Raw genomic sequence first — 57,671 nt, 5'->3', positions numbered from 1 at the left:
TAATTATAATAAAGGACTGGGAATTAGCAACATAGTTTCAAGAGTTAAATCGTTCTACGGAACAATAAAAGTAGTTAGCAACAACAAAAATGGGACTAAATTCACCATTAACATTCCTTTTATAAATGAACAAGTTAACATCGAAAATTACAACCTAAAGGGTTAACTTTGTGTTGATGATTCAACTAAACAACATTCATAAATCGTATGGCTCACTTGAAGTTTTAAAGGGAGTTAATTTAACCATTGAAAAGGGTAAAGTAATTTCTATAGTAGGTGCTTCTGGTGCAGGAAAATCAACCCTATTACAAATTATTGGAACTCTAGATAAACCTGACGAAGGCACCCTGAAACTGAACAACATTGATGTTTCAAGTCTCAAGGATAAAGAACTTTCTTTATTCAGAAACAAAAACATTGGTTTTGTTTTCCAATTTCATCATTTGTTACCTGAATTTACTGCCCTAGAAAATGTTTGCATACCAGCATTTATTCACAAAACACCAAAATCGGAAGCAGAAAAAAGAGCTACAGAACTATTAACTTCTTTAGGACTTAAAGAACGATTACATCATAAGCCATCAGAACTTTCGGGAGGGGAACAACAGCGTGTTGCAGTTTGTAGAGCTTTAATAAACAATCCATCCGTTATTCTCGCCGACGAACCTTCAGGAAATTTAGATTCAGCCTCTGCTAAAGATTTACATGAATTGTTTTTTAAATTGAGAGCAGAATTTAATCAAACCTTTATCATTGTTACTCATAATGAAGAGTTAGCAAATATGGCTGACCAAAAACTGGTAATGAAAGACGGAAATATTTTGTAGAATCGGATATTCATCTATCTCTACCATACGATACCAAAATCTTTCTTCAGCATCGCTAAATCATTTTCAAAATAAGTTTCGCAAAAATCTTTTTCTTCTTGAGTCATTTCTCTATATACTTGCTCAACCCTATTTACATCTTTTATTTTCTCAACTATTCCTGTTTTAAAAATTAAACTACGCACAAAACCAATTTGCAAAGGTTTTCTAATCAACCTACGAAGCCAATTATCTCTATCTACTAAAAAATTATTCAAGCCTTTATTTTTAACTCCAGCTGCTTTGTTTTTTTCTATTAAAGGAGTTACCTCATATGGTTTCAACGCTAAAAATTCAAACAACTTATCTAAAGTTTCTTTTGGAGATTTATTCAATTCATTTGTAGTGCAAATAAATAGCTGTTCTTTTTTAAAATACTTTAACCAATTAGTTAAATGATGGTGATATAAACTACCATAAAAATTACAATGGTTATTCTGAAAAACAATATCCTTGGTTTTGAGGTAACCTGATTCTAATGCCTCACTCTCAATAAAAGAAGTACTTTCTGGAATGTAACCATTGTTAATAGAATACTGGAAGTTAGAAAATGTTCGTTTTGCAGGTTCTCTAAGAATTACAATTAGTTTGATAGCTGGATTATACTTTTGAATTTTTTCGGGAGCAGCTGCATCCATCAATAAGTATGTATCTGATGTGCTAAGCATTCCTTTTCTATTTTCAAAGAAAGAGTGAAAATACTCATGTCCTCTTTTAAAATGTTCTTCAACAGAAAAATAGGTAACTTCTTTAATTGTAGAAAAATTAACATCAGGATGCTGCTTTAAATACCCAACCAACGAGGTTGTCCCTGACCTTCCTGCCCCTATAATGATATTGTTTACTAACACTTGGTTTTTTCTTCAAATATAAGTTTTATAATATTTTGATTTAATAATTCTATTTTTGAATAAAATCAAACGAATGCTAAAACAACTCAAACTCATTTTTTTTAAAAACTTTTCAAAAATTGATGCCGTTTTAAAATTTCCGAACCTAAAAGTTGGAGAAACAGCTATTCAAGTTGGGTTTGATATGACTTCTGCTGTATCTTCTGATTTGTTTGAATTACATAGAAGAGTTGCTGCAACAGGAAAAGTTATCGGAATTGACCCTGACCCACGAAATCATTCCTTTGCAAATAAAATTATTGAGCAAAATAATTTGAATATCATCACCATCCAAAAAGGCACTTTTTCCAAAAAGGGGCAAAGCAATTTTTTATTGGGTAAAATTAGTAGCTGGAATCAACTTGGTAACATCGCCATTGACAGTTCTGCTGATTATGAAGAACACGAAATAACTGTTGAAATTGATACTATTGATAATATCGTCTCAGATTTAAAACTTGATATTGAAAAAATATCACACATCAACTTAACATGCAATGGTGCTGAATACGACACATTACTTGGTTCTGAAAATTTATTAAAAAAAGCGAAAAATATTTCTTTAACTATTATTGCTGGTCGTTACGATGAAAGTGGAACCATTAATGGTGAACAAGATTATAAGTTAATTTTAAATTATTTGAACAGCCTCGGTTTTACTTGTAAGTTTAAAAGAATGCATCAATTCTTTTGGTGGGGTTTTATTGTAAGAACATTAATTAATAGAAACTGGATTTATAATAAAGATAATTACGGTTTAATTATGGCTTATAAAGGATGTAAGAAGACCAAATGGTATCAATCCTATTCATAAAAAAGTAGAGACAGATAATTATCTGTCTCTACAATAAAATTTTATTTAGCGTAATTCACGGCTCTCTTCTCTCTAATTACGGTTACCTTAACCTGACCTGGATAAGTCATTTCGGTTTGAATTTTTTGAGCCAAGTCAAACGACAACGTATCTGCTTCTGCATCTGTTACTTTACCACTCTCTACAATAACTCTCAATTCTCTACCAGCTTGAATAGCATAAGCTTGTTCTACACCTGGATAAGACATGCCAATGTTTTCTAAATCTTTTATTCGTTTAATGTACGATTCCATGATTTCTCTACGAGCACCTGGACGAGCACCAGAAATAGCATCACAAACCTGAACAATTGGAGAAATAATCGTTGTCATTTCAATTTCATCGTGGTGAGCACCAATAGCATTACAGATATCTGGTTTTTCGTTGTACTTCTCAGCCAACTTCATACCCAAAATAGCATGTGGCAATTCTGGATCATCATCTGGCACCTTTCCAATATCGTGTAACAAACCTGCTCGTTTAGCTAATTTAGCATTTAAACCAAGTTCAGATGCCATTGTAGCACAAAGATTAGCCACCTCTCTAGAGTGTTGCAATAAGTTTTGTCCGTAAGAAGAACGATATTTCATTCTACCTACCATTCTAATTAATTCAGGATGTAAGCCATGAATTCCTAAGTCAATACAAGTTCTTTTACCTACTTCAATAATTTCTTCTTCAAGTTGTTTTTTTGTTTTGTTTACAACCTCCTCAATTCTTGCGGGGTGAATTCTACCATCTGTTACCAATTGATGTAATGATAAACGAGCTATTTCACGTCTAACAGGGTCAAAACAAGAAAGAATAATTGCCTCTGGAGTATCATCAACAATAATTTCCACACCAGTTGCAGCTTCTAAAGCTCTAATGTTTCTTCCCTCACGACCGATAATTCTACCTTTAATTTCATCACTTTCGATGTTAAATACAGACACAGAATTCTCAACTGCTTGTTCGGTAGCCACACGCTGAATGGTTTGCACAACAATTTTACGAGCCTCTTTGTTTGCATTAATTTTGGCTTCATCCATGATGTCTTTGATGTGAGCCATAGCATCAGTTCTAGCTTCAGCTTTTAATGCTTCCATTAATTGCGTTTTTGCATCCTCTGCACTTAATCCAGAAATTACTTGTAATTGCTCTACTTGTTTACGGTGAGATTTATCAATTTCAGCTTCTTTATTTTCAATAACTTCTAATTGATGTGTTAGGTTTTCTCTAATCTTATCTAACTCGCTTTCTTTTCTTTTTACATCTTCTATTTGTTTAGAAGCTGCGTCATTTTTTTGTTTTGCACGATTTTCTAAGTCGTTGATTTTTCTTTCCCTTTCGGTAATTACTTTTTCATGTTCTTCTTTTAACTGTAAGAACTTTTCTTTAGCCTGAAGTAACTTTTCTTTTTTCTGAACTTCTCCTTCAGCTTTTGCATCTTCTATAATCTGCTGGCTTTTCTTATCTATGCCCTTTTTATAGATGATGATGGTAATTACTGCAGCTATTACAGCTCCAATAATTAACCCGATTAAAATACTTAATACATCCATTGTTAGTTAATTTTTTAATTATTTACTAATGGAACTTGAATACTCTACTTTACTTAGGTATGGGCATAAAAAAAACCCGTACAATAGTGGCTTGGATAAACCCAAGAAAAAATTTAATGGAACCGCCAAGCATGTTCAAACTTCCCGCGTCCACAAAAGTGAATTCCCATAAAGGGGTTACAAGGGGCCTGTTTTCGTTAGCTTATGAGCATTGTTCCAACTAAGTAAAGTGTTAGTTTATCAAACAAAGTGTTGTACGGGAATTTTTTTATTTGTTGTTTGTTATTAGTTAATGTTATCTGTTTTTTAACATACATAACGCTAACCTTTAATCATCAATAATAATTCTCGATAATATTGCTAATTTATTTAAAGAACGTTACAAATAGTTATCAAAAAGCTGTTCAATTTGAAGTAAGCTTTCTTCTAAATTTGAGTCACCATCAACAACCGTTTGTTGTTTTTGATAATTGGTCGATACCAATTTTAGTGCAACCATAGCCAATAAATCTTGATAATCTTTTACAGCATATAATTTCTCATATTCTGCTATTGATTTGTTTATTTCATCTGCTACTTTTCTAACTCCTTCCTCCTCTTTAGCGTTAATCGTTAAAGGATAAACTCGGTTTGCAATTTTTATTTTTATCGACAAATCTCCCATTTAGGGTTCAACTATTTGTTTATTTGAGCAATACATTTATCTATCTCCCGTACCATTTCGTTTATTTTCAACTTCACATCTTTGGTACTTTCACTTTCAACACTTTTCGAAATCTTCAATACTTTAACTCTGTCTTCTAATTCCGATAGTTGTTGGTTTTTTTGATTCAATTTTTCGTTTAATTGAACAATTTCTGCAGAAAGTTGTTTATTTTTTTCAGTAATGGCTCGGTGTTTTTCAATCACCAACTCAGCTTTTTTTCTAAGACCACTTACTAAAACAGATAAATCTTTCATTAATTAATTGTTAAATCATTAAAAAAATTCAACCTCTACAAATGTAATATTTTTAAACACAACATTTGTGAATATTATTTTTAAAATTTATGTTTTCGTTGTAAACATGGTACTAGTTTTGTACCAGAACGTTTTCAAACCATCCAAAACCTTTTTAATGATTAAATTTTTCAGTCTTTTTCTAATTCAACTCATCGTATTAATTGGTTTTGCTCAAAACCCTGAAAAATATCCAAAAAACTATTTCAGGTCTCCTTTAGATATTCCGATATTACTTTCAGGAAATTTTGGAGAGCTACGGAACAACCATTTTCATTCGGGTTTAGATATTAAAACACAAGGTGTAGAAGGCAAAAATGTTTATGCAATTGCCGATGGTTTTGTTTCTCGAATTAAAATTATGCCCATAGGATACGGTAAAATAATTTACATCACACACCCTAACGGATACACCTCTTCGTATGCTCATCTTCAACGCTTTAAAGGCAAAATAGCTGATTACATTAAAAAATATCAATACGACAACGAAACCTTTGAAATGGATTTTTATCCGCCAGATACCGCTTTAATAGTTAAAAAAGGTGACATTATAGCTTTATCAGGAAATTCTGGAAGTTCTGGTGGCCCTCATTTACATTTTGAGATTAGAGAAACCATTTCTGAATATGCAGTAAATCCCCTTTTATTTGATTTTGAAGTAAAAGACGAGGTGAAGCCTGTAATTAAAAGTATTACTGTTTTTCCCTTAAACGATACTAGTTTTGTAAACAATAGAAATGCTACTCAAGAGTTTTCGGTTACAGGAGGTAACGGAACATATCACTTGAATAATAATGTCATTATTACAGCTTATGGTCAAATCGGATTTGGAATTAATGCTTATGACCAACAATCGGGTGCCTCAAACCAAAATGGTGTTTACAGCATCATGTTGTTCGACAATAACGAACTAATTTTTAAATCCGAATTATCATCATTTAGTTTTGACCATTCGCGAGCATTAAACTCACTTATTGATTACGATATTTATTTAAATAAGAAATCTCGTTTCCAAAAAAGCTGTATCGAACCAAACAACCCTTTAACCATATTTAAAGAACAAAAAAACAATGGTACAATAACTATTTCAGATAAAGAAACTAGGTCGGTAAATTACATGGTTGGAGATATTAATAAAAACACTTCAATGTTAGCATTTAATATTATTGGATCAAAACCAGAAGGAATAACCGTTGCTACAATAAAACCAAAAATAGATACCATTTTTAAATATGCTGACCATAACATTTTAGATAAACAAAACATTGTTGTTAATTTCCCAAAAGGAGTTTTATACAACGATTTACATTTACAATACCAAGAAAAACCAGCAAAAAGCAACACACTAACACCTATTTACCAAATCCATAACGATTATACACCAATTCATGATTACATTGAAGTTTCAATAAAAGTTGCTCGTATTTCAGAGGAACAACGTAAAAAAGCAGTAATCGTAAATTACGACCATAATAATGTAATGTATTCGAGAGGTGGAGAATGGAGAAACAATTATTTAACAGCAAAATCAAAAATTATGGGCGGATTTTCGGTTATGCTAGACACCATTCCTCCTGTTGTAAATTTGGCAAACATCTTTGCTGGAAAAGATATGTCGCGTAACTCTTCTATTGTAGCTACTATATCTGACAACCTAAGTGGAATTAAAACCTACAGAGCCGAAATTGATGGTAAATGGGTATTGATGGATTACGATGCTAAACGAGCCAGACTAGAACACGAATTTGATAATTTACCGTCAGGTACACACCATTTCAAACTTGAGGTTACCGATTTTGTAGGAAATGTGAAAACCGTTGAAGCTTCGTTTATTCGCTAAAAATAATTTTTTGAGTAATTACTTCGTTATCAACTTTTAATTCAACAAAATAAACTCCTCTACCTATGTTTTGTTTTGCCAAATCTATAATAAAGTTATTATTACCAATTTGAGTATTAACAGTATTCGTTAACACTGCTTTCCCTGAAACATCTTTAACAGTATAGTTCAACTTACTCGATTTAATTGCACTAAACATTATGTTTACCATTCCATTTGTTGGGTTTGGATACACCATTACATCTTCAATATTTTTATATTCTTCAACTCCAACAATTCTATAAATATCTCTATACTGTATTGATGAAACAACACCTGCTGTTGTTACAACTTTTAATAAAGGCACACTCATACCATTAGCCAACCATTTGTATTCAATTTCTGTAGGTCTACTAAAATTTGTTCCAAAACCTAAAGTGTCTAAATAAAATGTATCTACTTTATTTAACACCGATTTTACGCGCAACACATTAAAAGTACCCAATGGTGTAGTTAACGAACCCCATCCATCAACAACAGAACTTCTATCCATTGACTGACCATAAGCAGCCAAAGTAGGTATTGTAACTAAAAATTTAGAACTAGAAAAATTAGAATCGCTATAGTTTAAAGGAAATTCATATTCAATATCAATAGGTAAGTTACGTGTAGAGGATGGTATTCCACTAATTTTAGAACCAAAACCAACATTTTCAAATTTTGATGTAGAGTTTTTAGAAAAATTAAACACCTCAGTAATACTTAGCGGTATTGGTACTATTGGAGGCATAACAAAATCTTGCCCTCGTTTTGCAAAACTAGCTTTATGACTAGCATACAATACACTATTATTAAAATAGAACTGATAAGCTACAGGGGTTGATGTAACTGAAAAAAAAGTATCTATTTTTTGCGAATTTGGAGTTAACATGGAATAATCCCAAACATAATTTGCTCCAGTTAATGCAGGGTTTTGTCCTTGAATATTACTGGTAACACTTAGCCTAATCGTATCGTTAACAACAGGCATATCTGCCGAAGTAATTGTAATTTGTGCATTTGCACAATTTACTGCAAAAAAACAACCAACAAATAAGGTAGAAATTCTCATAACATACATTTTTTACCAAATGTACAATAATTTATTACTATCTCAATAAGAGCTAGTTATAAATAATTTAAACTTAAAGAATTTAACAGGATTAACAGAAAATTTGAAAAAAAGTGGAGTCGGAGGGATTCGAACCCTCGTCCAAACAAGGAACTAATAAGCTTTCTTCATGTTTAGCTTTTACTTAATTGTTAGACTTAAAGCAGGATAAAAGCCACCAACTTTAAGCTTAAGCCTCTTTAGTTTCGCTAATAAATCAAGGCAATTTATCAACTAGTTTGAAATTTTGATACCTCTGATACAACCGTTAACAAACAGAACAGTTGTGAGGTAAATGGTGCCAACCCTCTAAGAGTTGGTATTAAGATAATCCGACTTGGTCGAGATTATGCAGCCATTGCATAGTTATTTTCGCCAGTTAGCGATTTGAGAGCCAATTTTTACGAGCCAACTCACAATGCTCGACATGCTTACTTACCACTTCATCTTGCAGTCAAAACCAAAAACGACCCCAAAATTTTCAAAGAACACAACGAAATTACTATTATTTCTTAGCAAATATCATGCATTTTCATAAATTTGCAGGCAAACAAATGCAAATGATTAAAATTGGTGTAATACGAGAAGGAAAAAATCCGCCTGACGAACGCGTTCCATTTTCTCCATCTCAATGTAAATTTATAAATGATAATTACCCAAATTTAAAGGTTGTTGTTCAAAAAAGTAATGTTCGAAGAATAAAAGATATCGACTATCAAAACCAAGGAGTTGAATTGGTTGATGATGTAACTGATTGTGACATTTTAATGGGAATTAAAGAAGTTCCTGTAAACGAATTAATTGCAAACAAGACTTATTTTTACTTTTCTCACACCATAAAAAAACAAGCTTACAACCGTAAATTACTCATTGAAATGTTGAACAAAAACATTACTATGGTTGATTATGAAACGCTTGTAGATAAAAACTATCATAGACTAATAGGTTTTGGACGATATGCTGGAATTGTTGGTTGTTACAATACATTTTCTGCCTACGGTAAACGAATGGGAACTTTTAATTTAAAAAAAGCTCACGACTGTAAGGATAAAGCAGAAATGCTTTCGGAACTTACTAAAGTTATTTTACCTCAAGATTATAAAATAGTTATTACAGGTGGTGGTCGTGTTGCAACTGGTATTCTTGAAATATTAGAAGTGCTTAATATACAAAAGGTAAATTCAAACGATTTCTTAACCAAAACCTTTAACACTCCTGTTTTTACTCAACTATTCCCTGAAGATTACAACAAAAGAATTGACAACAAACCGTTTACGGTTGCAGAATTTTTTGCTGATGCTTCGGGTTTTGAATCGAATTTTTTACAATATGCTAAAGTAGCCGACATGTATATGTCAGGTCATTTTTGGGCAAAAGGTTCTCCCTATATTTTCTCTAAAGAAGATGCAAAATCTCCTGATGTGAGGATAAAAGTTGTAGGAGATATTAGTTGTGATATCGATGGACCTGTAGCTTGCACATTAAGAGCATCTACTATTGCTAACCCAATATATGGTTACAACCCAATTACAGAAACTGAAGTAAATTACAATGATGATAACTGCATAACCGTTATGGCGGTTGATAATTTGCCTTGCGAACTTCCTATTGATGCATCGAAAGATTTTGGGAGAGAGTTTATTGATAAAATTTTACCTCACCTAATTGATGATAAAGAACAAGTTATTGAACGTGCTACCATTTGTAAAAACGGGAATTTAATGCCACGCTTCGAATACTTGCGTGATTACGTAAATGGAGAAGTTAAAGTCTAACAACCTTATTTTTACCTACTAGTTTTTTCAGCAAACAATAAAAGTATTGTATTTTAATCAACTCTTCAGCCGAAGCTGAATGTTCCATTGGTATGCGTTGAAGATTAAATTCAACCGTATCTTTTTTAAGCCCCGCACTACCAAAAGTTAAATCAACTTTTGATTGTATTGTTTTAAAAAAAAGTTGTCCTACTCCATCATCTGTAAAAGGAAATGAAAAAACCGAATAATCAAGATGAAACTGTTGTTTTAACACCTCCAAACTTCCTAATGTTTGCTCGATTTGCTCTTTTTCAGTTATCAACTTATACATGGGATGATTTTTACTGTGTGCACCAATAGTAAATCCTTTCTTTATCAATTCATGGATTTGGCTTGCGGTTAAGTAAGGTTTTTCTTTTTCTAAATAATCTTCAAAGCTACACCCTATTGTTTTAGCAAAACCATCAATATCGTTTTCCTCATTACAATTTAAATCTAACATTCCATTAGCAGCTATTTGCTCAGTTAAAACACTAGCCTTAAAGCGATAAAAAAGCTTTTTATTATCAATAAAATCGGTGTTTATAAAAAAAGTAGCCGGTATTTTTCTTTTTATTAAAATAGGAACAACTACATCGTAAACTTCTCTAAGCCCATCGTCAAAAGTAATATGAAAACAAGGTTCTTTAAGTCCTTCTCCGTTTTTCTTTAATACAATTAATTCTTGCAGACTAATTGGCTTAAAGTGTTGTAATAAATAATCTAAATCATTTTCAAAATCAACAACCGAACGAGCTTCATATAAATGAACCAGATGAGCCGCAGGGTTATCACTTACTGCGTGATAAAAAGGTAAGATTAGTTTCTCACCTGTAAGCCCAATCAACTGTTTTTGGCTAAAAAACCTTGACCCCAAACTTGAAATATGTAAAGCAATTGATTTAATAATTCAACAGTTTTAATAGTTGCGATGATGTTTTAGAAACTTCAAAGTAAGGAGTTTGTTTACCTCCAAACGCCCTAAAATAACGTTCTATGGGTTCAATCATACTTCCTTCAAAATTAAATGTTTTTGTTTTTGATGATGAACGCTTAATAGCTTCCCATAACAATAAACTCATTGAACCTGTGGTTTTAAAATCAGAATTAGTTACGCCGTGCAAATAATATGCACAATGTTTGTCCCAAACATATAAAATGATTGAATGGACATTCCCATCTTTATCTTTGGCTGCAAGCAACTCTCCACAATTGTATTTTAAACAATACCCAAAAACTTTTTTTAATAACGATAACGAAAATGGGTAATTATCTTTTTGCTCTAAGTATGTTTTTACTTTTAGTTCATATAATTCATCCGCACTCGATAAAGATTCAATCATTAAACTCTTCTCTGCTTTTCTAATTTCTCTACGGATATTCTCTCTAAACTCCGTAAACAAACTATCTAAATCACTTAGTTCGTCTAATACATAAGTATAACGAGTAGTTTGAGAAAATCCTTTCCAATAAAAAGGCAACCAATTGGTAACTTCAGGGTAAAACTTTTGTTTAAAAGCATCCATCTTTGGTAACTGATTAATTAACGAAGTCATCACCTTTTTCTCAAAACTTAAGCGGTTAGTATATTTTTGTTCACTGTTATAATTTAACCAAACACCCTGATAAGGAGTTAACGCTGGAGGGGCAATTACCTTAAATTTCATTTTTTTTGTTATATAATAAGGTATAAATCCTACCACCTTATTATTTTGTTCTTCAACTACAACACCCCAGTCATTTTCAGAAAACAACGTGTTGTACCAATTGTAGTGCAAGAAAAAAGGAACTGAATCATTCTCTTCACAAACCTTTTTATATTTCTGTTTATTGGTATCCATATTATTATTCAAAAATAGCTTTAAAAATTAAAAACCTTAAAAAACTGCATTTATTTTATAATTTTGACGCGTAAAACATTTTAGCTATGAGAGAAATTCAATTTAGAGAAGCACTTAATGAAGCCATGTGTGAGGAAATGAGAAAAGACAATTCTATTGTTTTAATGGGTGAAGAAGTGGCTGAATATAATGGAGCTTACAAAGTTAGTAAGGGTATGTTAGACGAATTTGGTCCGAAAAGAATTATTGATACGCCTATTGCTGAAAATGGATTTACAGGTATTGCTGTTGGTGCTGCAATGAACGGTATGAGACCAATAGTAGAATTTATGACTTGGAATTTTTCACTAGTGGCTATTGATCAAATTGTAAACAACGCTGCTAAAATGTATAACATGTCTGGTGGGCAATTAAATATTCCTATTGTATTCAGAGGTGGAACAGGTTCTGCAGGACAATTAGGAGCAACCCATTCTCAAGATTTTTCTAATTGGTATGCTAACTGTCCAGGATTAAAAGTAATACAACCTTCAACACCAGCAGATGCTAAAGGGTTATTAAAAGCTGCAATTAGAGACAATGACCCAGTAATTTTTATGGAATCGGAACAAATGTACGGCGATAAAGGTTTGGTTCCTGATGGTGAATACATTATTCCAATAGGAGTTGCGGATGTAGTAAAACAAGGTACTGATGTTACTATTGCTGGTTTTGGTAAAATGATGAAGTTGGTAAAAACTGCTGCAGAAGAACTAGCTAAGGAAGGTATTAATGCTGAAGTGATCGATTTGAGAAGTTTACGCCCAATTGATTATAAAACCATAATAGAATCAGTAAAAAAGACAAATCGCTTGGTTTTTGTTGAAGAATCATGGCCTTTGGGTTGTTTTGCTTCTGAAGTTACTTATAAAGTTCAAAAAGAAGCTTTTGATTATTTAGATGCACCTGTTGCAAGAGTTACTGGAGCAGATGTACCGATGAGTTTTTCTGTACCATTAATTGAAGCTTATCTACCTAATGTGGATAAAATCATAAAAGCAGTTAAACAAGTAATGTACAAATAAACATATAAAAGTATTTTTCTATTAAATACCTATTAATAAAGGATGACAGGCTCGTTGTAAACGACTAAAATGAAATTATTTGTTATTCATTGTTCATTATTCATTTAATTCCCTACTTTTGCCCTCCGAAAAAATTTTAGAATTAAAATATATTATAACACAAAATAATTATACAGTATGAGTTCAATGATGATTTATTTGCCGATAGTAATGGCATTGATTGGTTTAGCTTTCATGGCAGCTAAAAGAGCATGGGTTTTAAAACAAGATGCTGGTGATGGTAAAATGAAAGAAATTTCAGATTACATTTATGAAGGAGCTTTAGCTTTCTTAAAAGCAGAGTATAAATTATTGACTTTCTTCGTTATTGGAGCAAGTATTGTTTTAGCTGGAATTTCATTTGTTGTTCCTACTACACACATATTAATAGTAGTAGCATTTATTTTCGGAGCATTTTTCTCTGCATTAGCAGGTAATATGGGGATGAAAATAGCTACTAAAACTAATGTTAGAACAACTCAGGCTGCTCGTACAAGTTTAATACAAGCATTAAAAGTTTCTTTTAGTGGTGGTACAGTAATGGGATTAGGTGTTGCTGGTTTGGCTGTTTTAGGTTTAACTGGTTTCTTTATCTTATTATTTAACTACTTCATGAAAGGTGTTTGGACTTCTACAGAAGATATGACTATTGTATTAGAAACTTTAGCAGGTTTTTCATTAGGTGCTGAATCTATTGCATTATTTGCTCGTGTTGGTGGTGGTATTTATACCAAAGCTGCTGATGTTGGCGCTGATTTAGTTGGTAAAGTTGAGGCTGGAATTCCAGAAGATGACCCACGTAACCCAGCTACAATTGCTGATAATGTAGGTGACAATGTAGGTGATGTTGCTGGTATGGGTGCTGACTTATTTGGTTCTTATGTTGCAACTGTTTTAGCTGCTATGGTTTTAGGTAACTATGTAATAAAAGATATGGGTGGTGCAATTCAAGATGCTTTTAATGGAATTGGTCCAATCTTATTACCAATGGCAATTGCAGGTTTTGGTATTTTGTTTTCAATTGTTGGAACTATGTTGGTTAAAATTAAATCTGACGATGCAAAAGAAAAACAAGTACAAGGTGCTTTAAATGTTGGAAACTGGGTTTCAATTGTACTTACTGCAATTTCTTGCTTTGTATTAGTTAAGTATATGTTGCCAGAAACCATGAAAATGGAATTCTTTGGTGAAGGTTTAAAAGACATTTCTTCAATGAGAGTATTTTATGCTACCATTGTTGGTTTAGTGGTTGGTGGAGTTATTTCTTCTGTTACTGAATATTACACTGGATTAGGCACAAAACCAGTTTTAGCAATTGTACAAAAATCGTCAACTGGTGCTGGAACAAATGTTATTGCTGGTTTAGCTACAGGTATGATTTCTACATTCCCTACAGTAATTTTATTTGCTGCTGCTATATGGGCATCTTATGCTTTTGCAGGATTTTACGGTGTTGCTTTAGCCGCTTCAGCTATGATGGCAACAACAGCTATGCAATTAGCAATCGATGCTTTCGGACCAATTTCTGATAATGCTGGTGGTATTGCTGAAATGAGTGAATTACCTAAAGAAGTTAGGACTCGTACTGATATTTTAGATTCAGTTGGAAATACAACCGCTGCAACAGGTAAAGGTTTTGCTATTGCTTCAGCGGCATTAACATCATTAGCTTTATTTGCTGCTTATGTTACATTTACTGGTATTGATGGAATTAACATCTTTAAAGCACCAGTATTAGCCATGTTATTTGTAGGAGGTATGATTCCAGTTGTGTTCTCTGCCCTAGCGATGAACTCTGTTGGTAAAGCTGCTATGGACATGGTATATGAAGTAAGAAGACAATTCAAAGAAATTCCAGGAATTATGGAAGGTACTGGAAAACCTCAATACGGTAAATGTGTAGAAATTTCTACTAAAGCTGCTTTAAGAGAAATGATGTTGCCAGGTATTTTAACCATTGGTTTCCCTATCCTTATCGTAGTACTACCTATGTTGTTAGGTTACGACAATAAATTAATTGCTGAAATGTTAGGTGGTTATATGGCTGGTGTAACAGTTTCAGGTGTATTGTGGGCTGTATTCCAAAATAATGCAGGTGGAGCTTGGGATAATGCTAAAAAATCTTTTGAAGCAGGTGTAATGATTAATGGCGAAATGACTTACAAAGGTTCTGATGCTCACAAAGCAGCTGTAACTGGTGATACAGTTGGAGATCCATTTAAAGATACTTCTGGTCCATCAATGAACATCTTAATTAAATTAACTTGTTTAATTGGATTGGTTATTGCTCCAATTTTAGGTGGACACACTAAAGATATGGTTCCAGAAGTTGAAACAATCATTGAAGAAAAAGCTACACTTTATGATGATCAAGGAAACGAGATTATTGTAAAAGACATTAGCGAATTAACAGGAGAATGGGTTTTGGATGAAGCACATTCTTATGTAGACTTTACTATTCGTCACATATTAGCTAATTCGAAAGGTAATTTTCAAAAAGTTAATGGCACAGTGAATTTTGTAGAAGGTAAAATGGATATGAACATTACTATCGATGTTAATTCAGTAAATACTGGAAATGAAAAACGCGATAAACATTTAAAAGGAGAGGAAATGTTCAATTCACCTAAATTCCCAACAATAACATTTACAGCTTCTGATATTACTAAAAATGTAGATGGTTACTTAGCTAAAGGTAAATTAACCATGATGGGAGTAACTAAAGAGGTAGAATTTCCTTTTAACTATTTCGGAAAACAAGATACCCCATGGGGATTTCCATCGGCAGCTTTTGCAGGAAACATTATCATAAACAAAAATGATTTTGGATTAACTTATGGCGGAGGAATACTTGGAGAAGAGGTAAAAGTTGATTTTTCAATCGAATTAAACCCAAAACAAGAAGAAATTTCAGAAAATAAATAGGTAACGCTGTTAAAAAAGTGTTATTTTTACATCAAACAACAAACAAATAACATAAATAAAAAACCGTTTAAATCAATAGTAACAAAGGGATTGAAAGTTATCAACAACCTGTTAATAACTACAAACAATTGTTAATAAAAATAAAAAAAAGTTGCACAGTTTAAAAAAAATGTTGTAAGTTTGTCGCAAACTAAAAATTAAATTAAAAATTAAAAAGTTTAACTAAAAACAATTAAAAATGAAAAAAAGATTATTATTTGTAGCTGCTATCTTTGCTGCTACTGCAACTTTCGCTCAAGATGGTTTAACATCTAAAAAAGGTGAAGCTTATTTACCAGAAGCTGGTGATTGGGCAATCGGTATCGATGCAAACCCATTCTTAAACTATGCTGGTAACTTATTTAACGGTAACACTGGTAACGGTATTGGAGCTGGTGCTACTTGGTATATGCCAAACACTATCTATGGTAAAATGTTTAAAGACGAAAAAACTGCTTACATTGGTATGTTAAGAATTGGTTTTGGTTCTAACAGCGCAACAAACAACATCGATACTACAGGTGCATTAGGTGCTACTGGTACTATTACTGATGAGGTTTCTGTTTCTTACAATAACATTACATTAGGTGGTGGTATTGAAAAAAGAAGAGGTAATACTAGAATCCAAGGTGTATATGGTGCTATGATGTACATTGGTTTTGGTGGTGGTTCTACTAAGTATACTTACGGTGATACTCGTAACGATGGTCACACTGCACAATGGACTAACTGGTCAGGAACTACAGCTGTAGGTACTTCTTCTGGTAACGGTGTAAGAAATACTGAAGTTAAAGCTGGTTCTACTTTCCAATTAGGATTAATGGGATTCTTAGGTGCTGAATGGTTTTTCGCTCCAAAAGTTTCTTTAGGTGCTAAATATACTTGGGGATTAGCAATGTCTTCTACAGGTGAATCAGAAACTACTTCAGAAGAATGGACAACTCCAGCTGGTGGTACTGCTAACACTTTAGTTACTAAAACTACTAAAGGTGGAAAATCATCTGCATTCTCTTTAGATAATGGTATCTCTGGTGCTAACATCTCTTTAAACATCCACTTCTAAGAAATACTCTTAAAAGTAAGAATATAAAAAGCCCTGCAAATTGCGGGGCTTTTTTATTTCCATTCCTACTCATCTCTTACCATTCCTGCGTAGGCAGGAAACCAATTCAAAAATATATTCTAAAAATCAATATGTTTGATTTATGGATACTTTCTATGTTTACATATTGGCTAGTCAACGAAATGGAACATTATATATTGGCTTAACAAACAATTTAGAAAGACGAATAGCTGAACACAAAAACAAAATTGTACCAGGTTTTACATCTAAATACAATATAACCATGCTGGTATATTTTGAAGAACATCAAAACTACAACGAAGCGTTTACACGAGAACGACAAATGAAAAAGTGGAAAAGAGCTTGGAAATTAAAATTAATTGAAAAAGACAATACAGGTTGGAAAGATTTATCTCAAGATTGGCCGGAATAAACTTTTGGTTCCCTGCATTCGCAGGGATGAAGTCAAAAATCCCCACTACCATTCCTGATGCAGCGTAGCGAAAGTCAGGAATCCAAAAGAAAACAAAAGTAAACTACTGGTTCCCTGCATTCGCAGGGATGCAGTCAAAAATCCCCACTACCATTCCTGATGCAGCATAGCGGAAGTCAGGAATCCAGTAATAATCACTCCAATATTCAACTACCTCCCTTGTAAACAAGGGATAAAGGCAACGAAAAAAGAAAAGAAAAATTTATTTAGTTTTAAACAAGCCGTGTAGCTCGGCATCAATATTATTGATAATAAGACCCAAATCTTCAGCTTTTTCAGAAAAATTATTGGTATCAACATCTATAACCAATATCTTACCTTGATCGTAAGTTGAAATCCAAGCCTCATAACGTTCATTTAAGCGCTTCAAGTAATCTAATCGAATACTTTCTTCATAATCACGTCCACGTTTCTGAATTTGGTTAACAAGGGTAGATACAGATGCTCTTAAATAAATTAACAAATCTGGTGGGTTAATAAACGACTCTTGCAACTTAAATAACGAAAAATAAGTTTCAAAATCACGGGTAGTCATTAAACCCATTGAATGTAAGTTGGGAGCAAAAATATAAGCATCTTCATACAAGGTTCTATCTTGAATAGTCGGTTTTCCGCTTGTATTTATTTCTTGTATCTTACTAATTCGGCTTGTTAAGTAATAAACCTGCAAGTTAAAAGACCAACGTTGCATATCGTTATAGAAATCGTTCAAATACGGATTATCATCAACATCTTCAAAGTGGGTATCCCAATTGTAATGTTTAGCCAATAATGTAGTAAGTGTAGTTTTTCCTGAACCGATATTTCCTGCAACTGCTATTAACATATTTTATTTTTTTTGAGAAACTAAAAGTACAAAAAAAATTCAATAACAAACTAGAAAAATCAAGTGCTTAAAAAGAATTATAAATCAATTTTTTCAATGATTAATTCATTTTTTGAATTTACAATATAAATGTTTTTATTTTCTATTCGAACCCATTTTACATTTGCATATTCAATAGGCTTAAAAACAGTTTGTTCTAATGTGAAAAAATCATAGGTCGCAATATTCCCTTCTTTATTCACATAAAGCATATAATTTTCTTTAACCTGAAAAGTGTTTAAATGATATATTGGTATTGTTTTAAGGTAAGTTCCATAAATATCAAACACCAAAATACCATTTATTGGATCATTCAGGTAAACTCTATTATTATATTCTACCAAAAAATTAGGCTGTATGTTTTTATTTAAAATGTTGGAAATATTAGCAGATGTGTTGGTACTTTTTGATGAATGCTCTATTCGGGTCAATTGAAATTTTACAGGATTGTAATACCAAACTCCATTATTGTATGACGTGCAAACTAAAGACGTTTCTTCTAAACTAACTTCATTTAAATCTAAAACACCTCCCTGCTCTGATAATGTATTATCTAATACAACTACCTTTGAAAAATCTTTAAAAAAGACAATAATTTTCATTGGATTAAATACATCAACGCTAGTTATTTCACCCAAAATATTGTTGCTATAGGTAAATTGTCGTTGACCATTTTTCCCAATTTTAATAATTTGATTTGAATAGATTTCGTAATAACTACCTGTTTGGTCGGTAGTAAACAGTTTTCCTTTAAATACAACGGCATTGTTCTGGGCAAACAAAGACATTGAGATAACAACTAAAATATTTATTAAAGTGTATTTCATACTATTTTACCTTCATGGCTAATATCATACCAATTTAAGCATTTCTTCGGCAATTTTCCTATTATTTGAAAGTCGGGGAACTTTATGTTGCCCTCCTAACTTATTGTGTTGTTTTAACCAATTATAAAAAGTGTTTTTTGGCATTAATACCAACTCTGGCAAATCAAGTATTAAATTTTTATACCGCTTGGCTTCGTAGTCGGAGTTTAATGATTTAAGAGCGGTATCCAACACTTCCATAAAATAATCAGTACTCGTTGGTTTTTTTTCAAACTCAATCAACCATTGATGTTTACCACTTTTATTATCGGCTAAATAAATTGGAGCAATAGTGTATTCATGAATCAATGCTTCTGCTTTTTTACATGCAATTTCTAACGCTTGCTCTACATTTTCAATGATTAATTCTTCTCCAAATGCATTGATAAAATGCTTGGTGCGACCCGTCACTTTAATTCTAAACGGATTTAATGAGGTAAATTTTACCGTATCCCCAATAATATAACGCCATAAACCAGCATTAGTAGAAATTACAATGGCATAATTCACATTTAGTTTTACGTTTTCTAAAGTAATAGTTGTTGGGTTTTCTTTATCAAATTCAGTCATTGGAATAAACTCATAGAAAATACCATAATCCAACATCAACAACATTTCCTTTGAGTTATATTGGTCTTGCAAACCAAAAAATCCTTCCGATGCATTATAATTTTCGTAATAATTTATCGGACAACCTTTTAAAACAGCATCAAATTGTTGTTTATAAGGCGAAAAATTAACTCCTCCATGCATATACAACTCAAGGTTTGGCCACACTTCATGTATCGATTTTTTATCGGTGATTTCTAAAATTTTCTTCAACAAAATCAATGTCCAAGATGGCACACCAGAAATGTTTGAAACATCTTCTTTAGAAGTCGTTAACGCCATTTTTTCAATCTTCTGCTCCCACTCTGCCATTAACGCAATTTCGAGTGTTGGCACTCTCCGTTGCTCTACCCAAAATGGAAAATTTTTCATAATAATTGCCGATAAATCGCCATAATAAGAACTGTTGTGGTATTGATTCAGTTGACTACTCCCTCCTACTACTAATGTTTTTCCTAAAATAAGTTTTGATGCTGGGTGGTTGTGATGGTAAATGGACAATAAATCTTTACCTCCCTTGTAATGACATTCCTCCAACGATTCTTTACTTACAGGTATAAATTTACTTTCTCCACTTACCGTTCCCGATGATTTTGCAAACCATTTAATTTCGGTAGGCCACAAAATATTTTGTTCGCCATTTCTAATTCTAAAAATATCGTTTTTTAAGGTTTCATAGTCTTGTAACGGAACTCTTGATTTGTAATCGTCATAACTATTTATCGACTTGTATTCATGTTTCTTTCCCCACTCAGTATCTTTTGCCTGATAGACCAACTTTTGCAGCAGATCATTCTGAACATCCACAGGATATTTGATAAACAACTCCATTTGATGAATACGTTGTTTGATAATCCAAGAAAATACAGAATTGATAATTTCCACTTAAGTAAGTTGAAAGTTAGTAAAGTATAAAGTTAAAAGTAATCTTGTAACTTTATAAACTTTTATACTTTATAACACTATTCTTATGAACTATTCTGGTCCTATTGATAAAATGCATACCGCATTAAACAACGAAGTAACTTACCATTTGCCTATTGGTGAGGACTTGGTAAACATGAATGAATTAATTGGGAAAGAAATTTCGCTCAACTATCAACATCAAATCATTTGTAAGGAATGTGGTAAAACTACCATCAAGTCATTTAATCAAGGGTTTTGTTATCCGTGTTTTAAAAATTCTGCAAGTGCTGCCGATTGGATTATTCATCCTGAATTATCGAAAGCACATTTAGGTATTGAAGATAGAGATTTAGAATTTGAAAAATCGGTGCAATTGCAACCGCACATGGTGTATTTATCATTAACCAGTGGCTTGAAAGTTGGTGTAACTCGCGAAACCCAAATACCAACACGTTGGATTGATCAAGGTGCTTCTAAAGCCATTATTTTAGCCATAACACCTAACCGCTATTTAGCAGGCATGATTGAGGTAAGTTTAAAAAAACACTTAGCCGACAAAACCAATTGGCGACAAATGCTCATGAACATTCAAGCTGATGTGGATTTAATTGCCGAAAAAGACAATGTTAGAACTTTACTTGCAGAAGAATATAAACCCTACATTTTACAAGAAAACAACATAACTGAAATCAATTACCCAGTACTCCATTACCCCGTAAAGGTAACCAGCATAGGTTTTGACAAAGTACCCGAATACACTGGAAAACTAACTGGTATTAAAGGACAATACCTTTATTTTGAAAATGGAATTGTTTTAAATGTTAGGACTTATGGAGGCTATGTTTTAGAGCTAGGCTTTTGAGAAGCTCGCAGATTTCGCTGATATACGCAGAAAAAATTCAGCGATAATCTGCGAGAGATAATCTCTATTTCAAATACCTAAAATCTTGATTGTTCTTGATGTTTTGAAGTGATTCGTAAATTAACTTAATTACATTTTCAACATCCTCTTGGTGTACCATTTCTACTGTAGTGTGCATGTAACGTAATGGCAATGATATCAAAGCAGAAGCTACACCTCCTGTTGCATAAGCAAAAGCATCAGTATCTGTTCCTGTTGCACGACTTGCAGCAGCCAATTGAAAAGGAATTTTTTTCTTGTTTGCAGTATCTTTAATTAGTTTCAACAAATTGTTTTGTACAGCTGGTCCAACCGTTAAAACTGGTCCTTTTCCTGCGTGGTTATCACCGTTTTCAATTTTGTTAATCATCGGCGTTTGGGTATCGTGACAAACATCAGTAACAATAGCCACATTTGGTTTAATGTTTTGCACCATCATTTCAGCTCCACGCAAACCTACTTCTTCTTGTACCGAGTTGGTTATGTATAAACCGAAAGGAAGTTTAACCTTGTTTTCTTTTAACAAACGAGCTACCTCAGCAATCATAAAACCACCAATACGGTTATCTAAAGCACGGCCTACAAAATATTTTTTGTTTAACACCATAAACTCATCTTCGTAAGTAATAACAGAACCTATCTCAATACCCAAGGCTTCCACCTCTTCTTTAGTGTTACACCCACAATCTAAAAAAATGTTGTTTAATTGTGGAGCTTCTTCTTTTCCTGCAGTTCTGGTATGAATAGCTGGCCACCCAAAAACCGCTTTTACTATTCCTTTATCGGTATGGATGTTTACTCTTTTTGAAGGTGCAATTTGATGATCAGATCCACCATTTCTTCTCAAATAAATAAACCCTTTTTCGTTGATGTAATGTACAAACCACGAAATTTCATCAGCATGAGCTTCAATAACTACTTTATAAGGTGCTTTAGGATTAATAATCGCCGCAACAGAACCATAAGTATCTACAAAATGCTCATCAACATAAGGTTTAACGTAATCCAACCACATTTTTTGTCCGGCAGACTCAAAACCTGTTGGAGCAGCATTGTTGATGTAGTTTTCTAAAAATTTAAGCGATTTTGCTGTTAATATTGATTTCTCCGCTTTTTTTACGGTTGATTTTGAAGATTTTGTAGCCATAAATTTATATTTAATTCGAGCGATGAAGTTAGTCCTTTTTTATAAAAGGAGTACATTTGAACCGAATGAATTTTGACAAAAAATACATGTTAAGATGCCTAGAATTAGCAAAAAATGGATTAGGAAATGTTGCTCCTAACCCCATGGTAGGTTGTGTTATTGTGTATGATGGAAAAATAATTGGTGAAGGTTATCATCAAGAATATGGTAATGCACATGCAGAGGTAAATGCGATAAATTCGGTTAAAAACAAAGCATTACTAAAAGAAAGTACACTTTACGTGAGTTTAGAACCTTGTGCTCATTTTGGAAAAACGCCTCCTTGTGCAAACTTAATTGTTGAACATAACATTCCAAGAGTGGTTATAGCTTGTGTCGATACTTTTTCGGAAGTAGCTGGAAAGGGTATTGAAAAACTTAAAAATGCAGGAATTGATGTAACTGTTGGTGTTCTGGAAAAAGAAGCGTTAGAGTTAAACAAACGATTTTTTACTTTTCACAACAAAAAACGACCTTACATTATTTTAAAATGGGCAGAAACAATTGATGGGTTTATTGATGTGGATAGGAGAGAAAAAACTAAACCAAGTGAGATTGCGGGGCAAGCCCGCAATGACGTTGACAATTGGATTACTTCTCCTTTAAGCAAAAAATTAGTGCATAAATGGCGAAGTGAAGAAACGGGAATTTTAATTGGCACAAACACCGCTTTAAATGATAATCCACAATTAAATGTTAGGGAATGGAAAGGGAAAAACCCAACTCGTATTGTTATCGATTTAAATGATAGACTGCCTCAGCATTTACATGTTTTCGATAAAACTATACCAACCATAGTATTTTCGTTAAGCAAAAAAAGTGAAGAGCAAAACTTGGCTTTTGTAAAAATCAACGATGCTTCACAACTTATTACTGAAGTTTTAACTGAACTACATTGCAGAAATATTCAATCGGTAATTGTAGAAGGTGGTGCAACTTTATTACAAACTTTTATCGACCAAAACTTGTGGGATGAAGCACGTGTTTTTGTGGGTAACAAACATTTTAAAACAGGGCTTAAAGCTCCAAATTTAGTTGGTGAAATACTTTCAAAAGAATGTATTGAAAGTGATGTTTTAACTGTATTCGTCCCGAAAGATACTTTGACAAGATTAGTATGACAATCTACTAAAATGGATACTTATTTAACCATAGCTAAACCATCGGAAGGAATTTACAAAGAGAAAGGAAGTAAATTTTTAGCTTTTGCCTACCCTATTTTTAGTGAAGATGATTTTAAAGAACACATCCAGGAATTAAAAAAATTGCACCACAATGCCCGACATTTTTGCTATGCATTCAAATTAGGTTTAACCGAAAACGAATACCGATATAGCGATGACGGAGAGCCCAACAATTCTGCTGGAAAACCCATTTATGGTCAAATTTTATCAAAAAACCTTACCAATGTAGGAATTGTAGTTGTTCGATATTTTGGAGGCACAAAACTCGGCGTTGGTGGCTTGGTTACTGCTTATAAAGAAGCTGCAGCTGATGCGTTGAACAATGCAAAAATAGTAGAACGAACCGTTAACAATTTTTATCAAATCACTTTTGATTATGCTATAATGAGCGAGGTGATGAATTTTGTAAAACAACACGACCTTAATGTAAGCAAACAAGTTTTTGAAAATAGCTGTTTAATTGAATTTAACATTCGACAGACTGAAGCTGAATTTACTGTCCAAGAACTTGAAAAAATAGAAGGCTTATTGGTTAAGTTTCTGAGAACTATTTAATTGGTAAAATCTACCACTTTCATTCCTAAATATTCCGAAATTTCTTTGGAGAAAGCTTGAGATTCTTCGTGAGAGCCTTTAAAAACCAAGGTTCTTTTCCGAACATTTTCGCACAAAAAAACACAATATTTATAATCGCTAAAGTTGGTTGTGCAACTAGTATTTCCACTTAGTTTAGGCGAACTTACCGTTTTTGAAAATTTTACTCTAGTCAATCCAATAAATTGAATATCAGCCAAATTTTTCCAATCGCCCACTTTTAAACCCAAAACACTAACAATAATTCTAAACTTATTGTTTTCCTTATCTAACCAAAGTTTTTTGGTTTTTAACATGCTACTCTTGTTCTAAAACAACATTTTTAACCAAAATATGTGTTGATTTTTCTCCAATAGGCAAATCAAAATTGATGGTTTGGGTTTTATAACCAACAGCAGAAATGGTAACTGAATATTTTAAATTCCCTGGTAAGGTCATAAAATAATCTCCTGTTTCTTCGGCCGAAGTTTTTACAATGCTATTACCTGCTTCATCTTTAAACTCAACATCAGCCATTACTTTTTCACCATCTAATTTAGCTTCGATGTTTCCTTTTATGATGGATAGATTTTTTTGTGTGCCTTGTAATAAATCGTAATCTTTTAAGTCAATTTTATAAATATCTCTTTCTCCCAAACCATCTTCTCTAACGGTAGAATAATGTGCTATTTTCCCATCCGTACTCAAAATAAAATGTACATCATCGTCAATGGTATTGATTGGATAGCCTAAATTTTCTGGTTTAGACCAAGTACCATCTGCTTGCATTTTCGACATAAAAATATCGTAACCACCCATAGACAAATGCCCTTTTGAGCTAAAGAACAATGTTTTACCATCAGGGTGAATAAACACCGAAATTTCATCCTCTTTGGTATTGATAACAGAACCTAAGTTTACAGGCTCTCCAAAAGTAGATTTTGATATTTTATCAACATAATAAATATCTCCTTTACCAATAGCTCCATATTTTTTCCCTTCACGCTCACTCACAAAATACAACCTGTTTCCATCAGCAGTTAATGACGCCGAACTTTCAAAATAAGTAGAATTGATTTGTTTATCTAATTCTTTTGGTTCACCCCAATTACCAGAGCTTCTTCGTTTTGAAACAAAAATATCGCCAATGTAAACACTTCCATCATTTCTGTAAATGTAAATTTGATTTCCGTCAGGTGAAATACTCAAACTAGCATCATGACCTTCGGTATTTAACTTCCCTTCAACAGGTATAGCTTTCGACCAATCCCCCAAAGTCGTGTCCCATTTCGAAATATAAATGTCTTCAAAATATTTGTAATCTCCTGCTTTATCTACTCCACCACCTTTGGTATCTGCTCTACGAGAAGTAAAAATCATGGTTTGACCATCGGCAGTAATTGAAGGAGAATAATCGCCCCCTCTTGAATTGATGTTTTTTCCCAAATTAACAATTTCAACTTCTACAGGTGCTAACATTAATTTTTTAGCATAAGCCACTTGCTCCTGCATTTTATCTGCATCGTACAAAGCATCTTTCTTTTTTAATCCTTTTTGGTATTCAGCAAAAGCTTCTTGTGCTTTATCTAACTGATTGTTTCTGTGATAAGCTTCTCCTAACTTGTAATTCAATTCAGGTGCAACCTTTGGGTTTAATCCTTTTGCATTTTGAAAGTATTCCACCGCCAATTGCCAATCTTTTAACTCCAAATAACACTCTCCTATTCTATAATTAACCGTAGCGTCGTTGGTAAAATCTTTCAACATTTCTCTATAAATAAGCAAACCACCTCTAATGTTTCCATTTAGGTACAAATGACGAGCCTCACTCATTTTCATTTTATAAGCAACCTTATTGGGTTTTTTCGACTTTTTTTCTTGGGCAAAAGTTAAAGTGGTTGTAAAGACAAGTAAAACGACAAGTAGTTGGTTAATTCTGTTCATGTAAAGTGTTTATTAAGTATTAAAACAAAAATAGTGATTATGCTCGTATTTAAAAATTATAAGTCAGTCATTAACTGTTTAGATATTAACATTTTCGCGTAAAAATCTCAAAAAAAGGTCAATCGATTTTCTTTTTTCGTTGTTTAACGGATAACTAATGTCGTGTATTAAATAGTTTTCTAACTTACTTTTATCAATGTGTTGATTTGTTGAAAGATTTACTGACTGAGCAATATTTTCTACACCAAATTTCAAGGCAGCATTCAATTTTTGGATAAATTCTTCTGGCATTTTTTTGTTAGAAACCCAACAAGCAAAAGCAAAAGGTAGTTGTGTAACCCTTATCCATTCTTCAGCTAAATCGTATTGATATTTAAACGTTTTTGGCAAATCGAAAGTACGATCTCCAATAATCACGCCAGCAATTGAACCTCCTATTTTTTGTTCAAACCCAACACTTGCATTTTTAAATGTTGGAGCTATTTTCCAAAATTGTTTTGCCAAAACTTGCACTAAATTAATGGATGTTTTTGATTGATAATCGAGTAAAATGGTATCGATTTTATACAATGGAACATCGCTATACAACACAACCGAGTTTACTTTTTTAGTGGCACCAATACAGTAATCAGTAATAATATGGTGTTCTTTCATTTCTGGTAAAATGGCAATGGGTACCAAACCTATATCTACTTGATTGGTCAACAATTTTTCGGCGCATTTCGATGGAATATCCAATTGCAAATCAATCTCATTCAATATATCTGAATGTTGTAAGCCGTACAAAAAAGGCAAGGTATTGGAATACGAAACGATAGAGACTTTAACTTTCAAACTCAATAATTTTATTGTGGCGAAGTTAGCACTTTAACTTAATTTTTAACCACATGGAAACATAGAAAAACGCTCCTTGTCGGTTCGAGTAGCGAAGCGTATCGAGAACATCCATCTAGTTCGTCATTACGGGCTTGACCCATAATCTATACTTTGGTACTATTTCAGATTGCGGGTCAAGCCCGCAATGACGGATACTCAATTAACTTTTAGTTTCCACTAAAACTTTATGTGTGGAAATGGTTGCAGCAACTACAGAAATTATCGACACAAAACCTGCTAAGGTGTAACCACAAAAAGGAATAAGCATAAACACTGAAAATAGCACACCGTTTGCTATGGCTATTCCTTTGTGTTGACGAATAAACTCCACACTTTGTTTAACACTATATTTTTGGCGTTCTATGGTATAATCCATAAACGAAAACCCATAAAAATAGGAAGACACAAAAAACAGAAAAATTGCTCCTAATTGACCAACAATAGGAATAAAACTCAATATAAAAACTCCTACAATAAACAATAACTCTATAAATAAATTTCGGAATGCTATTAAAACACCTCGAGCAATATCGCGCATCAATTGGTCGGCATCGAAAGGGTATTTTTTGCCTGTTAAAATGGTTTCTGTTTTTTCGGAAAGTATTGAAAACACAGGCGACATTAAAATGATAACAATGTAGCCACCCAAATAAGCAAACACAAAAAAGAACAAAATTTTAAATACCAACCAAATAAAGCCAGACAACACCCCTTGTACGTATGCTGCTCCCCAATACGTAGCATTTTCGTTTTTAATTAAATTATACGCCCAATCGGTAGTGTACTCGGTTAAAAAATCGATTAACGCAAAACCTCCCAAAAAGAACAACACATTAAGCAATATTGGAAAAATAAAAAACCACCACAAACCTTTAGAAAATATAATTTCTAGTGCCTTACCGTAGGCCGATAAACCGATTCCAAAATGTTTAAAAAAAATTCCCATAACGAGTTGCTTTTTACCAAAAATACGAAAGTTGTTTATAAATTTAATGTATAACTCAACTTAAAACTATTGACTTTGTGTTAAAAAAACGCGAACTTCGTTTAACATCATTGTAAGAAACATTAAAACGCTTTCCAACAATATCGTTAGCAGTAATTTAAACCGAAATCGCAAATAAAAAACTGTCAATATCAGAAATACAAAAACTAATGAGTACGAAAGTAACGTATACAGAAATTCATAAACTTAGTGCTTTTCGAATTTTCAAAAAATTTGCCTTAAATATTTTAACGGAGACAATTAGTAATTTTTTCTCTTGCTCGGTCAAAGTGATAACTCTGCCAGAAAAAGTTTTTTTAGACGATTATGGAATCGATATTCATAAAAATATAAAAAGAGGATTCTATCCAATTGATGACAACAATGTTTTAATCTTGGGTAGAATGTTTAAAGAACATCAACTTATCTCAGCAATTGGTTTTCATATCTCTGACATTGACGTAAGGAAGCAAACAAGAATACTGAACATTTTTGAAAATATATTATCTCATTATTTCTCAAAGGAACTGCCTCGTTTTTTTCAAAACAGTTCTTTGCTTTTTGGAGATGAAATTATAAAAGAGACAATAACAGAATACATAAGTAAAGGTGCTTATGATAGCCGTCAAGTAAGACATCTAATTGAATATTTCTTTAAATTAAGGACAACATCTTTTGAAGGAGAATATTTCTCAACAGGTGCAATTTTCACCAAATCTCAAGACATAGTTAAAGGAGAACGATTTGGTATAGTAAAAGAATTGACAACCCCATTTTTTATAAGCGACACCGATAAAATAAATAAACGTGTTTGGTATTTGGTTGACGGAAAAACTTCTTTTTTTCTTGGTAATAAAAATTTATGTTTCAATAATATTTTCATTCTAGATGAAGAATATTCAAAAGGAAACTTTTTAGATACACATTCGCTTGCATTAACCCTCAAAGGGGGAGACTTTTTAATCAAGGTCGAAAATGAAAAATTACTGTCAATATGCTCATCAGACGGAAGTGAATTTATTTTCTTCGAGAACCAATGGCGGTATAGGAATTATTCCGTTCTTAAGGACATTCTAACAGCAAATATTACCGCTGATGAAAAAGTAATAAATTCAATATTGTTTTACATTTTAAGTTGTTCTAAAAAACAGCATAGTACAATCCTTTGGTTTCCTGATGACATAAACAAAATTGATGAATTAATAAATACAAAGACTAAAAACAGTTTTTTAAAAGTAGGTCTAAATATTACAGACAAACAAGCCATTAATCATATTTTTAGGTGTATTACAAGTGACGGTAGTTCAATAATTGATAAAGAAGGCAACTTGCTTTTTATTGGAGTAATAGTAAACATTGAAAAAGCGAAAGTTTCGGGAATAACAGGAACAGGCGAATCGGCAGCATCTGTTCTGAGTGCAAATGGAATTTCTATTAAAATTTCTTCTGACGGACTTATTAAAATATTTACACCAAATGCGACCAAACCATATTACTTCTAGAATAAAACTACTGCTAACAGGCGTTTGACTCAATGGCGGGTGACGTGGTTAATTGAACATTCTGCCTCGTGTCTCGTCCTGAAATAAGTTTACACAAAATAACGTGTAAACATGAAAAAAACAGAAACAAAAAAGCGACCAAACCCAGCAACTTTTTATAGTGATGAGTTTAAGAAAAAAGTAATCACTGAATATTTAGAAAGTGATTTAACCAAACGTGAAATTTTAGATAAGTATGAAATTAGAGCCAATAGTGCCATTCAGGAATGGATGCGTAAATTTGGAATAACAGACCCATACGGTAAAAAAGATTATCTTGGTCTTCCAAATACTAATCGTTTGAAAAAGAAAAAGCCAGATTTGAGTGAAGTAGAGCTAGAAAACTATGCACTCAACAAACGCATTAAAGAGCTTGAAAAACAACTCAGCGACGAAAAAATACGCTCTGAAATGTACTCTAGAGTTATTGAAATTGCTGAAAAAGACCTCAAGCTCAACATTAGAAAAAAGTCAGACACCAAATAATCCGTGAAACAAAAGATAAGTACAACAACTATTCGTTGGATAATATTTGTCGATTGTTTGGTGTAAGCAGGCAAGCTAACTTTCAATATCTTAGAAATAAATTAACCATTGAGTCTAAAAAAGAACTCGTTATACAACATGTTTTAAGCATTAGAGAGTATCATCCTCGAATAGGAACTCGAAAGCTATATCACATGATGCAGCCTTTTTTTAATGAACATCATATTAGTATTGGTAGAGATGCTTTATTTAACCTTTTAGCAAACGAAAAATTATTAATACGCACTAGAATACGTAAAGTCACCACAACCTATTCTGGACATTGGATGCGTAAATGGCCTAATTTAATTAAAAACTACCGGGTAACAGCACCAAATCAATTATGGGTAAGTGATATTACTTATTGGAAAATAAATGGTGAGTTTTTATACATCAGCTTCATTACCGATGCTTATTCTCGTAAAATTGTTGGATATAGTTTATCTGAACATTTAGACATGAAATCTACTAGAAATGCTTTATTAATGGCTCTAAGCATCCTTAATGAAAATCATACTGGTCTTATTCATCACTCTGATAGAGGTGTGCAATATTGTGCAATGGATTATGTAAAGCTTTTACACAAAAACAATATTAATATTAGCATGACTGAAAATGGAGATCCTAAAGAAAATGCTATTGCTGAAAGACTTAACGGTATTATTAAAAACGAATATTTAAAAAAATATAAACCAAAATCTTTTAACCAAGCTAACTTCTTACTTAAACGCTCTGTTAATCTGTACAATCAAGAAAGACCGCATTTAAGTATTAATTTACATACTCCAGATTATACTCATCATAACAAAACTAAAACTTACAGAAAATGGAAAAACTACTTTAGAACTAATCCCGTAAAAGTTCTTCAGGATTAATTTATATTTGTAAAATTATTTTAGGATTATAAACAAAAACTGGTAAACTTATTTTAGGACGGGTCATCGCATCAACTTTTGTGGTGTATTGACAGTTTAGTGCTCCGAAATCCGCCACTTTGCCTAGCACCAACCCGATAAACGAAAGAGTCAAGCCACTCTTATTTATACTATTCTTATATTTCGTTTTAAAATTATACTTTTGCACTTCAATAAAATTCTCGAAAAATGAACCTTACTGCTTTAACAGCAATTTCACCCATTGATGGTAGATACAGAAAAACAACAGAGGCTTTGGCTCCTTATTTTTCGGAAGCGGCTTTAATCAACTACCGTATTAGAGTTGAAATAGAATATTTTATTGCCCTTTGCGAATTGCCTTTACCTCAACTCCAAGGTTTTGATAAAGCAAAATATGCCGATTTACGAAACATTTACAACAACTTATCGGATGCTGATATTCAGTCGGTTAAAGACGAAGAAAAAGTAACCAACCACGATGTTAAAGCCGTTGAGTATTTTATCAAAAAGAAGTTCGATTTATTAAACATTAACCCTGCTTACAAAGAGTTTGTACATTTCGGTTTAACTTCACAAGACATTAACAACACCTCTGTTCCATTATCGATTAAAGAAGCATTAGACGCTGTTTATTATCCTTTACTTAACGATTGTTTAGTAAAATTAAAAGAAATGTCTGATGCTTGGGCAAATATACCTATGTTGGCAAAAACGCACGGACAACCAGCTTCTCCTACTAAATTGGGTAAAGAATTTTATGTGTTTGTGGAGCGTATCGAAAAACAACTGTTGCAAGTAAAAGCAGTACCTTTTTCAGCAAAGTTTGGTGGAGCAACAGGTAACTTAAATGCGCACCATGTGGCTTATCCAAACTACAATTGGATAGATTTCTCGAACAATTTTGTAAACAATAGCTTAGGGTTAGACCGTTCTCAAACCACCACTCAAATTGAACACTACGATAATTTAGCCGCTCTTTTTGATGGTTTAAAACGCATCAACACCATTTTAATTGATTTAGACCGTGACGTTTGGACTTATGTTTCGATGGATTATTTCAAACAAAAAATTAAAGAGGGTGAAATAGGTTCGTCAGCCATGCCACACAAAGTAAACCCTATCGACTTTGAAAACTCGGAAGGAAACTTGGGTATTGCCAACGCCATTTTTGAGCATTTATCAGCTAAATTGCCCATTTCTCGTTTGCAACGCGATTTAACCGATTCTACCGTTTTGCGTAACGTTGGCGTTCCAATTGGTCACACTGTATTGGCAATGGCATCGCTTTTAAAAGGTTTAAATAAATTGTTGCTAAACGAAGCAAAAATACACGCCGATTTAGAAGAAAATTGGGCTGTAGCTGCCGAAGCCATTCAAACCGTTTTACGTCGCGAAGGCTACCCAAAACCTTACGAAGCATTAAAAGAATTAACGAGAACGAACGAAAAAATAACAGCTACCTCAATTGCTAATTTTATTGATACACTTAATGTTAGTGAAGAAATAAAAAATGAGTTGCGAAAAATTTCTCCGTTTACTTTTACAGGAGTAGATTTAATTTAACCTTCAGCAAAAAGCAAATGAAAAGTTTTAAAAAAATATTAAAGTATGCGCTTAACTATAAAAGGTTTGCTTTTCTAAACATCATCTTTAATATTTTGGCAGTAATTTTCGAGTTGCTATCAATGCTCTTATTTGTTCCATTTTTAAACATTTTATTTAATCAAACTACAGATGTAGTTACTACAAAACCTGAGTTTGCTTTAACCAAAGAGTATTTCGAAAATTATTTTAATTACACACTAAGTCAGTACATTGAAGACGAAAACAAAGCGAAAGTTTTACTTTTTGTTTGTGTATTGGTTGGCATTATGTTTTTAATTAAAAATGTATGTCGTTATTTAGCCATGTTCTTTATTGCTGTGCTTCGAACAGGTGTTGTTAGAGATTTAAGAAACGAACTTCAAGCTAAAATACTTGCTTTGCCTCTTTTGTTTTATTCTGAAGAAAAAAAAGGAGACATTATTGCTAAAGTTACCACCGATGTTCAAGAAGTAGAATGGTCAATTTTAAACTCATTAGAATTGTTGTTTAAAGAACCTATTTCTATTATACTTTCATTGGCAGTAATGATTGCAATGAACCCAAACCTGACACTTTTTTCGTTAATTCTGCTTCCAATAAGTGGATTTATTATTGGTAGAGTTGGAAAAAGTCTAAAAAGAACATCTGGAAAATTACAAGCTCAAATGGGCGAATTGTTATCAAATGTTGAAGAATCAATTGGTGGATTAAGGATAATAAAAGCTTTTCATTCAGAAAAAAAAGTAACTAAAACTTTTCAAAAACTTAATCAAGATTACACCGATTTACATTTAAAAATGATTCGTAAACGCGATTCAGCTTCTCCATTAAGTGAGTTTTTAGGTTCTGCCGTAATGGTAACACTAGCTTATTACGGTGGAAGTTTAGTTTTAAATGGTGAAGGAACTTTTAATGGTGGTGAATTTATAGGTTACATCATTATTTTTGCACGATTATTAAGCCCAATTAAAGCCATATCTAGTGCTTATTCTATCATTCAAAAAGGTGCAGCTTCGGCAGAACGAATTGAAGAATTGTTGCAAGCAGAAAACAACATTAAAGAAACTGACAACCCTATAAAATTAGATGGTTTTAAAGAATCAGTTACTTATAAAAATGTGTGCTTTAGTTATGGCAAAGAAGAAGTATTAAGCGACATTAACATTACCATTGAAAAAGGTAAAACAGTTGCTTTGGTTGGCGAATCAGGTGGTGGAAAATCAACTTTTGCCGACTTACTTCCTCGATTTTATGATGTAAATTCAGGTTCAGTTAATGTTGATGGAGTAAACATTAAAGATGCTTCAATAGAAAGTTTACGAAAACTAATAGGTGTAGTAACGCAAGAATCGATATTATTTAACGATACTATTTTTAACAACATTGCTTTTGGTGTAGATAATGCTACAGAAGAAGATGTAATTGCTGCTGCAAAAATTGCCAATGCTCACAACTTTATTATTGAATTTGATAAAGGTTATCATACCAATATTGGCGATAGAGGAAATAAATTGTCTGGCGGTCAAAAGCAACGAATTAGTATTGCAAGAGCAGTTTTAAAAAACCCTCCAATTTTAATTTTAGATGAAGCTACCTCTGCTTTAGATACTGAATCAGAAAAATTGGTACAGGATGCATTGTACAAATTAATGAACAATAGAACTTCTATAATAATAGCTCACCGTTTATCAACCATACAAAATGCCGATGAAATTATTGTTTTACAAAAAGGTAAAATTGTAGAGCGAGGTCATCATAATTATTTAATTGCTAAAGAAGGTATATATAAACGACTTTCCGATTTACAAACGTTTGGCAACTAATATTTTTTTCCTACCTTTAGTAAAAAAATAAAATGATGACAAAAAAACTTAGCCTCCTTTTAGTTATAGCGATTGTAACTTTTTCGTGTAGTTCAGACAACAACTTAGATAATGAATTAAATATTGACAGCAACGCAGTTCAGATGGATGATCCAAATGCTGAGTTTACTGCTGCTGATACAAGTTCTACAGGTGTTTATCAAGAAGAGGTGGATGAGAGTAAAGAAATGACTTTACAAGAAGCCATGAAAGCAAACAATGCTGGACCGAAAGTTGAAGAAGGTGGCATGTCGTTTTGCGATTGCGTAAAAAAATTAAAAAAGCTTGAAAAAACCATGCTTGAAACAGAAGACGATGAAGAATTTGATAAAACAATGGCTGAGATGGATAAAATGAAAACAGGTGAGTGTAAAATTCTATTCGAAGGAAATCAATCCACTTTAGAGGCTAAACAAGCCCATGAAAAAAAAGTAAAACGCTGTCTTTAATTTTTTAACTTTTTATTTAAAAAAATAAAAAAGTAACTATTTTTTTATCTCTACGTAATAGGTATAATCAACAAAAACAACTATCTTAGCAAAGCAAACTTAAACTTATTGTAAGAAATGGGTAGGATTATTACTTTTTTAACATTTTTCATTTTTGGATATTTTACTGTTGTAGCTCAAACAGATTCTACTGCTAGTACAGCACCTGAAACTAAACCTGCAACAGAAAATTCAACCTCAACAGATGATTCTCCTAAGGATTTTCAAACCAAAGGAATATCGGTTTCACCAGCACATTTTCATTTAACTCAAAAACCAGGTGAAGTTAAAACCTATAAGATAAATGTTAAAAATGATACTGAAACTGCAAAACGATTCAAAGTAAACATTTACGATTTTGATATGAATGGTAAAGGGAAAAGTAGCTTTATGTCTCCTGGTAAAGGGAAATACTCATTATCGAGATGGCTGAACATTTCACCAACATTTATTGAACTACAACCTGGAGAGCACAAAGAGGTTAAATTTACCGTTAGTGTCCCCGATAATGAAGATGGAAATAAGTCGGCATGGAGTATAATAATGGTTGAACAAGAAGAACCTAGAAAAAAACTTGAGCCACCATCAAAATCTGACAATACAGTTGCTCTTGGAGTAATACCAACATTTGCTTTTGGAGTTTTTGTATATCAAAATCCACCAAATGTTATTACTGATAACGTTGAAATTACTAACTTTAGTTATAGCGAAAAAGACACTACAAAAATTATCGCCATTGAAGCCGCCAATAAAGGAAATGGAATTGCATATTGTACTTCATATATTGATTTAACAAACCTTAATACTGGAACACAAAAACGCTTAACAGTTAAAACTTTCACGATACTTCCTGAACTAATTCGTGACTTTGTATTTACTCTACCTAAAAACTTAGAAAAAGGAAATTACTTGGCAATAGGAGTTTTAGACTACGAAAACTCTGAAGAAATTCAGGCAGCTAAATTAAATTTTGAAATAAAATAACTAACAATAAATTAAAAATCTAAAAATCAATTATTAACCCTTAAATCAAAACAATTATGAAAAAACTATCGTATCTATGTGGGGCTTTATTATTATTTGGGGCTACTGCAAATGCACAGTTAATCGACGAAAAAGATGTAACTGTAACAATGGATCTTCAACCAGTTTTACAATTGGACATGACGACTCCAGATCAAATCGAATTTGTATTTGACGAAATTAACGAGTACTATGCTGGTATTACTAAGTATGGTGCTACAGTATTAAGAGTTAGCTCAACAGTTAGCTGGGATTTATATGCTGTGGGTCGTTCTACAGGTACTAATGGTCCAGAATTCTGGGATCAACAAATTGAGTACGGTAACAACAACCCTAATGCAATTCCTGATTTACCATTGAGTTTATTAGAACTAAGACAAGCTCAACCAAACAATGGTGATGGTGCTGCAACTGGTACATTTACAGATTATAGCCAAGCATTTTCACCTGCTACTGTACCAAGTGCTGGTAACAGTTTATATGTAAATGGTGGTACTAATACACCTCCTACAACTGTTGATAAATACATTGGTGGACATGCTGGTACTTCTGGTATTCCTGGTGATGACTTTTTACCAGGTGGTAGTTATTTAACCCAAACAGGTATTAATTCTGATTACTTTTATGTAATTGATTACAGAATTTTACCAGGTTTACCAGCTATTTTCCCTAATGCTGCTGATGCTGATGGTGCTACATTTGAAGATTTAGTTACTGTTAACGGTCTTGGAGCTTATGCTGAGCCAGGTGTTTATACCATGTATGTTCAGTACATTTTATTAGAAGATCAATAAAATATAACATTTAATTATTTTAAGGATGTAGAGTTCTCTCTACATCCTTAAATAATTTTATAACCATGACTTCTATAAAAGCAGGGATTATATCCGTATTACTATTTTTTGTTTCATTCGCACTTGAAGCACAGATTCATTGTGGCTTGGTTGAAATAACACCAAACACTACCGTGAACTCTTTAATGACGTTTGACAACTTTACTAGCTACAACGGAGGTATTGTTATTAATAGTGTTGCTAGAGTTAGAGTAAAAGTTGAAGACAAAGCGATTCCAGATCCTTTATGTTCTTGGAGTTTAACCATGATTATCAGTAATAATCCTGGTGCAGGAACTCCAGCTGGAGAATGGGAAGAACTAAACCAATATGGAAGCGGATTAGGAACTAATCCACCAATTACTGCTTTAGAAATTCGTGTTAGAAATTCATGTTCAACTTCTCCCATCGATGGTGTATTCCAAACATTTACAAACGATGGCGACATTATCGATATTATTGCTGCATTATTACCAATAACTCCTGCAGGCTCGTGTGCTTTGAATGTTAACGGACCTGGAAGTTATTTAACTAATTATGATGAATTCAATTTTGATATTGATGTACGTGTAAAACCAAATTTCACATATAACCCAGGTATTTACCAGTTAAACATCAAATTTCATTTGGAAGAAAACCCATAGGATAGTTTGAGAATAAAAGTAAATATCCCTATATACTGTTTCGCAATAATTTTTATTGTGAATTTACTTTTTGCATCAAATGCTTTTGCTCAAACCGATTCTATTTTAGGTAGCCCGATTGAAGATTTATTAACTACAGATACTAATTTAACAACACCCATCAACACTTCAACTCCAATAGATTCAACTAAAACTGGATTAGATGGAAGTGAAACTGACAAGCTTTTAACGGGCTACAACAAAAAAAGTATTGAACTAAAAACTGGAGAAATTATCTCTAATGTTTTAAAAGTTTACAACAACACCAACGAAACACAAAAATTCACCTTAGATTTGATTCACCCTGGTAGCTGGCAGAACCTTGCAGCCTCCAATGTTCCCTACGAGGTAAAATCTCGCGACACCTTATTTATCCCAATCATCTTAGTTCCAAATAAATTAATAAATGGAAACACCGAGGTTATCATCAATGCATTTTTAATCGACCTCGATAATCAACAAATTGCAAATAATTATTTTACGCTCCATACCAAAAAGAAAATTTCTTGGGATGTAAGCGTAGAACCCTCCAATATATTTTATTTTAAAAACGACGAAACACAAAAAGATTTTGAATATCGTATCGAAAACACAGGAAATTACAAGCAAGATATTTTTGTAAGTTACAAAACACTTCGTGGCGATTTAATGCTTGCTGACTCTAATGATGTTATTATCAAAAATCCAAACTATACTATTAGCTTAGAGAGTAGAGCCGATACCACGTTAAAATATAAAGCCTCAATTTTAACCAATAGAGAACGTAACTATAGAAAAATATCGATTAACTCTTATGTGCCAAACACCAATTATTATTACAAAAAATACAGTTTATACATCAACAGTGCTGAACCAAAAAGCTTAGATAAAGGTGCTTTTAAAAAAGGGAACAAGGTTGATTTTGTTAAACTCCCCAATCAAACAAAAGTGGAAGAATATGGATATCCACACTTACCTTTAATTGTTGAAGCAACTGCTCAAAATTTGTTGGATGTAAATTCGTTTATGTCGGTAAACCTAAGGGGTTTTAAACAATTAAATAAGAAAGCCAGCTTATCTTATTTTGCGCAATTAAATTACAATCGAAATTATTATACCAATAACTTCTTAACCAACTCACCTTGGTACGTGGGCTATTTTGATGATAGAAAATCTATTGAAGTAGGTCAAATTAGTGGAAATGTTATTGGTATTAATGGTTTTGGAAAAGGTATTAAGGGCTCTTATTCCTATTTAGAGAAACATAAAACTGGTGGTTTTTATGTAAAATCTCCAGGTTTTTTTGGACCAGTTAGAACAGAATCTTATGGCTTATTTCATACCTATACACATAATGAGTACTTTAACATTACTGGTAAGTTTGGTCGACAAACCGCGTATGCAAGTAATAGATCAATCAATTCGTTTTCATTATTACCAAACTTTAACATTCAACGAAAACACTTCTTTAGTTTACTGGGAGCGATGACTGTTAGACAGGATTACAATATTAACACCCCCTCTGATCCTTTTTATGGTTATTTAGTTGGTGGTAATTATTCGAGCCAATTTTTTCAGAAAAAGCTAAAATTTAACATAGGGTCTAGATATAATGATAGAAACTTTAGTACTGGTGCATTTAAACGTCTGAGCATCAACCAAAGAACCGGTTATCACATCAACGAAAAATGGGATTCATACTTATCAACTAATTACCAAAACATACAAACTTACAATACCATAACTACTTTACCTGGTTATAGACAAGAAATGTTGTTTAATAACTTAATCTTTACTACCAGAACTGAAAGAGGTTCTTATCAACCAGGAGTTTATTACGATTATAGAGATTATCTTTCGAGCCGAATTCATGCTCGAGGAGTATCATTTAGATATTCTACCTTTAATTTTTTACAAAACTTCTTAGTTTCTGCATTTGTTAAAACGGGTTATACTGTTCCAATAGATTTTGAAGACAGAAAAAACTATTACACTTTTGAATTCTCTTCTTTAATGCGTTATAGAGTTTGGAATTTCACTACTCGATACAATTACGGAGCACTTTCTACAACTGCATTTAATACTCAAGCCTATAGAGGTATAACTCCTCAAATGGTAAGATTATCGTTACAAAACCAACACCAATTTAAAAACAAACATTTGGTTTTAGAGTCGAACGTAATTTATAACTACGGTAATGTTTTTAGTAACCATAGCATAGGTTTTTTTCCAGAAATATTCTATTTTACTAACAATGGTTGGAGATTTAGTTTAAGAGGCAACTACACCTTTAACACAAGTAATTACGGCTCTATTTATTCTACCGATACGCTTGTTATTGCAAACTTTGATGAAAACGAACGTAAATTTTTACAAAATTTTACAGTTGGTGCAACAGTAAAAAAAGAATTTGGTATTCCAATTCCGTTTATTAAAAAAACTGCGGCATCTATCGATTTTATTTCTTTCTATGACATCAACGGAAATGGAATTCAAGAAAAAGACGAGCCCACCATTGAAAACGTAGTGATAAGAATGGGTGCAAAAGAAGTTATCACCAACAATAAAGGACAAGCAGAAATTAAAAACATTCCGAAAGACACCTACCCTTATTTTGTAAAGGCACTTAATGAATTACAAGGTTGGTTTCCTGATGTAAAAGATTCGTTGATGGTAATTGCCGATAATAAACAATACATTCCTTTTGTTAGAGGTGTTAAAGTTTATGGAGACGTTGTTTTAGACAGACAAAAAATTGCAGTTGCAGATACATCAAAACCATTCGATTTATCTAAAATAAAAATAACTGCTACCAATGGTAAAACCTACAATACATTAACGGATGTTAAAGGTAAATTTGAATTCTACATGCCTAATGGAGAATACATCATTACTATGGATGAAAGTATTTTAGGGAACAAGTACAAACTGTCTAGAAACAATATCCCTTTAACATTGAAAAATACTCAAGATGGAGTTTATGTTTCGTTCTATGTAGTAGAAAACAGGAAAAAAGTGGTGGTAAAAGAATTTGGCACACCTACTGACGGAAATTAAGTCTATAAAAAATTTATGAAAAATAAACATATCGGATTATTAGTGTTGTTAATCACATTATCAGCATTTACTTTAGTTAAAGGTCAAAAATTATTTCCTGATACACTTCCTAATACATTACCAGATAGATTTAGAATAGTATTAGATATGGATAGTGTTAGTTTTTACACAAAACATAAAAAAGAAGCTAAAGCGAATCTTGATAATAGTCTTTTATATTTAAATCAATTTTCAAAAAAAGATATTTTCGAAAGTGGCACAATAGCATATAACTATGAAATAATTGAAAATTATTTAAATGAAATTGTAAAAAAGATAACTCCAAAAGAACTTATCGAAAAATACAATATACATGTATATCCATCTAAAGAAACTGAAATAAATGCCTATGCAATGTATGATGGATCAATTATGTTTAACATACATAATTTTATCTACCTTAACAATGAAGCTGAAGTTGCTCATATATTGGCTCACGAAGTAGGTCATCAAATTCAAGAATATAATGCGACTGATGAATGGCTTGCATATATGAATTCAGGCATTTTTAGTGATAAAAAAAGAAAATTCGAAAAAGCAAGTCAAAATGCAGAAATAGATGCTGATTATAAAGCAGCCATAATGTTAACTGCTTCTGGTTATAATAATGAAGCAGGAATATCAGTAGAAGAGTTGTTTTTAAAACTTGAGACGAACTTAAAAAACTACAAAGGTTATCATTCAAGAAATTACTTAAAAACTCATCCACCATCAAAGAATAGATTGGACAGTTTAAAAACATGGATTATCGATTTAAATGGAGGGTCTAATTACCTAGTAGACAGCATCTTATTTAACAAAATTAAGGATGAATCTAGACTTCACTCACTAAAATACTCATTAGAAACTCATAATTATTTTAATTGTTTAGAAATTGCATTTGAAGGTTATTTGGCTGAAGGAAAAGAAAATTATGCATATTATATAGCTGAATCAGGGAGAAGACTTTTATACACTAATAAATTAAAAATAAACAACATCATGTTTTCAAACTACTATAAAGGCATGGTAGATAAAAACTTCATAGATATTATTAATAAAAAAATATATTTAACACCCGCAAGCGATAGTATCATTAGCTATTTAAAAAATCAACGATTATATGTGACAAAAAATTTCTTTGATTTCTTTTTTAACGTAGTGACTGAAGAGAATAATAAAGAAATACTCTTAACTAAAGGACTGTATGAATACAATAAGAGTAAAGGAAAAAAAACTAACTATTTAAATAATTATGTTTTAAAAAATGGAACATATTCAAAATTTATAAATGAATTACTAAATCCAATCGACTATGGGGAACTGAAAGCACTTTATGTTTTTAATTCCATAACTACAATAAATTGTTCTGGGAAAAAACCAATTAAATTATTTTTTTTAGAAAAAAATCTTATTCACCAATTTGACAGCTTAGCAAGAGAAACTTTTTTAAAAAAATGTTTCGTTAAAAATAAAGAAGTGAAAAATGCAAATAGCCACATAAATTCTAATCTTCAAGAAACATTATTTCTAAAGAACTTATCGAACTTATTATTTATAAAAATAAAACCTAAACATAAATTATCTATATTATCACCTGAATTAGGCAACTATTTATGCACAAACAAATATACATCTTTACAATATGATGATTTCTACTACCAAACTTGTGTTAATACAGAATTAAGTATTGCTTTAGGGATATTAACAGGTATTTCTCCGACACCAACATTATATCAAACTAAAACAATAGAATATAATAAAAATAAAAAAATTATTTTAGGAAAAATAAAACTTTCAGCAGGTCATTTAACTTTATCTCAATATAAAATAAGGTTATCTAATGCAATACTAAAAAGCAAACATTCGTAATTAACAAAAAAACTCTTCGTTAAAATTTACCAAATAAAGCTCTTTTTTAGCTCTAGTAATTGCAGTATATAACCAACGCAAATACTCCATATTAATCATTTCTTCGGTTAAGTACCCTTGCTCAACAAATACCACGTCCCATTGTCCACCTTGCGATTTGTGGCAAGTAACCGCATTAGCAAATTTTACTTGTAACGCTTGGTAATAAGGGTTTTGACGAATCAATTCATTACGTTTTTTACGATTAGGTTCATAACTATATTCTTCAGAAACAGCTTCGTACAGTTCTTTAAATCGTGTCGGCGAAAGGGAAGATGACTCAGACAAAATACTTTCCAATAATATTTTTACCTCTAAATCTGGCTCATTGGGGTAATCAATCATTCTTACCATTACATTTACAAAACGGAAACCGTACAGCTCTTCCTCCCCCCTAATTCGTAATATTTCAACAATATCACCGTTAGCAATAAATCCAGCTTTTGAAGAATCTTCTAGCCAGAAATAATTGTTTTTTACTACCATCAAATAATCGCCAGAAGCGATTTCATCTTCCAGCCATTTAATTCTTGCACGTATTTGTAAATTAAAAATATTTGCTCGCTTATTACTTCTGCAAATTACCATACAGTTTTCCTCACCATATTTCGAGTAAGCATCGCTTAAAGCATCTTCTAATTCAACTCCAGTGATTTTAATAACATCTTTATACTTCTCGTTAGTCTCCAATAAAGGTAGTTGGTAATTGTTGTTTGAAATTTTACCTCGTATAGAAGTTGCTAAATTTAATATACCCGAATTTTTAGTTTGACGAACCACTTCATTCAATTCGAAAAATTCTAAATTCAATTGGTACGATTGATACAAGAAATCTTCATCCAATGCAGGACTCACATCCATACCAACAGGCGGTAACTGAGCCACATCACCAATTAAAATTAACTTACAATTGATACCCGAATAGACATAACTCAGTAAATCGTCCAACAAACTTTTGCTTTCGCCCCAACTTACTGATGTTAACCCTGCCCCATCACCTATCATAGAAGCTTCATCAACCAAAAAAATAGCATTTTGAAACTTATTTTCTTTTATTGAAAACCGAGTATAACCATCACCACCAGAACGCAACTGGTAAATCATTTTATGAATGGTGTAAGCTGGTTGATTCGAATAATTAGATAGCACCTTAGCTGCTCTTCCTGTTGGAGCTAGCAAGACTGGCGTAAAATTAAACTCCGGCAATGTTTTTACCAAAGCTCCAATGATAGACGTTTTACCTGTACCAGCATAACCCTTTAGCACAAACGTGTGTTTTTTAATGGTCGAAAATGCAAAATCAACTAATTCGCCAATAACCTTTTGCTGATTTTTGGTTGGCTTGTGCTTAAAATTGGCAAGAAGTGAATTAAAAAATAAGTTGTGCATGTGTAAAACGAAAGGTTAAAGTTACCGTTAATTCTAAATAATGCCCCTTTAAATAATTGATAATATTATTCCCATATTAATTTTAAGTTTAGATTACCAAGAGCATAAAAAAAATTGTAGATTTGTGAGTAATTAAAAAAACACCAATAAAATAAACTTATGAAATTAGTTATTCAACTTGTTCTTATTGTTGCCTCAGCATTTATGGGCTATTTAATTTATGATAGCATTAATAGTAAAATTGAGTTAGAAAAAGAAGTTAAACACAGAAAAGCTGTTGTTATTGAACGTTTGGAGCAAATAAAAGAAGCTCAAATAAGTTATAAAAAAGTGCGTGGTGAGTACGCTAAATCTTTTGATCAATTAAGAGATTTTTTAGAAAACGATTCGTTAATTGTAGTTAAAGCTATTGGAGTTGTGCCAGATAGTTTATTAGGACAAGAAGCTAAAGCACTTGCAATGGGTATTATTGTTAGAGATACTAGTAAAATTGCTGTAAGAAATGAAATGTTCAAAGAAAATTTCCAACAAGTAGTTGATTCTCTTTCGATCATTCCATTTTCTGGTGGCTCAAATTTTTCAATTAACTCTGGTGAGGTTGAAAAAGGTAAAGTAAAAGTGAAAGTATTTGAAGTTACTGCTCCTTACAAAGAAATTTTTAAAGGTTTAAAAACAGACAACGAAGGTATCGACATGAACCAAGCATTAATTTTAGGTTCTATGACTGAACCTTCGATAAATGGTAACTGGGATTAAGATATTCTAATAAATAGATAAAAAAGGATATGAAATTCATATCCTTTTTTTTTAACTTTATTTCACCAAATGGCAAGTTTTCAGAAACATACTTCATTTTTTGATAAATCATTTTCCGATTTAAAAACGTCCGATTACCAATTGTTTTTACAAGTAAGTAAAAATGGATTAAGTTATACCATTTTTAACCCTGAAACCAATACTTTTATTGGCATAGAGAGCTATATGTTTAACGACATTTATAACGATTACTCGTTGTTGTCGCCACTGCTAGCTTTATTAAACCAAACGACTTTACTTCAAAAAAAATTTAAAAAAATAGTCGTTTCATACGTAAACAATAGAGTTACGTTAATACCAAAACCCATCTTTCAAGCCAACAATTTAAAAGTTTACCACCAATTTAATTTTGCTCAGCAAGACGAAGACATTTTTAAAAGTGATTTTTTAATCAATCTTTCGGCTTACAATGTTTATAGTATTCCTGATTATATTGTAAATGCATTTAACAATTTATCTAACGTTGTATTTCATCACTTTTCAACGGCTTTAATCGAATCTTCATTACTACTTGCAAAAAAATCGAAAACACCTGTTATTGTTGAAGTACATGTGTTGCCCAATTCATTTCAAATTACGGTTGTAAAAAACCAACAACTTGAATTGTATAATACATTTAACTATCAAACTAGTGAAGATTTTATTTATTATTTGCTGTTTGTGTTAAATCAATTAAACATTAAAAACGATGAAACTACCATTCGTTTAACTGGCGAAGTGGATAAAAATTCTGCTATTTACGATATGCTTTTCAAATACATCAAAACCATTGAGTTTTGCGAGCTGCCAAACGACTTAAACTACAGCTATGTTTTTGAGCAAACTCAAAAACATTACCATTATGCACTTTTCAACTTGTACCTGTGCGAATAATTTCAGGCTCACATAAAGGTAAAACAATTGTAGCTCCAAAGAATTTACCCGTTCGACCCACTACCGATTTTGCAAAAGAAGCTCTTTTTAATATTCTCGAAAATAATTTTGAGCTAGACGAATTGCATGTGCTGGATTTGTTTAGCGGAACAGGTAATATTAGTTACGAATTTGCTTCGAGAGGAGCAAAAACCATAACCTCAATCGATCAAAACTTCAATTGCTACAACTTTATTAAACGAACATCAAAAGAGTTGAACTTGTCTGCTATTCAAGTTTTTAAAGCTGATGTATTTAAATTTTTAGCGAAAAATGCTCAACAATACGATTTTATATTTGCCGACCCTCCTTACGATTTAAAAAACATTAACGAAATAGCCCAATTGGTTTTCGACAATACGATTTTAAAAGAAAATGGTTGGCTCATTGTTGAACATGATAAACGAACAGATTTAAAAAATCATCCCAATTACGTTCAAACCAGAAAATATGGCAACGTTAACTTTAGCATCTTTAAAAATATCCCTTAATGTTGAGTTAAACCCTTTATGTCAAACATCATTACATACAAATCCATCTGGAAAATTGCTTTTCCAATCATTATTAGTGGTATTGCCCAAAATGTAGTTAATGTTACCGATACTGCATTTTTAGGCCAAGTTAGTAATGCTGCTTTAGGAGCTGCAGGTAATGCTGGTATTTTTTATTTTGTAATGATAATTACGGGGATGGGGTTTACCACAGGTGCACAAATTATTATTGCCCGTAGAAATGGTGAGAAAAATTATTCGCAAATTGGTCGTGTGCTCGACCATACCTTTTATTTTATTATACCTTTTGCATTTCTTTTATTTTTTCTTGTTCAAATTTTTTCAGCCAATTTTTTCGACCTCATTACCCAATCTGAAAACATTAAAACACTCGCCAACGAATATATTAATACTCGAATGTGGGGTGTGTTGTTTGCCTTTTTAAATTTTGCGTTTATTGCATTTTATGTAGGCATTACCAAAACCCGAATTTTAAGTTATGTTACCATTTTAATGATGTTAATAAATGTAGTGTTAGATTACATTTTAATATTTGGTCATTTTGGTTTTGAACCTATGGGAGTTAAAGGAGCGGCTTTAGCATCAGTAATATCCGAACTTTTTGCTTTTGTGTTTATTGTTGTTTACACCTTAAAGAACATTGATTTGACACAATACAATTTATTCAAGTTTCAGGCTTTCAATTTCGATATTTTTAAACGACTATTTAATGTAAGTAGCCCCATTATGCTACAAAACTTTATGTCGTTAAGCTCGTGGTTTATCTTTTTTATGATTATTGAAAAAATGGGCGAAACCGAACTAGCCATTTCACACATTGTTAGAAGCATTTACATGGTTTTAATGATTCCGTTATTTGGTTTTAGCAATGCTACCAACTCGCTTGTAAGTAACTTAATTGGTGAAGGCAGAAGCAATGAAGTGTTTACCTTAATTAAAAAAATAATATTCATGAGCTTAGGTTTTACGTTTGTGTTATCAGCCATAAGCTATTTTATACCAGAATTTTTAGTGAGTTTTTACACCAATAATCCCGAACTCATTTCGCAGACTACCAGCACCTTGCATGTTATTAATTTTACCATGTTTTTCTTTTGCATTTCCTTTATCTTATTTAATGGTGTAACAGGCACAGGAAACACCAAAACTTCCATGCTAATTGAAGGAACCAATATTGCCATTTACATCAGTTCGGCATATTACATCGCTATTACTTTGCAATCGAGTTTACCTGTGGTTTGGGCTTCCGAATTTATCTATTTTGGGTTTTTAGGCTTGTTCTCTTTTCTCTATTTAAAATTTGGGAATTGGACTAAAAAAGAAATATAATCGTTGATAGATAGTTATTATATTTACACTATGATGAAACACAACTTTATAAAAACACTTACTTTTTTTGTTGGTATGTTAAGCATTGTTTTACTAAATGCACAAACTTATGGACCTGGAAATAAATCGGGGGGACTATACCGAACAAATGATGACATACTCGACAAAGGTTGGTTTTTTGGTGTTGGGGCAACTTACATGATGCCATACAGCAGAGTTACAGAAACCATTGAAAGCACCGATAGCATTACAGGAGCGAGATATTCTGATTTTTATGCCGCACAACCAAAAAATACTTTTGCAAAAAGTTTTACCACTCAATTTGGTCCTTTTTTAGAAGTAGGTAAATTTAGAATGACTGGCAAACGATTTATTAACTACATGGATTATGGGTTATCGTACAAATGGTTCCGTGGTGGCGAAAACTTTACACATACCAGTAAAATAAACGATGTAGTTTTGGGTACAAGTGCTACTCGTGGTACATTTAGCGACCACGGTTTATCGGGTAATTTTAATCTCGGATATCGTTACGATAGAAACGACAAAACATTTTTTGTAAACGGAATTGGACTTAATCTCGATTATTTAATTATCACTTCTCGTGATGGTGGAGGAGTAATACCAACACAAGAACAAAAATTTACCAACTCGTTAATTGGTGAAATGCACTACTTTTTTGGATTTGGGATAAAAACCAACAAACGATTGATTATTATGCCAATGATAGAAACTCCTATTTTGGCACTATACCCGTTTAACCACATTGTTTCAACCCACGATTATTTTAATACCAGACATCGACCAGTATTTATAAAAATACGTTTCATGTTCTTAAAGAAAGGCTCTACATCTTGCCCTGCAGTGTATAACCCCATGGGTATCGATCCAAAAACATTTCAACCAGATCAAACGAAATAATTGGAATAACATGATTAAATTTGAGATATACACATAGTGCGAATAAAGTGCATATGCACTTTATTCGGATGTTAGGTGCAATTTCTTATTCTCTTCTTTAGTTTTTTAACTTTGTCACTTCCTTAAAAAAAGAAAAGCCCTTTATCTGATACTTTCGGAGCGAGAGATGATGATTCTTCTCTGCTTTCTTTACGCAAAAATAGTTTAGTTACTTATGGCTTACAGTTTTCGATAGCGTTTGCTTTTGGTGGTTTCTAAAAGTTTGTAGCAAACAGTTTGCACTATTTTTCCTATTGGTAAGCTAACCAACTTTTTTTACGCTCTGTTGCTCCTGTGGTATTGCTGCTATGCTCGTAGTTTCTCTCTCTTTCGGGCTGACCTTTAAGCTGCTTTTCTGCTACACTCCTACCCGTTACTTATTTACTTTTTCCCCTTCGGATTTTGAGGCGTTGGCTTTAAAATAAAAGCACCTAACATTCAATATATTGCATTTTTTTGTTGCTAACTGTTCTGCTTTTTGCGGCTTAGGTGGTTTGCTCCATTCATTTTGTAGGTGCGTACTTGTTGGTGGCAAATTTCAACTTTGCTTGTAGGGATTTTTAAGTTTTATTTTTACTTATTTCCTTCTCTGCTAAATGGGGTTTTTACAAAATTTCATTACTTTGGTAGTCTTAAACAACTAAAAACGCAACATATTGTGGCGTTGTCCCCATTAAAAAAATGACGATTGAAGAATTAAATAGCGAACTTAATAAATTAGGCGTTTCTGACGATAGATATTATCTGCACGGACTTTTCGGTTCGACTGACGACAACGACAAAATCGCATTGACTGTAAAAAAGGGAAATTACATGATTGAATATGAAGTCTATTACAGAGAACGTGGTGAAAAACATTCTACACGGACATTCACGACAGAAACAGAAGCTTGTGAATACGTATTGCACAAAATTCAGGAAGAACTAACGATTGAAAAAGTCAGAGACATTATTGGACTTGATGGTATGACTGTTAATGAGAGACTTTGGGAGACGGGATTAATGGACGAATTTGACAAGACTAAAAAAAAGAACAAAACGCGAGCCGCGCAGATTTTAAGAATTATACGAGTGGACGAACCTTCAATCAAGAAAATATTGAAATTGAAATAAAAAAAACGGCATACAACAATAACTAAAAATCATAGTCAGCCTTCGGGATGGCAACGCTTTTTAGCCTAAACGTTATAAATTCTAAAACTACTCCTTAATAAACTTCAGCTGTTGTTTACCCAAATCACTGGTAATTTCTAATAAATAAACCCCTTTTGCCAAATGGCTTATTGGTACAGTTAATTTATTGGTATTGCTTAATTGTTGAGAAAGCACCATTTTACCCGAAACATCTTTAATATTAAGCACTCCGTTTTGCAACAACTCGTCCAACTCAATGGTTAACGCCTTAATTGCAGGATTAGGGTAAACTTTAATACCTCCAATATTGGTTTCACTAATTGAAGTTAAAAAATCAACATTTACAAATTCGGTATTGACTACCGAAACATTGTAAGCACTATCAATAACTATCGAATTAATTCTACCTGCTGGTGTTCCTTCGTACCGAATATCGTCGGTTGGGTTTTGCCCTACTGTAATTAACGCCGAAGCTGTTCTGTTTTTATACACCATAACATCGTTAAATGCTGTGGCGCAATTTCCTGTACGCAACGAAATATAATTACCTGCTGTTAACGGGCTAACATCTGCCCATGAACTAATAAACACATCGTTAACATAAACATCGGTTTGCCCATTCGTTTTATCGTAAACAACCTTTACATCATAATTTTGGGAGGTGTTAAATGTAAATGGAACTTCTTTCTTTAAAGAAAAGGTATCGTTAACTACTTTATAAAACTGAAGTTTTGAATCGTTTTGTCTGAACCAAACAAAATACGAATTACCACGATTGGTTAAACTAGCATCATCGCACATGTAATGAAACCCTGTTCGTTTATTTGCTGCTATACTTGTAATATTAAACTTGTAGTTATATAAATATTTAGTGGCATTATTCTGATTGCATGAAGCGTAAGAGTTGGTATTCCCATTACTCTCGTCCAATTGCGCATAACCAAAAGCATTTGTACTCCAACTACCAGAAACCTCAGTCCAAGTTAAAGCGGTTGAACTACCCTGAAAATTAAAAAATCCATTTTGCTCGTTTGATAACCAACTAACCCCATCAAAATCTGTTACTTGATAAAAACGATGTTTTACTCCACTGCCACCAACATTATCGGCGTCGGTAAAGTTGCTCGTAAAATCATCGTATTCAGGATTTGAAGTTGCAGCTATTGCTGTGGTAGGTTTTATGGTGTCTTGTATGCAATAATAATTGGCATTAAAACCTGGTTTTGTTGTAGCTCCATCCGATGTAAACCTAAAAGTAATTGCCCCTGTTGATGAATTAAAAACAGGAGGAAAAGTAGTTCCTGTAAAAGGACTTCCTGCTAATTGTGGCGAGGCAGTTGTTGGTCCATCATAAATGTATAAATAATCGAAATTGGTTTCCACATCAAACGATGTAAACGTTAAATTAATGCTCGAAGCTCCTGTTGGAGCAATGGTCCACGTATAGTTTTCGTTATCGTTATAATTCTTGGTTGGACCTCCAAAATCATGTATAATTCCTGAACAAGGCGAAACATAACAATTGGTCATGTAATCATTTAAACCATCCCAAAACTGATTGTACCCGTCATCGTAACCCAACGCCCAAATGCCCATACCACCAATACCAGTATTGTTGATGTGGTCTAAACGTTTGTAAAAATTATCTTCAAGTGTAATAAAACATTGTCGTGTACCGCCATTGTTAAAGACAAAAACATCAGAATAACTATCTACTTCTTGTTGATGATTTCCTGCTGAATAATAACCGTTTAGATTATCTTTTACATCGTTGTAAAACCGAGCCACCCCATTTGCTGTTGCACCCGATGGAACTGTTGTACTTGATGTTGGCCACTCTCTACCATAATAAGGCAATCCCATAATAAGCTTATTTGATGGACAACCTTTATTTAAATAGTAGGTAATTGATTTTGATAAATTGTAATTGTAGGTTGTTGAGTAATGATAAAGTGGATCGTTTGGACCAGCAGTAGTACTTCCTGTCCAATAATAATCGTAACCCATTACAATAAATTTATCTACTGCATTCGACATGATAGCAAAATCAAACACATTGTTCCAATCAACCGCATACAACACCGTACTCACATCCGAGCCAGGAATAGCAGCATGAAACTGATTGGCTAAATCAACCATAAAATTGGCAAAATTGGTTTTTTGTGAAGCTGGTAAACCTTCAAAATCAATATTTACACCATGTGCACCTCTCGACTGTACGAGATTAATTAAATTGGTAATTAAGGTTTGTTTGGCTGTTGGGCTTGCAAAAAATGTAGCATGACTAGAAAACAATGTTACACACAAAGTAACTTTGGTATTTCCTGAAGCCAATGCTGCAGTTACAGCTGCACTTGTTGCCCAACCATGTGTTGAGTTTGCATTTCCTGTTGCTGCATCTACCTCATAACTAAAAAATGACATGTGGCTTAACAAATTCCAATCGTAATTTAAATAGGCATTTCCAACCCAATAAGGATGCCACCCGTAAACCACTTTATTTAAATTACACGTTGCCTTATTGGTGGCAGGTTTTATAGCAGCTTTAGTATTTTGCTCATAGTAATTGGCATCAGCATTACCCAAACTGTTGTAATACTCCAACTGTTCTTGATGAACCGATTTTTGGGAATAAACAAAAGTTGTTATTGTAAGTAGAAAAAACGTGTATAGTAGCCTCATCTTATTGTATAATAATATTTTAAGCTAAGGTAATAAATTATTATGATTTAATATTCTTCACTACTTATTGTAATGTTTAACTTTGTAAAACTTTAATTTTTTGCAATATGAACAACAAAAAAGTAGCTTTATTAATTCTTGATGGCTGGGGTTGTGGTAACAAAACTAAATCGGACGCCATTTATAATGCAAATACTCCTTTTTACGACAGTTGTTTAGAAAAATACCCTCACTCCTATTTAAAAACGTTTGGTGGTTTTGTTGGTTTGCCTGATGGTCAAATGGGTAATTCAGAGGTTGGTCATTTAAACATTGGTGCAGGACGAGTGGTTTACCAAGATTTTGCAAAAATTAACAAAGCTGTTACCGAAAATACCATTGCAAAAAATGAAGAATTGTTAGCGGCGTTTAATTATGCCAAAACAAACAAAGTGAATGTTCATTTTTTAGGCTTGGTCTCCGACGGCGGAATCCATTCACACCAAAACCATTTGTATAAATTGTGTGAATTAGCCAATCAACATCAAGTGCCTAATGCTTTTATTCATGCGTTTACCGATGGTAGAGATTGCGACCCAAAAAGTGGTTTAGGTTTTATCGAAATTTTGGAAAAAAACATACAAAACACCAATTGTAAATTGGCTACAGTTGTCGGCAGGTATTATGCCATGGACAGAGACAACCGTTGGGAGCGTGTTAAATTAGCCTACGATTTAATGGTTCATGGAGAAGGTGAAAAATCAGCCAATTTAATTGAAAATGTAAAAACATCTTACCAAAACAATGTTACCGACGAATTCATCAAACCATTGATAAAAGTTGACGCTAACAACAATCCAATTGGAATTATACAACCAAACGATGTGGTGATTTGTTTTAATTTTAGAACGGACCGTTGCCGAGAAATTACAACCGTGCTTACCCAACAAGACATGCACGAATACAACATGAACACCTTGCCGTTGTATTACGTAACCATGACAAATTACGACAAAACCTTTAAAAATATACACATACTTTACGACAAAGATAATTTAACCAATACATTGGGTGAGGTGTTAGAAAAAAACAATAAAACTCAAATTAGAATTGCCGAAACCGAGAAATATCCACACGTTACTTTTTTCTTTTCGGGTGGACGAGAAAAACCCTTTATTGGCGAAAAACGAATTTTAGTGAATTCACCAAAGGTGGCAACTTACGATTTACAACCAGAAATGAGTGCTGAAGAAGTAACCACTTCCATTTTAACTGAAATTGAAAAAGCCGAAACCGATTTTATCTGTTTAAACTTTGCCAATCCTGATATGGTTGGGCACACAGGCGTTTACGAAGCCATTATAAAAGCAGTAGAAAAGGTTGATAATTCGGCAGAACGCATTGTTAAATTAGGTTTAGAAAAAGGCTATTCGTTTATTATTATTGCCGACCACGGTAATGCCGATTTTGCGATAAATGATGATGGTAGCCCAAACACTGCCCATTCAACGAATTTAGTTCCTTGCATTTTAATTGATAACGATTACAAAAAAATAAAAGATGGTAAACTGGCTGATGTTGCTCCTACCATTTTAAAATTATTAAATATTCAACCATCAGCAGAAATGGATGGAGAATGTTTAATTTAGTTTCTTTAAAAAACATACAAAATAAGATATGAATACCATTCAAAACTACATTCAACAAAACAAAGAACGTTTTATTAACGAATTGATTGATTTGTTAAAAATACCATCGGTAAGTGCCGATAAAGCTTATAAAAATGATGTAGTAAAAACTGCTGAAGAAGTAAAAAAACGATTAATTGAAGCTGGTGCTGATAACGTAGATATTTGCGAAACTGCTGGCTACCCAATTGTATATGCCGATAAAATTATTGACGCAAAACTACCAACTGTTTTGGTTTACGGACATTACGATGTTCAACCTGCCGACCCTATCGAACTATGGACTAGTCCTCCATTTGAGCCCGTAATCAAAAAAACAGACTTACACCCTGACGGAGCTATTTTTGCTCGTGGTGCTTGCGACGATAAAGGACAAATGTATATGCACGTTAAGGCATTTGAGTTGATGATGAAAACCAACACTTTGCCATGCAACGTTAAGTTTATGATTGAGGGTGAAGAAGAAGTTGGTTCTGAAAATCTTGGCACATTTGTAAAACAAAACAAAGCCAAATTAAAGGCTGATGTTATCGTTATTTCCGATACTGGTATTATTGCCAACGATGTACCTTCTATAACTACTGGTTTAAGAGGTTTAAGTTATTTAGAAGTTGAAGTTACTGGTCCAAACCGTGATTTACACTCAGGATTATATGGTGGAGCAGTTGCAAACCCTATCAATACCTTAACTAAAATGATTGCTTCGTTAACCGACGAAGACAATCACATTACCATTCCTGGTTTTTATGATAAAGTGGAAGAATTAAGTGCTGCCGAACGTGCTGAAATGGCAAAAGCACCTATTTCTGACGAAACATATTTAAAATCGTTAGAAATTGCAGCTGTTCAAGGGGAAAAAGGTTACAGCAGTTTAGAACGTGTTTCCATTCGTCCAACATTAGATGTAAACGGAATTTGGGGTGGCTACATTGGCGAAGGTGCTAAAACAGTTTTACCATCAAAAGCTTATGCTAAAATATCCATGCGTTTGGTTCCTCACCAAATTTCTGATGAAATAACGGAATTGTTTACCAAACATTTTGAAAACATTGCTCCAAAATCGGTTAAAGTAAAAGTAACACCTCACCACGGCGGGACTCCTTATGTAACGCCAATTGATTTTAACGGCTATGTTGCTGCTAAAAAAGCAATGGAAGAAACTTTTGGGAAATCACCAATTCCAGTTCGTAGCGGTGGTAGTATTCCTATTGTTGCTTTATTCGAGCAAGAATTAGGTTTAAAATCGGTATTAATGGGCTTTGGTTTAGATTCGGATGCAATCCATTCTCCAAATGAGCATTATGGCATATTCAATTACTTAAAAGGTATTGAAACCATTCCATTGTTTTTCAAATATTTTGCAGAGCTTAAATAATTTACTTGTGTCAAAAAAGGTTTATCCATCTGTCATACTGAGCTTGTCGAAGTATCTTTCAATTTTTGTATTGATGCTATCACTTTTTTCATGCTTTAAATACGAAGATGTTCAAATATTAGAAGTAACGAATATTCGAGTGTTAGATTTAACCACCAAAAAAATTGAAGTTGGTATTGATATGCACATTGTAAACCCAAACAACTATAAAATAAGCATTACCGATTCTGATTTAGAATTGATGATTAAAAACAAAAAAATTGGTACAGCAAAAATTAAAGAGAAAATTGAGCTGCCAAAAAAGTCAGATCAAGTTCATCACGTTTCAATAATTACCGATACAAAAGACATTGTTAGTGGTGCAATTCCTGTCTTGTTGGGACTAATGTTTGATGATAGTATTGAACTACAAGTGAAAGGAGAAATTAGAGCAAAAGCTAAATCCATCAGTAAAAATTTCCCAGTCGATTTTAAGGAACGAGTGAAGTTGAATAAATAATTATTTTTCAACTCTGTAATCTTTAGTCTTGTTTAATGGGTCAATATTTAATAAGATACACATGTGATAATAAACATGCGGTAAATTATATACAAATTGTTCTGGAACTTCAAAAAAATGCTCTACACAAACTGCAAAAAATTCATGCATATTTACAGATGCATACTCCCTTAAAAAATTATCGTCACTTCTTTTCATTTGGTCAAATTCTCTTGCTCCTACTGCTTCCCACTCTTCAATATATTTGTAAAAATTCATGTCAAATTCTTCAGCATGACTAATTGTTAATTTTAAAGCGTGAGCAAACTCATGCAATGCCAAGTTATATTTATCACTAGGATAAATAAAACCATGTTCAACATGTTGCCAACTCAACTGCATATTGCCTTCTGGTGGAGTTCCTCCTCTTAATCTTTTGTTAATAATTCTATTGTAAAAGACTGTTGGATAAATGACAAAACCTTTAATGTTATCCATCAAATAATGCTCTAAACCAAATGTTAACTGAATTGCAGCACCTGAAATAACATTTTTCATTTCCTCAGTCACAACACATCCATCCTCACCAATAAATCGTTTTTGATATTTAAAATGATTCAATCGATGTATAAACTTTGCCTTACCATTTAGAGATAAATTCTTAAAAAAATGTAATTGCTTACTTAACAATAAATCTAAACTATCGTACTCACTTCTACTAATAGAATTCTGCCATTTTATTTTATTGTAATAAAATGCTGGTATAGCATTTTTACCATAAATCAAATATGCCACATAAAGAAACCCTAGAGGAGAGAAAAATAGAAATAAAATAAACCATACCATTTACCAAAAATAGCATTTTACCCCCAACATTGTTTTCATTAATTTAGTCAATCATCTAACCAAATACATTTTGATAAAATACGGCTGTTATTTTTTTGTACTTATTACCTTTACACATTGCAAAAACACCGACACAAAACCTAACTCTAACTTAATGAAAGATACCACTACACATAAACACACCAACGAATTAATTCACGAAACCAGCCCTTATTTGTTGCAACATGTACACAACCCAGTAAACTGGTATGCTTGGAACGACGAAACCTTAGAAAAAGCCAAAAAAGAAAACAAATTATTGTTGATTAGTATTGGTTATTCTGCTTGTCATTGGTGTCATGTAATGGAGCACGAATCGTTCGAAAACGAAGAAGTTGCAGCAATTATGAACCAACATTTTGTTTGTATAAAAGTAGATAGAGAGGAACGCCCCGATATTGACCAAATTTACATGAATGCTGTTCAGTTAATGACTGGACAAGGTGGTTGGCCACTGAATTGTTTTGCACTACCAAACGGAGAACCATTTTATGGTGGTACCTATTACCAAACTAGTCAGTGGAAACATATTTTAGAAGCCATTGCTGAAGAATTCACCAACAATCCGCAAAAAGTGATTGACTACGCTGCTGAATTAACCAAAGGTGTAAAAACCAGCGAAATTCTACCAAAAATCACACACAACAATCCTTTTAATATGGATGTACTGGATGTTGCTGTAAACCGTTTTAAAACCAATTTTGATTTTACCGAAGGAGGAACGAACCGAGCACCAAAATTCCCGTTACCAAACAATTACGAGTTTTTGTTAGATTATTACTACCACACCAAAAGCAACGATATTTTAGCTTTTGTGGATTTAACATTAACCAAAATGGCTTATGGTGGAATTTAC

51 protein-coding genes and 1 other RNA gene (2 of these 52 running past the window's edge) are annotated in these 57,671 nt (G+C 32.7%); 33 read left to right on the top strand and 19 right to left on the bottom strand.

The features are described 5' to 3' along the window. Both H6589_10155 and H6589_10150 read left to right on the top strand, forming a co-directional pair. Positions 1-166, top strand: partial view of a response regulator gene (locus tag H6589_10155; GenBank protein ID MCB9174960.1) — the 3' end only. 1,241 nt of this gene lie to the left of the window's left edge; the window shows 166 of its 1,407 coding nt (coding positions 1,242-1,407); the start codon falls outside the window, past its left edge; its stop codon occupies positions 164-166. 10 nt (positions 167-176) lie between these two features. Then, positions 177-827, top strand: a complete 651-nt coding sequence (locus H6589_10150) for an ABC transporter ATP-binding protein (protein MCB9174959.1) — start codon at positions 177-179, stop codon at positions 825-827. A gap of 20 nt (positions 828-847) precedes the next feature. On the opposite strand, the gene H6589_10145 is transcribed toward H6589_10150, so the two are convergent. Further along, the gene (locus H6589_10145; GenBank protein ID MCB9174958.1) at positions 848-1,717 is read right to left on the bottom strand and encodes a sulfotransferase domain-containing protein; all 870 of its coding nucleotides are present in this window, start codon (positions 1,715-1,717) and stop codon (positions 848-850) included. A 73-nt stretch (positions 1,718-1,790) separates the two neighbouring features. Between H6589_10145 and H6589_10140 the strand changes: the two genes are divergently transcribed. Continuing rightward, positions 1,791-2,570: an FkbM family methyltransferase gene (locus H6589_10140; GenBank protein ID MCB9174957.1), complete on the top strand. Its 780-nt coding sequence runs from the start codon at positions 1,791-1,793 to the stop codon at positions 2,568-2,570. A gap of 41 nt (positions 2,571-2,611) precedes the next feature. Here the strand turns inward: H6589_10140 and rny are convergent, their stop codons facing one another. The 3 genes from rny to H6589_10125 form a co-directional block, all read right to left on the bottom strand. Further along, positions 2,612-4,153, bottom strand: coding sequence for a ribonuclease Y (gene rny, locus H6589_10135; GenBank protein MCB9174956.1), 1,542 nt, complete (start codon positions 4,151-4,153; stop codon positions 2,612-2,614). Between the two features lie 379 nt (positions 4,154-4,532). Beyond that, complete coding sequence (locus H6589_10130) at positions 4,533-4,817, bottom strand: cell division protein ZapA (GenBank protein MCB9174955.1); 285 nt, start codon at positions 4,815-4,817, stop codon at positions 4,533-4,535. A gap of 11 nt (positions 4,818-4,828) precedes the next feature. Beyond that, positions 4,829-5,113: a hypothetical protein gene (locus H6589_10125; protein MCB9174954.1), complete on the bottom strand. Its 285-nt coding sequence runs from the start codon at positions 5,111-5,113 to the stop codon at positions 4,829-4,831. A 157-nt stretch (positions 5,114-5,270) separates the two neighbouring features. Between H6589_10125 and H6589_10120 the strand changes: the two genes are divergently transcribed. After that, positions 5,271-6,992 carry a M23 family metallopeptidase gene (locus tag H6589_10120; protein ID MCB9174953.1) on the top strand — a complete coding sequence of 574 codons (1,722 nt, stop codon included), beginning with the start codon at positions 5,271-5,273 and terminating at the stop codon, positions 6,990-6,992. Here the strand turns inward: H6589_10120 and H6589_10115 are convergent. Continuing rightward, complete coding sequence (locus tag H6589_10115; protein MCB9174952.1) at positions 6,982-8,082, bottom strand: T9SS type A sorting domain-containing protein; 1,101 nt, start codon at positions 8,080-8,082, stop codon at positions 6,982-6,984. The two genes, H6589_10120 and H6589_10115, sit on opposite strands and share 11 nt — an antisense overlap. A 111-nt stretch (positions 8,083-8,193) precedes the next feature. After that, positions 8,194-8,595: a transfer-messenger RNA gene (gene ssrA, locus H6589_10110) on the bottom strand. Between the two features lie 89 nt (positions 8,596-8,684). Here ssrA and H6589_10105 point away from each other — a divergent pair. Further along, entirely contained in the window at positions 8,685-9,896 is a 1,212-nt protein-coding gene (locus H6589_10105) for an alanine dehydrogenase (GenBank protein MCB9174951.1), read from the top strand. Here the strand turns inward: H6589_10105 and H6589_10100 are convergent. Together H6589_10100 and H6589_10095 are read right to left on the bottom strand one after the other, a co-directional pair. Further along, positions 9,886-10,794, bottom strand: a complete 909-nt coding sequence (locus tag H6589_10100; GenBank protein ID MCB9174950.1) for a polysaccharide deacetylase family protein — start codon at positions 10,792-10,794, stop codon at positions 9,886-9,888. The two genes, H6589_10105 and H6589_10100, sit on opposite strands and share 11 nt — an antisense overlap. A gap of 25 nt (positions 10,795-10,819) precedes the next feature. Continuing rightward, positions 10,820-11,758, bottom strand: coding sequence for a GNAT family N-acetyltransferase (locus H6589_10095; protein ID MCB9174949.1), 939 nt, complete (start codon positions 11,756-11,758; stop codon positions 10,820-10,822). Between the two features lie 86 nt (positions 11,759-11,844). Here H6589_10095 and H6589_10090 point away from each other — a divergent pair, with 86 nt between their 5' ends. The 4 genes from H6589_10090 to H6589_10075 all read left to right on the top strand — a co-directional run bounded on the left by H6589_10090 (position 11,845) and on the right by H6589_10075 (position 17,321). Further along, a complete protein-coding gene (locus H6589_10090) occupies positions 11,845-12,822 on the top strand; it encodes a pyruvate dehydrogenase complex E1 component subunit beta (GenBank protein MCB9174948.1) in 978 nt (325 codons plus the stop codon). A 177-nt stretch (positions 12,823-12,999) separates the two neighbouring features. Continuing rightward, a complete protein-coding gene (locus H6589_10085; GenBank protein ID MCB9174947.1) occupies positions 13,000-15,786 on the top strand; it encodes a sodium-translocating pyrophosphatase in 2,787 nt (928 codons plus the stop codon). A gap of 238 nt (positions 15,787-16,024) precedes the next feature. Next, entirely contained in the window at positions 16,025-16,888 is an 864-nt protein-coding gene (locus tag H6589_10080) for a hypothetical protein (GenBank protein MCB9174946.1), read from the top strand. 142 nt (positions 16,889-17,030) lie between these two features. Continuing rightward, positions 17,031-17,321, top strand: coding sequence for a GIY-YIG nuclease family protein (locus H6589_10075; protein ID MCB9174945.1), 291 nt, complete (start codon positions 17,031-17,033; stop codon positions 17,319-17,321). A 262-nt stretch (positions 17,322-17,583) separates the two neighbouring features. On the opposite strand, the gene H6589_10070 is transcribed toward H6589_10075, so the two are convergent. The 3 genes from H6589_10070 to H6589_10060 all read right to left on the bottom strand — a co-directional run bounded on the left by H6589_10070 (position 17,584) and on the right by H6589_10060 (position 20,606). Beyond that, positions 17,584-18,207 carry a deoxynucleoside kinase gene (locus H6589_10070; protein ID MCB9174944.1) on the bottom strand — a complete coding sequence of 208 codons (624 nt, stop codon included), beginning with the start codon at positions 18,205-18,207 and terminating at the stop codon, positions 17,584-17,586. Positions 18,208-18,284: 77 nt separating this feature from the next. Continuing rightward, the gene (locus H6589_10065) at positions 18,285-19,073 is read right to left on the bottom strand and encodes a hypothetical protein (protein ID MCB9174943.1); all 789 of its coding nucleotides are present in this window, start codon (positions 19,071-19,073) and stop codon (positions 18,285-18,287) included. Between the two features lie 24 nt (positions 19,074-19,097). Further along, positions 19,098-20,606, bottom strand: a complete 1,509-nt coding sequence (locus H6589_10060) for a GH3 auxin-responsive promoter family protein (protein MCB9174942.1) — start codon at positions 20,604-20,606, stop codon at positions 19,098-19,100. Between the two features lie 85 nt (positions 20,607-20,691). Between H6589_10060 and H6589_10055 the strand changes: the two genes are divergently transcribed. After that, complete coding sequence (locus H6589_10055) at positions 20,692-21,489, top strand: DUF2797 domain-containing protein (GenBank protein ID MCB9174941.1); 798 nt, start codon at positions 20,692-20,694, stop codon at positions 21,487-21,489. 64 nt (positions 21,490-21,553) lie between these two features. On the opposite strand, the gene H6589_10050 is transcribed toward H6589_10055, so the two are convergent. After that, positions 21,554-22,675: a M42 family metallopeptidase gene (locus H6589_10050; protein MCB9174940.1), complete on the bottom strand. Its 1,122-nt coding sequence runs from the start codon at positions 22,673-22,675 to the stop codon at positions 21,554-21,556. 65 nt (positions 22,676-22,740) lie between these two features. On the opposite strand from H6589_10050, the gene ribD reads away from it, so the two are divergent. Together ribD and H6589_10040 are read left to right on the top strand one after the other, a co-directional pair. Further along, positions 22,741-23,835 carry a bifunctional diaminohydroxyphosphoribosylaminopyrimidine deaminase/5-amino-6-(5-phosphoribosylamino)uracil reductase RibD gene (ribD, locus tag H6589_10045; GenBank protein MCB9174939.1) on the top strand — a complete coding sequence of 365 codons (1,095 nt, stop codon included), beginning with the start codon at positions 22,741-22,743 and terminating at the stop codon, positions 23,833-23,835. A 12-nt stretch (positions 23,836-23,847) separates the two neighbouring features. After that, positions 23,848-24,453 (top strand): YigZ family protein, encoded by a 606-nt coding sequence (locus H6589_10040; protein ID MCB9174938.1) that lies wholly within the window; start codon positions 23,848-23,850, stop codon positions 24,451-24,453. Here the strand turns inward: H6589_10040 and H6589_10035 are convergent. The 4 genes from H6589_10035 to H6589_10020 form a co-directional block, all read right to left on the bottom strand. Continuing rightward, positions 24,450-24,788 carry a hypothetical protein gene (locus H6589_10035; protein ID MCB9174937.1) on the bottom strand — a complete coding sequence of 113 codons (339 nt, stop codon included), beginning with the start codon at positions 24,786-24,788 and terminating at the stop codon, positions 24,450-24,452. The genes H6589_10040 and H6589_10035 overlap by 4 nt on opposite strands. 1 nt (position 24,789) lies before the next feature. Continuing rightward, entirely contained in the window at positions 24,790-26,415 is a 1,626-nt protein-coding gene (locus H6589_10030; GenBank protein ID MCB9174936.1) for a PD40 domain-containing protein, read from the bottom strand. A gap of 78 nt (positions 26,416-26,493) precedes the next feature. After that, positions 26,494-27,249, bottom strand: coding sequence for a menaquinone biosynthesis protein (locus H6589_10025; GenBank protein MCB9174935.1), 756 nt, complete (start codon positions 27,247-27,249; stop codon positions 26,494-26,496). A 202-nt stretch (positions 27,250-27,451) separates the two neighbouring features. Beyond that, positions 27,452-28,237: an EI24 domain-containing protein gene (locus H6589_10020; GenBank protein MCB9174934.1), complete on the bottom strand. Its 786-nt coding sequence runs from the start codon at positions 28,235-28,237 to the stop codon at positions 27,452-27,454. A gap of 209 nt (positions 28,238-28,446) precedes the next feature. On the opposite strand from H6589_10020, the gene H6589_10015 reads away from it, so the two are divergent. From H6589_10015 to H6589_09965, 11 genes are all read left to right on the top strand, one after another. After that, positions 28,447-29,778 carry a hypothetical protein gene (locus H6589_10015; protein ID MCB9174933.1) on the top strand — a complete coding sequence of 444 codons (1,332 nt, stop codon included), beginning with the start codon at positions 28,447-28,449 and terminating at the stop codon, positions 29,776-29,778. 111 nt (positions 29,779-29,889) lie between these two features. After that, positions 29,890-30,303: a hypothetical protein gene (locus H6589_10010; GenBank protein ID MCB9174932.1), complete on the top strand. Its 414-nt coding sequence runs from the start codon at positions 29,890-29,892 to the stop codon at positions 30,301-30,303. After that, positions 30,300-31,217: an IS3 family transposase gene (locus tag H6589_10005; protein MCB9174931.1), complete on the top strand. Its 918-nt coding sequence runs from the start codon at positions 30,300-30,302 to the stop codon at positions 31,215-31,217. The genes H6589_10010 and H6589_10005 overlap by 4 nt, the downstream gene beginning before the upstream one ends. A 228-nt stretch (positions 31,218-31,445) precedes the next feature. Continuing rightward, entirely contained in the window at positions 31,446-32,801 is a 1,356-nt protein-coding gene (purB, locus tag H6589_10000; GenBank protein ID MCB9174930.1) for an adenylosuccinate lyase, read from the top strand. 17 nt (positions 32,802-32,818) lie between these two features. Beyond that, a complete protein-coding gene (locus H6589_09995) occupies positions 32,819-34,645 on the top strand; it encodes an ABC transporter ATP-binding protein (GenBank protein MCB9174929.1) in 1,827 nt (608 codons plus the stop codon). A gap of 35 nt (positions 34,646-34,680) precedes the next feature. Then, a complete protein-coding gene (locus H6589_09990; GenBank protein MCB9174928.1) occupies positions 34,681-35,133 on the top strand; it encodes a hypothetical protein in 453 nt (150 codons plus the stop codon). A 117-nt stretch (positions 35,134-35,250) separates the two neighbouring features. After that, entirely contained in the window at positions 35,251-36,156 is a 906-nt protein-coding gene (locus H6589_09985) for a DUF916 domain-containing protein (protein MCB9174927.1), read from the top strand. 56 nt (positions 36,157-36,212) lie between these two features. Continuing rightward, entirely contained in the window at positions 36,213-36,989 is a 777-nt protein-coding gene (locus H6589_09980) for a hypothetical protein (protein MCB9174926.1), read from the top strand. A 65-nt stretch (positions 36,990-37,054) separates the two neighbouring features. Beyond that, positions 37,055-37,672, top strand: a complete 618-nt coding sequence (locus tag H6589_09975; protein MCB9174925.1) for a hypothetical protein — start codon at positions 37,055-37,057, stop codon at positions 37,670-37,672. A gap of 57 nt (positions 37,673-37,729) precedes the next feature. After that, positions 37,730-40,747, top strand: a complete 3,018-nt coding sequence (locus H6589_09970; protein MCB9174924.1) for a hypothetical protein — start codon at positions 37,730-37,732, stop codon at positions 40,745-40,747. Between the two features lie 15 nt (positions 40,748-40,762). Next, complete coding sequence (locus tag H6589_09965) at positions 40,763-42,637, top strand: M48 family metalloprotease (protein ID MCB9174923.1); 1,875 nt, start codon at positions 40,763-40,765, stop codon at positions 42,635-42,637. Here H6589_09965 and H6589_09960 read toward each other — a convergent pair whose 3' ends face one another. Continuing rightward, the gene (locus tag H6589_09960) at positions 42,638-44,065 is read right to left on the bottom strand and encodes an AAA family ATPase (GenBank protein MCB9174922.1); all 1,428 of its coding nucleotides are present in this window, start codon (positions 44,063-44,065) and stop codon (positions 42,638-42,640) included. A 159-nt stretch (positions 44,066-44,224) separates the two neighbouring features. Here H6589_09960 and H6589_09955 point away from each other — a divergent pair, with 159 nt between their 5' ends. The 6 genes from H6589_09955 (at position 44,225) to H6589_09930 (ending at position 49,707) form a co-directional block, all read left to right on the top strand. Then, on the top strand, positions 44,225-44,821 hold the full coding sequence (locus H6589_09955) for a hypothetical protein (GenBank protein MCB9174921.1): 597 nt from the start codon (positions 44,225-44,227) through the stop codon (positions 44,819-44,821). 69 nt (positions 44,822-44,890) lie between these two features. Further along, positions 44,891-45,754, top strand: coding sequence for a DUF3822 family protein (locus H6589_09950; GenBank protein MCB9174920.1), 864 nt, complete (start codon positions 44,891-44,893; stop codon positions 45,752-45,754). Continuing rightward, positions 45,745-46,284, top strand: a complete 540-nt coding sequence (gene rsmD / locus H6589_09945; GenBank protein MCB9174919.1) for a 16S rRNA (guanine(966)-N(2))-methyltransferase RsmD — start codon at positions 45,745-45,747, stop codon at positions 46,282-46,284. Before H6589_09950 ends, rsmD begins: the two co-directional genes overlap by 10 nt. Before the next feature lie 18 nt (positions 46,285-46,302). Then, a complete protein-coding gene (locus H6589_09940; protein ID MCB9174918.1) occupies positions 46,303-47,634 on the top strand; it encodes an MATE family efflux transporter in 1,332 nt (443 codons plus the stop codon). 30 nt (positions 47,635-47,664) lie between these two features. Beyond that, positions 47,665-48,555: a hypothetical protein gene (locus tag H6589_09935; GenBank protein MCB9174917.1), complete on the top strand. Its 891-nt coding sequence runs from the start codon at positions 47,665-47,667 to the stop codon at positions 48,553-48,555. Between the two features lie 720 nt (positions 48,556-49,275). Continuing rightward, positions 49,276-49,707, top strand: coding sequence for a hypothetical protein (locus H6589_09930; protein ID MCB9174916.1), 432 nt, complete (start codon positions 49,276-49,278; stop codon positions 49,705-49,707). Positions 49,708-49,794: 87 nt separating this feature from the next. Here H6589_09930 and H6589_09925 read toward each other — a convergent pair whose 3' ends face one another. Then, the gene (locus tag H6589_09925; protein ID MCB9174915.1) at positions 49,795-52,410 is read right to left on the bottom strand and encodes a T9SS type A sorting domain-containing protein; all 2,616 of its coding nucleotides are present in this window, start codon (positions 52,408-52,410) and stop codon (positions 49,795-49,797) included. A gap of 107 nt (positions 52,411-52,517) precedes the next feature. Between H6589_09925 and H6589_09920 the strand changes: the two genes are divergently transcribed. The 3 genes from H6589_09920 to H6589_09910 all read left to right on the top strand — a co-directional run bounded on the left by H6589_09920 (position 52,518) and on the right by H6589_09910 (position 55,951). Further along, positions 52,518-54,038: a 2,3-bisphosphoglycerate-independent phosphoglycerate mutase gene (locus H6589_09920; protein ID MCB9174914.1), complete on the top strand. Its 1,521-nt coding sequence runs from the start codon at positions 52,518-52,520 to the stop codon at positions 54,036-54,038. A 28-nt stretch (positions 54,039-54,066) separates the two neighbouring features. Beyond that, positions 54,067-55,452: a dipeptidase gene (locus H6589_09915; GenBank protein ID MCB9174913.1), complete on the top strand. Its 1,386-nt coding sequence runs from the start codon at positions 54,067-54,069 to the stop codon at positions 55,450-55,452. 73 nt (positions 55,453-55,525) lie between these two features. Beyond that, on the top strand, positions 55,526-55,951 hold the full coding sequence (locus tag H6589_09910; GenBank protein MCB9174912.1) for an LEA type 2 family protein: 426 nt from the start codon (positions 55,526-55,528) through the stop codon (positions 55,949-55,951). On the opposite strand, the gene H6589_09905 is transcribed toward H6589_09910, so the two are convergent. Then, a complete protein-coding gene (locus tag H6589_09905; protein MCB9174911.1) occupies positions 55,952-56,776 on the bottom strand; it encodes a zinc-dependent peptidase in 825 nt (274 codons plus the stop codon). It lies immediately after the preceding gene. Between the two features lie 154 nt (positions 56,777-56,930). Between H6589_09905 and H6589_09900 the strand changes: the two genes are divergently transcribed. Next, positions 56,931-57,671 carry the 5' end (the start) of a thioredoxin domain-containing protein gene (locus tag H6589_09900; protein ID MCB9174910.1) on the top strand. It continues 1,287 nt past the right edge of the window, so only the first 741 of its 2,028 coding nucleotides appear in the window; the start codon lies at positions 56,931-56,933; its stop codon lies off the right edge, out of view.

Source organism: Flavobacteriales bacterium, from assembly GCA_020635795.1.
Lineage (GTDB): Bacteria > Bacteroidota > Bacteroidia > Flavobacteriales_E > Vicingaceae > Vicingus.
The sequence above is the reverse complement of the archived record's forward strand: the minus strand, read 5'-3'. Positions and strand labels throughout refer to the sequence as shown.

Coding starts and splice junctions, on each gene's coding strand:
- H6589_09995 (MCB9174929.1), top strand. CDS start 32,819: ATGAAAAGTTTTAAAAAAATATTAAAGTATGCGCTTAACTATAAAAGG.
- H6589_10150 (MCB9174959.1), top strand. CDS start 177: ATGATTCAACTAAACAACATTCATAAATCGTATGGCTCACTTGAAGTT.
- H6589_09905 (MCB9174911.1), bottom strand. CDS start 56,776: ATGGTATGGTTTATTTTATTTCTATTTTTCTCTCCTCTAGGGTTTCTT.
- H6589_10080 (MCB9174946.1), top strand. CDS start 16,025: ATGAAAAAAAGATTATTATTTGTAGCTGCTATCTTTGCTGCTACTGCA.
- H6589_10085 (MCB9174947.1), top strand. CDS start 13,000: ATGAGTTCAATGATGATTTATTTGCCGATAGTAATGGCATTGATTGGT.
- H6589_09990 (MCB9174928.1), top strand. CDS start 34,681: ATGACAAAAAAACTTAGCCTCCTTTTAGTTATAGCGATTGTAACTTTT.
- H6589_10115 (MCB9174952.1), bottom strand. CDS start 8,082: ATGAGAATTTCTACCTTATTTGTTGGTTGTTTTTTTGCAGTAAATTGT.
- H6589_10125 (MCB9174954.1), bottom strand. CDS start 5,113: ATGAAAGATTTATCTGTTTTAGTAAGTGGTCTTAGAAAAAAAGCTGAG.
- H6589_10130 (MCB9174955.1), bottom strand. CDS start 4,817: ATGGGAGATTTGTCGATAAAAATAAAAATTGCAAACCGAGTTTATCCT.
- H6589_09955 (MCB9174921.1), top strand. CDS start 44,225: ATGAAATTAGTTATTCAACTTGTTCTTATTGTTGCCTCAGCATTTATG.
- H6589_09925 (MCB9174915.1), bottom strand. CDS start 52,410: ATGAGGCTACTATACACGTTTTTTCTACTTACAATAACAACTTTTGTT.
- H6589_10070 (MCB9174944.1), bottom strand. CDS start 18,207: ATGTTAATAGCAGTTGCAGGAAATATCGGTTCAGGAAAAACTACACTT.
- ribD (MCB9174939.1), top strand. CDS start 22,741: ATGAATTTTGACAAAAAATACATGTTAAGATGCCTAGAATTAGCAAAA.
- H6589_10030 (MCB9174936.1), bottom strand. CDS start 26,415: ATGAACAGAATTAACCAACTACTTGTCGTTTTACTTGTCTTTACAACC.
- H6589_10050 (MCB9174940.1), bottom strand. CDS start 22,675: ATGGCTACAAAATCTTCAAAATCAACCGTAAAAAAAGCGGAGAAATCA.
- H6589_09950 (MCB9174920.1), top strand. CDS start 44,891: ATGGCAAGTTTTCAGAAACATACTTCATTTTTTGATAAATCATTTTCC.
- purB (MCB9174930.1), top strand. CDS start 31,446: ATGAACCTTACTGCTTTAACAGCAATTTCACCCATTGATGGTAGATAC.
- H6589_10075 (MCB9174945.1), top strand. CDS start 17,031: ATGGATACTTTCTATGTTTACATATTGGCTAGTCAACGAAATGGAACA.
- H6589_09975 (MCB9174925.1), top strand. CDS start 37,055: ATGACTTCTATAAAAGCAGGGATTATATCCGTATTACTATTTTTTGTT.
- H6589_10035 (MCB9174937.1), bottom strand. CDS start 24,788: ATGTTAAAAACCAAAAAACTTTGGTTAGATAAGGAAAACAATAAGTTT.
- H6589_09910 (MCB9174912.1), top strand. CDS start 55,526: ATGCTATCACTTTTTTCATGCTTTAAATACGAAGATGTTCAAATATTA.
- H6589_10055 (MCB9174941.1), top strand. CDS start 20,692: ATGAACTATTCTGGTCCTATTGATAAAATGCATACCGCATTAAACAAC.
- H6589_09935 (MCB9174917.1), top strand. CDS start 47,665: ATGATGAAACACAACTTTATAAAAACACTTACTTTTTTTGTTGGTATG.
- H6589_09915 (MCB9174913.1), top strand. CDS start 54,067: ATGAATACCATTCAAAACTACATTCAACAAAACAAAGAACGTTTTATT.
- H6589_10020 (MCB9174934.1), bottom strand. CDS start 28,237: ATGGGAATTTTTTTTAAACATTTTGGAATCGGTTTATCGGCCTACGGT.
- H6589_09940 (MCB9174918.1), top strand. CDS start 46,303: ATGTCAAACATCATTACATACAAATCCATCTGGAAAATTGCTTTTCCA.
- H6589_09920 (MCB9174914.1), top strand. CDS start 52,518: ATGAACAACAAAAAAGTAGCTTTATTAATTCTTGATGGCTGGGGTTGT.
- H6589_09965 (MCB9174923.1), top strand. CDS start 40,763: ATGAAAAATAAACATATCGGATTATTAGTGTTGTTAATCACATTATCA.
- H6589_10120 (MCB9174953.1), top strand. CDS start 5,271: ATGATTAAATTTTTCAGTCTTTTTCTAATTCAACTCATCGTATTAATT.
- H6589_09930 (MCB9174916.1), top strand. CDS start 49,276: ATGACGATTGAAGAATTAAATAGCGAACTTAATAAATTAGGCGTTTCT.
- H6589_10065 (MCB9174943.1), bottom strand. CDS start 19,073: ATGAAATACACTTTAATAAATATTTTAGTTGTTATCTCAATGTCTTTG.
- H6589_10140 (MCB9174957.1), top strand. CDS start 1,791: ATGCTAAAACAACTCAAACTCATTTTTTTTAAAAACTTTTCAAAAATT.
- H6589_09985 (MCB9174927.1), top strand. CDS start 35,251: ATGGGTAGGATTATTACTTTTTTAACATTTTTCATTTTTGGATATTTT.
- H6589_10090 (MCB9174948.1), top strand. CDS start 11,845: ATGAGAGAAATTCAATTTAGAGAAGCACTTAATGAAGCCATGTGTGAG.
- rny (MCB9174956.1), bottom strand. CDS start 4,153: ATGGATGTATTAAGTATTTTAATCGGGTTAATTATTGGAGCTGTAATA.
- H6589_10040 (MCB9174938.1), top strand. CDS start 23,848: ATGGATACTTATTTAACCATAGCTAAACCATCGGAAGGAATTTACAAA.
- H6589_10015 (MCB9174933.1), top strand. CDS start 28,447: ATGAGTACGAAAGTAACGTATACAGAAATTCATAAACTTAGTGCTTTT.
- H6589_09960 (MCB9174922.1), bottom strand. CDS start 44,065: ATGCACAACTTATTTTTTAATTCACTTCTTGCCAATTTTAAGCACAAG.
- H6589_10010 (MCB9174932.1), top strand. CDS start 29,890: ATGAAAAAAACAGAAACAAAAAAGCGACCAAACCCAGCAACTTTTTAT.
- H6589_10095 (MCB9174949.1), bottom strand. CDS start 11,758: ATGGATACCAATAAACAGAAATATAAAAAGGTTTGTGAAGAGAATGAT.
- H6589_09980 (MCB9174926.1), top strand. CDS start 36,213: ATGAAAAAACTATCGTATCTATGTGGGGCTTTATTATTATTTGGGGCT.